This is a genomic window from Desulforegulaceae bacterium, from assembly GCA_034006035.1.
Taxonomy (GTDB): Bacteria; Desulfobacterota; Desulfobacteria; order Desulfobacterales; family JACKCP01; genus JACKCP01.
This window is the reverse complement of sequence record JAVETN010000008.1, coordinates 57,672-115,342: the sequence shown is the minus strand read 5'-3', so window position 1 is coordinate 115,342 and position 57,671 is coordinate 57,672. Positions and strand designations below refer to the sequence as shown.

General features: G+C 32.1%; 52 protein-coding genes and 1 tRNA gene (2 of these 53 cut by a window edge). 13 read left to right on the top strand and 40 right to left on the bottom strand.

What is annotated here, in order from left to right:
- The 3 genes from RBR53_07955 to lepA all read right to left on the bottom strand — a co-directional run.
- On the bottom strand, positions 1-1,207 hold the beginning of the coding sequence (locus RBR53_07955) for an AAA domain-containing protein (GenBank protein ID MDY0132587.1). 1,832 nt of this gene lie to the left of the window's left edge; the window shows 1,207 of its 3,039 coding nt (coding positions 1-1,207); it begins with the start codon at positions 1,205-1,207; its stop codon lies off the left edge, out of view.
- Between the two features lie 90 nt (positions 1,208-1,297).
- Positions 1,298-2,089, bottom strand: coding sequence for a DUF169 domain-containing protein (locus RBR53_07950; protein MDY0132586.1), 792 nt, complete (start codon positions 2,087-2,089; stop codon positions 1,298-1,300).
- Positions 2,090-2,268: 179 nt separating this feature from the next.
- Positions 2,269-4,092, bottom strand: coding sequence for a translation elongation factor 4 (gene lepA / locus RBR53_07945; GenBank protein ID MDY0132585.1), 1,824 nt, complete (start codon positions 4,090-4,092; stop codon positions 2,269-2,271).
- 146 nt (positions 4,093-4,238) lie between these two features.
- Between lepA and RBR53_07940 the strand changes: the two genes are divergently transcribed.
- Positions 4,239-5,150, top strand: coding sequence for a diguanylate cyclase (locus RBR53_07940; GenBank protein MDY0132584.1), 912 nt, complete (start codon positions 4,239-4,241; stop codon positions 5,148-5,150).
- A 38-nt stretch (positions 5,151-5,188) separates the two neighbouring features.
- On the opposite strand, the gene RBR53_07935 is transcribed toward RBR53_07940, so the two are convergent.
- The 4 genes from RBR53_07935 to RBR53_07920 all read right to left on the bottom strand — a co-directional run bounded on the left by RBR53_07935 (position 5,189) and on the right by RBR53_07920 (position 10,691).
- The gene (locus RBR53_07935; GenBank protein ID MDY0132583.1) at positions 5,189-6,175 is read right to left on the bottom strand and encodes a rhomboid family intramembrane serine protease; all 987 of its coding nucleotides are present in this window, start codon (positions 6,173-6,175) and stop codon (positions 5,189-5,191) included.
- A gap of 95 nt (positions 6,176-6,270) precedes the next feature.
- On the bottom strand, positions 6,271-7,119 hold the full coding sequence (nadC, locus tag RBR53_07930; GenBank protein ID MDY0132582.1) for a carboxylating nicotinate-nucleotide diphosphorylase: 849 nt from the start codon (positions 7,117-7,119) through the stop codon (positions 6,271-6,273).
- Complete coding sequence (locus tag RBR53_07925) at positions 7,119-9,782, bottom strand: valine--tRNA ligase (GenBank protein ID MDY0132581.1); 2,664 nt, start codon at positions 9,780-9,782, stop codon at positions 7,119-7,121. The genes nadC and RBR53_07925 overlap by 1 nt, the downstream gene beginning before the upstream one ends.
- Positions 9,783-9,965: 183 nt before the next feature.
- Positions 9,966-10,691, bottom strand: coding sequence for a hypothetical protein (locus RBR53_07920; GenBank protein MDY0132580.1), 726 nt, complete (start codon positions 10,689-10,691; stop codon positions 9,966-9,968).
- A 167-nt stretch (positions 10,692-10,858) separates the two neighbouring features.
- Between RBR53_07920 and RBR53_07915 the strand changes: the two genes are divergently transcribed.
- Positions 10,859-11,593, top strand: coding sequence for a 16S rRNA (uracil(1498)-N(3))-methyltransferase (locus tag RBR53_07915; GenBank protein MDY0132579.1), 735 nt, complete (start codon positions 10,859-10,861; stop codon positions 11,591-11,593).
- Between the two features lie 157 nt (positions 11,594-11,750).
- Here RBR53_07915 and RBR53_07910 read toward each other — a convergent pair whose 3' ends face one another.
- From RBR53_07910 to RBR53_07895, 4 genes are read right to left on the bottom strand one after another with little or no spacing between them, the layout of a single operon-like run.
- The gene (locus tag RBR53_07910) at positions 11,751-14,276 is read right to left on the bottom strand and encodes a PAS domain S-box protein (protein ID MDY0132578.1); all 2,526 of its coding nucleotides are present in this window, start codon (positions 14,274-14,276) and stop codon (positions 11,751-11,753) included.
- A gap of 6 nt (positions 14,277-14,282) precedes the next feature.
- Positions 14,283-15,320 (bottom strand): DUF3365 domain-containing protein, encoded by a 1,038-nt coding sequence (locus RBR53_07905; GenBank protein ID MDY0132577.1) that lies wholly within the window; start codon positions 15,318-15,320, stop codon positions 14,283-14,285.
- Between the two features lie 54 nt (positions 15,321-15,374).
- The gene (locus tag RBR53_07900) at positions 15,375-17,105 is read right to left on the bottom strand and encodes a PAS domain S-box protein (protein ID MDY0132576.1); all 1,731 of its coding nucleotides are present in this window, start codon (positions 17,103-17,105) and stop codon (positions 15,375-15,377) included.
- A gap of 50 nt (positions 17,106-17,155) precedes the next feature.
- Positions 17,156-17,833, bottom strand: coding sequence for a hypothetical protein (locus tag RBR53_07895; GenBank protein MDY0132575.1), 678 nt, complete (start codon positions 17,831-17,833; stop codon positions 17,156-17,158).
- A gap of 421 nt (positions 17,834-18,254) precedes the next feature.
- Between RBR53_07895 and RBR53_07890 the strand changes: the two genes are divergently transcribed.
- The gene (locus tag RBR53_07890; GenBank protein MDY0132574.1) at positions 18,255-19,715 is read left to right on the top strand and encodes a hypothetical protein; all 1,461 of its coding nucleotides are present in this window, start codon (positions 18,255-18,257) and stop codon (positions 19,713-19,715) included.
- Between the two features lie 345 nt (positions 19,716-20,060).
- Here the strand turns inward: RBR53_07890 and RBR53_07885 are convergent.
- The 5 genes from RBR53_07885 to RBR53_07865 form a co-directional block, all read right to left on the bottom strand.
- A tRNA-Phe gene (locus tag RBR53_07885) sits at positions 20,061-20,136 on the bottom strand.
- A gap of 194 nt (positions 20,137-20,330) precedes the next feature.
- Positions 20,331-21,011: a superoxide dismutase gene (locus RBR53_07880; protein MDY0132573.1), complete on the bottom strand. Its 681-nt coding sequence runs from the start codon at positions 21,009-21,011 to the stop codon at positions 20,331-20,333.
- Between the two features lie 70 nt (positions 21,012-21,081).
- Positions 21,082-21,750: a peptidylprolyl isomerase gene (locus RBR53_07875; GenBank protein ID MDY0132572.1), complete on the bottom strand. Its 669-nt coding sequence runs from the start codon at positions 21,748-21,750 to the stop codon at positions 21,082-21,084.
- An 89-nt stretch (positions 21,751-21,839) separates the two neighbouring features.
- A complete protein-coding gene (locus RBR53_07870) occupies positions 21,840-22,706 on the bottom strand; it encodes an alpha/beta hydrolase (protein MDY0132571.1) in 867 nt (288 codons plus the stop codon).
- A 20-nt stretch (positions 22,707-22,726) separates the two neighbouring features.
- Positions 22,727-23,980 (bottom strand): CinA family nicotinamide mononucleotide deamidase-related protein, encoded by a 1,254-nt coding sequence (locus RBR53_07865; GenBank protein ID MDY0132570.1) that lies wholly within the window; start codon positions 23,978-23,980, stop codon positions 22,727-22,729.
- Between the two features lie 168 nt (positions 23,981-24,148).
- Between RBR53_07865 and RBR53_07860 the strand changes: the two genes are divergently transcribed.
- A complete protein-coding gene (locus tag RBR53_07860; protein ID MDY0132569.1) occupies positions 24,149-25,057 on the top strand; it encodes an AEC family transporter in 909 nt (302 codons plus the stop codon).
- Positions 25,058-25,085: 28 nt separating this feature from the next.
- Here the strand turns inward: RBR53_07860 and RBR53_07855 are convergent, their stop codons facing one another.
- Genes RBR53_07855 through murJ form a run of 5 tightly spaced genes read right to left on the bottom strand, consistent with a single transcriptional unit; the run spans position 25,086 to position 28,725 of the window.
- On the bottom strand, positions 25,086-25,871 hold the full coding sequence (locus RBR53_07855; GenBank protein ID MDY0132568.1) for a class I SAM-dependent methyltransferase: 786 nt from the start codon (positions 25,869-25,871) through the stop codon (positions 25,086-25,088).
- On the bottom strand, positions 25,859-26,674 hold the full coding sequence (gene thiD, locus RBR53_07850; protein ID MDY0132567.1) for a bifunctional hydroxymethylpyrimidine kinase/phosphomethylpyrimidine kinase: 816 nt from the start codon (positions 26,672-26,674) through the stop codon (positions 25,859-25,861). Before thiD ends, RBR53_07855 begins: the two co-directional genes overlap by 13 nt.
- Positions 26,674-26,886, bottom strand: a complete 213-nt coding sequence (locus RBR53_07845; protein ID MDY0132566.1) for a hypothetical protein — start codon at positions 26,884-26,886, stop codon at positions 26,674-26,676. Before RBR53_07845 ends, thiD begins: the two co-directional genes overlap by 1 nt.
- Positions 26,864-27,169, bottom strand: a complete 306-nt coding sequence (locus tag RBR53_07840; GenBank protein MDY0132565.1) for a septum formation initiator family protein — start codon at positions 27,167-27,169, stop codon at positions 26,864-26,866. The genes RBR53_07845 and RBR53_07840 overlap by 23 nt, the downstream gene beginning before the upstream one ends.
- A complete protein-coding gene (gene murJ, locus RBR53_07835) occupies positions 27,166-28,725 on the bottom strand; it encodes a murein biosynthesis integral membrane protein MurJ (GenBank protein ID MDY0132564.1) in 1,560 nt (519 codons plus the stop codon). The genes RBR53_07840 and murJ overlap by 4 nt, the downstream gene beginning before the upstream one ends.
- A gap of 186 nt (positions 28,726-28,911) precedes the next feature.
- On the opposite strand from murJ, the gene rpsT reads away from it, so the two are divergent.
- Complete coding sequence (gene rpsT / locus RBR53_07830; GenBank protein MDY0132563.1) at positions 28,912-29,178, top strand: 30S ribosomal protein S20; 267 nt, start codon at positions 28,912-28,914, stop codon at positions 29,176-29,178.
- A 152-nt stretch (positions 29,179-29,330) separates the two neighbouring features.
- Here the strand turns inward: rpsT and RBR53_07825 are convergent, their stop codons facing one another.
- Both RBR53_07825 and leuS read right to left on the bottom strand, forming a co-directional pair.
- Positions 29,331-29,828 carry a hypothetical protein gene (locus RBR53_07825; GenBank protein ID MDY0132562.1) on the bottom strand — a complete coding sequence of 166 codons (498 nt, stop codon included), beginning with the start codon at positions 29,826-29,828 and terminating at the stop codon, positions 29,331-29,333.
- A gap of 53 nt (positions 29,829-29,881) precedes the next feature.
- Positions 29,882-32,467, bottom strand: coding sequence for a leucine--tRNA ligase (gene leuS / locus RBR53_07820; GenBank protein ID MDY0132561.1), 2,586 nt, complete (start codon positions 32,465-32,467; stop codon positions 29,882-29,884).
- A 259-nt stretch (positions 32,468-32,726) separates the two neighbouring features.
- On the opposite strand from leuS, the gene RBR53_07815 reads away from it, so the two are divergent.
- From RBR53_07815 to topA, 7 genes are all read left to right on the top strand, one after another.
- Entirely contained in the window at positions 32,727-33,461 is a 735-nt protein-coding gene (locus tag RBR53_07815; protein ID MDY0132560.1) for a hypothetical protein, read from the top strand.
- Positions 33,462-33,538: 77 nt separating this feature from the next.
- Entirely contained in the window at positions 33,539-33,856 is a 318-nt protein-coding gene (gene yajC / locus RBR53_07810) for a preprotein translocase subunit YajC (GenBank protein ID MDY0132559.1), read from the top strand.
- Positions 33,857-33,881: 25 nt separating this feature from the next.
- On the top strand, positions 33,882-35,432 hold the full coding sequence (gene secD / locus RBR53_07805; protein MDY0132558.1) for a protein translocase subunit SecD: 1,551 nt from the start codon (positions 33,882-33,884) through the stop codon (positions 35,430-35,432).
- 15 nt (positions 35,433-35,447) lie between these two features.
- The gene (secF, locus tag RBR53_07800) at positions 35,448-36,476 is read left to right on the top strand and encodes a protein translocase subunit SecF (protein ID MDY0132557.1); all 1,029 of its coding nucleotides are present in this window, start codon (positions 35,448-35,450) and stop codon (positions 36,474-36,476) included.
- Entirely contained in the window at positions 36,473-37,171 is a 699-nt protein-coding gene (gene ybgF / locus RBR53_07795) for a tol-pal system protein YbgF (GenBank protein ID MDY0132556.1), read from the top strand. Before secF ends, ybgF begins: the two co-directional genes overlap by 4 nt.
- An 11-nt stretch (positions 37,172-37,182) precedes the next feature.
- A complete protein-coding gene (gene dprA / locus RBR53_07790) occupies positions 37,183-38,277 on the top strand; it encodes a DNA-processing protein DprA (GenBank protein ID MDY0132555.1) in 1,095 nt (364 codons plus the stop codon).
- 2 nt (positions 38,278-38,279) lie between these two features.
- Positions 38,280-40,568 (top strand): type I DNA topoisomerase, encoded by a 2,289-nt coding sequence (gene topA / locus RBR53_07785; protein ID MDY0132554.1) that lies wholly within the window; start codon positions 38,280-38,282, stop codon positions 40,566-40,568.
- A 122-nt stretch (positions 40,569-40,690) separates the two neighbouring features.
- Here topA and efp read toward each other — a convergent pair whose 3' ends face one another.
- The 15 genes from efp to RBR53_07710 form a co-directional block, all read right to left on the bottom strand.
- The gene (gene efp / locus RBR53_07780) at positions 40,691-41,254 is read right to left on the bottom strand and encodes an elongation factor P (protein MDY0132553.1); all 564 of its coding nucleotides are present in this window, start codon (positions 41,252-41,254) and stop codon (positions 40,691-40,693) included.
- Between the two features lie 83 nt (positions 41,255-41,337).
- Positions 41,338-42,126: a hypothetical protein gene (locus RBR53_07775; GenBank protein ID MDY0132552.1), complete on the bottom strand. Its 789-nt coding sequence runs from the start codon at positions 42,124-42,126 to the stop codon at positions 41,338-41,340.
- 4 nt (positions 42,127-42,130) lie between these two features.
- Positions 42,131-42,355, bottom strand: coding sequence for a hypothetical protein (locus RBR53_07770; GenBank protein MDY0132551.1), 225 nt, complete (start codon positions 42,353-42,355; stop codon positions 42,131-42,133).
- A gap of 22 nt (positions 42,356-42,377) precedes the next feature.
- Positions 42,378-43,475, bottom strand: coding sequence for a DUF3524 domain-containing protein (locus tag RBR53_07765; GenBank protein ID MDY0132550.1), 1,098 nt, complete (start codon positions 43,473-43,475; stop codon positions 42,378-42,380).
- Positions 43,476-43,481: 6 nt separating this feature from the next.
- On the bottom strand, positions 43,482-44,108 hold the full coding sequence (locus RBR53_07760; protein MDY0132549.1) for a thermonuclease family protein: 627 nt from the start codon (positions 44,106-44,108) through the stop codon (positions 43,482-43,484).
- 1 nt (position 44,109) lies between these two features.
- A complete protein-coding gene (locus tag RBR53_07755; GenBank protein MDY0132548.1) occupies positions 44,110-45,216 on the bottom strand; it encodes a radical SAM protein in 1,107 nt (368 codons plus the stop codon).
- 315 nt (positions 45,217-45,531) lie between these two features.
- Positions 45,532-47,913 (bottom strand): ATPase, T2SS/T4P/T4SS family, encoded by a 2,382-nt coding sequence (locus RBR53_07750; protein ID MDY0132547.1) that lies wholly within the window; start codon positions 47,911-47,913, stop codon positions 45,532-45,534.
- A gap of 22 nt (positions 47,914-47,935) precedes the next feature.
- On the bottom strand, positions 47,936-48,307 hold the full coding sequence (locus tag RBR53_07745; GenBank protein MDY0132546.1) for a hypothetical protein: 372 nt from the start codon (positions 48,305-48,307) through the stop codon (positions 47,936-47,938).
- A 23-nt stretch (positions 48,308-48,330) separates the two neighbouring features.
- Entirely contained in the window at positions 48,331-49,329 is a 999-nt protein-coding gene (locus tag RBR53_07740) for a response regulator (GenBank protein ID MDY0132545.1), read from the bottom strand.
- A 15-nt stretch (positions 49,330-49,344) separates the two neighbouring features.
- Entirely contained in the window at positions 49,345-50,319 is a 975-nt protein-coding gene (locus RBR53_07735; GenBank protein ID MDY0132544.1) for a hypothetical protein, read from the bottom strand.
- Positions 50,320-50,423: 104 nt separating this feature from the next.
- Positions 50,424-51,644 (bottom strand): HAMP domain-containing protein, encoded by a 1,221-nt coding sequence (locus RBR53_07730; protein MDY0132543.1) that lies wholly within the window; start codon positions 51,642-51,644, stop codon positions 50,424-50,426.
- A 183-nt stretch (positions 51,645-51,827) separates the two neighbouring features.
- A complete protein-coding gene (locus RBR53_07725; protein MDY0132542.1) occupies positions 51,828-52,316 on the bottom strand; it encodes a hypothetical protein in 489 nt (162 codons plus the stop codon).
- A 17-nt stretch (positions 52,317-52,333) separates the two neighbouring features.
- The gene (locus tag RBR53_07720) at positions 52,334-53,023 is read right to left on the bottom strand and encodes a hypothetical protein (protein ID MDY0132541.1); all 690 of its coding nucleotides are present in this window, start codon (positions 53,021-53,023) and stop codon (positions 52,334-52,336) included.
- Entirely contained in the window at positions 53,024-53,632 is a 609-nt protein-coding gene (locus RBR53_07715; protein ID MDY0132540.1) for a GTPase domain-containing protein, read from the bottom strand.
- Positions 53,633-53,657: 25 nt separating this feature from the next.
- Positions 53,658-54,050 carry a roadblock/LC7 domain-containing protein gene (locus tag RBR53_07710; protein MDY0132539.1) on the bottom strand — a complete coding sequence of 131 codons (393 nt, stop codon included), beginning with the start codon at positions 54,048-54,050 and terminating at the stop codon, positions 53,658-53,660.
- A gap of 406 nt (positions 54,051-54,456) precedes the next feature.
- Here RBR53_07710 and RBR53_07705 point away from each other — a divergent pair, with 406 nt between their 5' ends.
- On the top strand, positions 54,457-55,629 hold the full coding sequence (locus RBR53_07705; GenBank protein ID MDY0132538.1) for an ABC transporter substrate-binding protein: 1,173 nt from the start codon (positions 54,457-54,459) through the stop codon (positions 55,627-55,629).
- A 48-nt stretch (positions 55,630-55,677) separates the two neighbouring features.
- Here RBR53_07705 and RBR53_07700 read toward each other — a convergent pair whose 3' ends face one another.
- Positions 55,678-56,880 (bottom strand): murein transglycosylase domain-containing protein, encoded by a 1,203-nt coding sequence (locus RBR53_07700; protein MDY0132537.1) that lies wholly within the window; start codon positions 56,878-56,880, stop codon positions 55,678-55,680.
- Between the two features lie 16 nt (positions 56,881-56,896).
- Positions 56,897-57,671: the 3' portion of an SUMF1/EgtB/PvdO family nonheme iron enzyme gene (locus RBR53_07695; GenBank protein ID MDY0132536.1), read on the bottom strand. It continues 1,262 nt past the right edge of the window; only the last 775 of its 2,037 coding nucleotides appear in the window; the start codon falls outside the window, past its right edge; its stop codon occupies positions 56,897-56,899.

Here is a 57,671-nt window from a genome sequence, read left to right as displayed (position 1 = left end):
CTTTGGGGCCAAGATACATATAAGGGTTGGATTCTTTTGCTTTTCCTGAGGAACAACAATAAAGCCCATAGCTTGAAATTTCTGGGATCCATCTTCCTTTTAAACTTTCCTCCAGTCCTTTTTCATCAACTCTGGCAAAACTTTCTAGAATATTTGTAACTGCCTGATTATTGTTTGAGGTTGCTGCAATTAAAGGAGGCTCAGTTTCTTCAAGGGCTGCTTTTGACCACAAACTTGCTACTACAGATCTTAAAAGAGTTGTTTTTCCAGTACCCGGGGGTCCGTTAACTGCAAGAATTTCAGGATTGTTGTTTTTTAAAAGATGGTGAAGTGCATTTCTTTGATTTAAAGATAAAGGAAACTCCCCTGTCATCTGCCCCAAATGCTGTTTTGATAAATAGCTGTCATCTTCCAAATCTCTATATGGTATAATTTCAGGTGAGGATTTTGCACAAAACATTTTATATAAAGGAATTTCAGAATTGGTATCTAAAATTGAATCAATTAATTTTATAATTCCTTGTTTTGCACCCACAACCGGAGGTTCTTTTACCTGAATCAAAAAAACATTTTTAAGCTCATAATCGTTATTTAATATTTCAAGATCATAAATAGATGTTTCTTTAGTTTTTAATTCAGGATCTCCTGGGAAATATTCAGTGCTCAAAGCTGAACAAAGCATTGAAGTGCAATATTTTCTAACATCATCCCAGTTTTCCATGCCTTGATAAAGATTTTGACTAAGAAATTTATCAATTAGAAAAGAATTTGTAAAAGTAATAGACTTGCCTTGATTCGGTGAAATCCACTCCCTAGGAATCCACGGGGCTTTGGGAGAAGGTTTAAATTTTCCGTCTTCATCAAGAATTATAAAAACCACTAAAGGGATCAAAACTTCATTTTTAATATAACTTTTTTTACCGCCAATTGTTTTTAAAAAATCAACTCTTGGGTAAATAACCAACTCTGTTTCTTTTGAGTCTGAATTTTCCTCTTTATTTCTTTTTTTAACAATTTCCTTTGCCAGGTTTTTATCAATTCTTCCTTCAAACCAAGCTTTGCAATCAAGACTAATATAATCTGAATTATTTTTTTCAGAATCTGATGGCCCAAGAAAAGGAAGAATATCTTTATCTTCCGGGCACTTCCTTTCTGAATCAATTAATGACTGTCTGAAATATTTTGTTATATTTCTAAAATAATCCATATTTAGTTTTGATTTTCTTAATTATAAAATTTAACAGTTCAAACTTACTTAAGCTTATTAACTCAACTTAAGTAAATATCTTTTATAAATTTATTTTTCAACTTCTTTAAACTTAATCAAAGGACAGTTTAAACAAACATCAAGTCCAGGCCAAGGTTGACCGCCCTTACCCATAAGAGAAGGTCCTCCGGTTTTTTCAATTCTGTAAAGAAGGTGTTCAGCTGTTTTTAAAACCTGATCACCGGGAATAAAAAGGTTCATATAATTCATTTCTGTTTTTCCAGAACTTTTTGAGCCTGCACACATAGTTGTCATATTGGCGGTATTGTTTAAAAAAGAGTAAACACCTCCAGAACAAACAGCAGAGTTGGGAGTTGCAAGAAAACTAAGATTTGGTTTGTTCATTGCACCCATATAGTCGTTTAAAATATGATAGGCCTGATATGGAACAACCATAAAAAAAGTAATATCAGGGCCAAAATCCAAATCATCATAGTCGTTTAAAGGAGCCATGAAAATACCTTTATATTTACCTAGCTCAAGTCTTGCCTTTTCCTGGGGAGCTCTCCATGAAAGTTTTTCATCAATTAAATATTTTTCATGACTTTTGCCATCAATTTCTTGTTCAAGCTCTCTAAAACCAAAAACCGGCTGGGCATTTTTACACTCAAGCTTCTCAGGACTTAAAAAAAGACGATGTTTGGCAGACCTTGAAGCTGCAAGATATTGACAATAAGATAGTTTTGGTTTTACTGTATGGGTAATTGGAAGTGTATTAATAATTGATTCATTGTCAATAAATTTTACACCCACAGGATCAAAATCCAGTCTGAAATTCCAAATAAAACTTTCAAATGCTTTGGTATAGGTTAATTTGTCCATTTTTACATTTCCCTTTGTGTAGTTTAAAAAACTCATATTAAACTTGATACAGCAATATTAATGCCATTTCAATTCTTTAGTTAATTAACCAAATTGGAAGTGCTGGATTTGGAAGAGAAAATATTTGATTCTATAATTAAAGCAGGGAAGCACTTTTAAAAAATACTCCCCTTAAAATTTTAATCGTCTTTAGTTTTAAGAACAGAAAGAAAGGCAGTTTGGGGAATTTCAACAGAACCTACCATTTTCATTCTTTGTTTTCCTTTTTTTTGTTTTTCAAGAAGTTTTCTTTTTCTTGAAATATCTCCTCCATAACACTTGGCAGTAACATCTTTTCTAAAAGCAGAAATTGTTTCCCTTGCAATAACATTTCCCCCAATTGCCGCCTGAATTGGAATTTTAAACATCTGCCTTGGGATTTCGTCTTTTAATCTTTTAACAGCACTTCTTCCCCTTGCTTCTGCATTTGCCCTGTGAACAAGCTGGGAAAGAGCATCAACTCTTTCTGCATTTACAAGAAAATCAAGTTTTACAAGATCGGTTTTATCATAATCATGGATTTCATAGTCAAAGGAACCATAGCCCTGGGTTACGGTTTTTAATTTGTCATAAAAATCATAAATTACTTCTGCCAATGGCAAAATAACTGTAAATTCAACTCTTTTAGTATCAAGATAAATATGGTTGACTTCCTTGGCTCTTTTTTCCATGCAAAGCTTCATTATTGCTCCTATATAATTATCTGGAACAATAATACTTCCTTTTATATAAGGCTCCATAACATATTCAATAGAACCTGGATCAGGATAATGAGATGGATTGTCAATTATTTTTTCTTCTGGCTCGTCATCTGTTTTCACTTTATATTGAACAGAAGGAGCTGTGATTATAAGAGATACATCAAACTCTCTTTCAAGTCTTTCCTGAACTATTTCAAGATGGAGAAGTCCTAAAAATCCGCATCTGAATCCAAATCCCAAGGCTGCTGAATTGTCTTTTTCATAAATAAGAGAAGCATCGTTTAATTTTAGTTTTTCAAGGGCTTCTGTAAGATTTATAAGCTCATCTGTTGAAACAGGATAAAGGGATGAAAAAACCATGGGCTTAACTTCCTTAAAACCTGAAATTGCCTTTTCGCAGGGTTCATCTTTTAAGGTTATGGTATCTCCTATCTGAACATCTGAAATGTTTTTTATTCCAGCTATAATATAACCAACATCTCCGGCCTGAAGTTCTTTTTGAGGAGCCATGGCTATCCTGAAAAAGCCTGCCTCTTCAACCTTGTAGCTTGATCCTGTGGACATAAAATTTACCAGATCACCTTTTTTAAGAGTTCCATCTATCACTCTTATCTGAACAATAACTCCTCTATAGGCATCATAATGGGAATCAAATACAAGTGCTTTTAAAGGTTTTTGCCTGTCTCCTTCAGGAGCAGGGATAAATTCTACAACAGCTTCAAGAACATCTTCAATTCCTATTCCTTCTTTTGCACTTGTAAGAATTGCTATTTCTGAATCAAGTCCTAAGTCTTCTTCAATTTGTTCTTTGACCATTTCAATATTTGCTGAAGGAAGGTCAATTTTATTTATAACAGGTATAATTTCTAAATCATGTTCCATAGCAAGGTATAAATTTGCAAGTGTCTGGGCTTCAACACCCTGGCTTGCATCTACAAGAAGTAAAACTCCTTCACAGGAAGTAAGAGCTCTTGAAACTTCGTAGGAAAAGTCAACATGCCCTGGAGTGTCAATTAGGTTTAAAATATAATTTTCTCCATTTTTCGCAGTATATGGAAGGCAGACTGTCTGGCTTTTTATTGTAATTCCCCTTTCTCTTTCAAGATCCATACTATCAAGAAGCTGATCTTTGAAGTCTCTGTCAGAAACCATTCCTGTATGCTGAATAATTCTGTCTGAAAGGGTTGATTTTCCGTGATCTATATGTGCAATCACGCTGAAATTTCTTATTTTATCAATGTATTTACTCAATTTGGGCTCCATAAAGAGTCGTTATTAAAAAATCTGATATTGACACAAAAAAGTTAATCTTATATCTATTTTAAGATATATTGAAGCTAATCTTTGTAGCAGTATCAGCCTGAGATGTCAATTTATACGCATTTTAACCTTCTATAAAGAAAATAATCATGGAAAAAATTAATGTTTTAATAGTAGACGATGATCTAGCTATAAGAGAAACCATGAAAGAATATTTTTTTTTATCAGACTATAATGCATACACTGTTGCCAATGCTTATGAAGCACTTGATTTCTTAAAACAAAACCCCCAAACAGATCTTGTTATAACAGATATTGTCATGCCTGGAATGAACGGACTTGAGCTTACTGAAAAAATAAAAAATCTTTATAACATAGACGTGATTTTAATTACTGGCTACACAGAAACTTATTCATACGAAAAGGCAATAAACAAAGGAGCAAGCGATATAGTTTTTAAGCCTGTGCGTTTTGAAGAACTTCTTTTAAGGGCTAAAAGAGTTTTAAGGGAAAAAAAGATTACCCTTGAAAAAAATGAAATGCTTGAAAAGCTTAAAAAGCTTGCAGATACAGACGGGCTGACAAAACTTTTTAATTCAAGAAAGTTTTATACAGAACTTGAAAAAGAAATTGACAGGAGCAATAGATATAATCATCCTCTGTCATTAATTATGCTTGATATTGATCATTTTAAAAAATTTAATGATTCTTTTGGACATCTTGAAGGTGATAAAGTTCTTTTCAGAGTTGGAAAAATAATTAGATCATATCTTAGAATAATGGATACTGCCTATAGATACGGAGGTGAAGAGTTTACAATGATACTTCCTGAAACCAGATCAAAAGAAAGTGAAATTGTAGCCCAAAGAATCAAAAAAAAACTTTTTGAGGAAAATTTTACAATTGAATTAAATGGATTAAAAAAAGATGTAAAAGTAACAGCAAGCTTTGGAGTTACCCAATATTTACCCGGTGAACCCACTTCTTCATTTGTAAAAAGAGTTGATAAAGCTCTTTATCTGTCCAAGGAAAATGGAAGAAACAGGGTAACTCTTATTTAAGAAGGTAATTAAACAAAGTTTTAAAAAAATATAAAAGTTTAAAACCTGAGCTTTGAATCAAAAGATGTTTTTATTCGCACTTCAATAAACAAATCCCCTTTATTACCAAAACTATCTGTAAAACCAAGCCCTCTTAATCTTAGTTTTTGCCTGTCCCTTGTGTTTGGAGGAATAGTTATTTTATAGAGTCTATTGTAAAATCCCCAGGGTATATTTGCCCGTTTTTTACAACCAGAAAGAGCTTCCAAAGCTGATATTTCAATCATTCCCATTGCATCGTTGGAATCAGGGATTCTCAATGTTTTTATAGTATTGATTTCAGGAGATTTTTTTCTTTGTAAACTTCCTTTAATTCTGTCTGAAAATTTAGAAGACGGAAGTTTACAAAAATATCCAACAAGAAAAGCTCCAGCAGCAAAACCACTTATATGAGCCCACCAGGCAATTCCTGAAGAAGTACCTGCTGCGTTTATAACTTGAATTATAAACCAGAGGCCAAGAAAAATAAAAGCTGGAATTTCTATAAACCAGGGAATAATTATTATTGGTATAACAGTAAGAATTCTTGCACCCGGAAAAAGAATAAAATAAGCCCCCATTATACCTGCTATTGCTCCGCTTGCTCCCACAACCGGTATATTGTCATTGATATTGAACATAAAGTGGGTAAAACCTGAAATAAACCCGCATAAAAGATAAAATAAAAGATATTTAAAAGGACCCAGCTTATCTTCAACATTGTCGCCGAAAATAAACAAACTCCACATATTCCCAATCAGATGAAGCCATCCTCCATGGAGAAACATAAAAGACAAAAAGGAAAAAATCTGTTCAAAAAAATTAAAATACTGAGAAATAGCAGGATTGGTATATCTTGCTGGTACAAGTCCATACTGATAGATAAATCTATCCATTCCCCCGGGATGACTTATTTCTATAAAAAATATAAATACATTAAGTCCAATTAAAGAATAATTTACAACAGGAGTTGTTTCAGATGGGTGTGAATCTCTTATTGGTATCAATTTTTTTCCCTGATATTATTTTTCCCTTTTATGTATTTACGGGAGTGGCAAAAACTCATGGTAACTATCTTAATTTAAAATATAAAACTCTCAATTTAGGTTTTTGTAAGATACATACTTATATCAACTGAAACAGCCTGGTGAATAAGAGCTCCACATGAAATAATATCAGCCCCGGTTTTTGCAAGTTGGGTAAGTCTTTCAATTGTTACATTCCCAGACACTTCAACAAGGGCTTTTTTGTTTATAATTTTGCATGCTTCCTTAATTTCTGCTGTGTTCATATTATCAAGCATTATCACATCTGCCCCGGCTTTAAGAGCCTGTCTTGTTTCATCAAAATCTTTTACTTCAACTTCAATTTTTACAAGGTGAGAAATATTTTGTCTTGCCATAGAAACAGCTTTTTCAATACTTCCTGCAGCTTCAATATGGTTGTCCTTGATAAGAACACCATCATAAAGTCCTGTTCTGTGATTTGATCCTCCTCCTGAATAAACAGCATACTTTTCCAAAACTCTAAGCCCCGGAGTTGTTTTTCTTGTATCGCAAAGCTTTACATGGGGATAATTTTTCAGCTTTTCTACATATTTATTTGTATTGGTTGCTATTCCGCTCAATCTTTGAAGAAAATTTAAAACTGTTCTTTCTGCTTTTAAAAGAGAACTCATTCTTCCCTTAACAGAAAGAATAAGATCTCCTTTATTTGTTTTTACTCCGTCTTTTAATAATTTTACAATTTTAAGCTCTGGATCTACTTTAAAAAAAACCTGTTCTGCAATATCAATACCGCAGACTATAAAATTCTCCTTTGCCTTAATCACAGCCTTGCCCTGCTCTTCTGGGTCGATAATTGATTGGGTTGTAATGTCTCCAGGTCCAATATCTTCAAGAAGAGCAAGATCAATAAGTCTATCAGCCAATGTAAAATCAAGTGTTTTCATCAACTGAGCAGTTCCTTTACTTTTGCAAGATGGGCATTTAAATCATCTAGTTTTTTTGAAAATTCCTCATGTTGGTTTTTTGTTTTTTCAACCACTTCTTCAGGAGCCTTGGAAAGAAAACTTTCATTTAAAAGTTTTTTACCCAAAAAAACAAGTTCCTTATCAACTTTTAAAATTTCTTTTTCTATTCTTGAAATTTCTTTATCAACATCAATTATGCCCTCAAGAGGAATAAAAATTCTTGTATCAGTACCAACAATACCTGCAGCAGCAGATTTTGGTCTTTCACCTGGCTTTTCAACCACAAGCTCAGAAAGCCTGGCTAGAGATTGAATCATTTCTTTTTCTGATTCAGCAATCTCAGTATGCATAAAATTAGCTGTTTGAAGATGAGCTTTTAAAAGCTGACCTGGCTGAATATTTATTTCACCTCTTATATTTCTGATCGAAGAAACAACACTCATTATATATTCCATATGAACTTCTGATTCCGGGTTATATGAAAGTTTTTGATCCTTTCTTTCTCCTGGATATCCTGAGTTCATTATTGAGCCCTTGGTTCCTGGAAGTTTATTCCAGATTTCTTCAGTAACAAAAGGTATAATTGGATGCAAAAGACTTAAGGCGTCTTTCATCACTCTTTGCAATACGCCTTTTGTTGCAATCATTTTTTCATTTCCATGTTTGCCAAAAAGCAAGGACTTTACAGCTTCCAAATACCAGTCGCAGAGTTCATGCCATACAAAATGATAAAGAGTAGCAGCTGCATCATTAAAACGATATGATTCTATTTCATTTTCAACTTTTATTATAATTGAATTAAGCCTTGACAGTATCCATTTATCAGGAAGAGATAGGTTTTTTTCATCATATTCATCATAACTTTTATCAAGATGCATAAGTGCAAATCTTGAGGCATTCCAAAGCTTGTTTACAAAATGCCTATAGCCGTCAACCCTTTTTTCAGACATTTTAACATCTCTTCCCATTGCTGCATAAATTGCAAGGGTGAATCTAAAAGCATCAGTACCGTATTCATCAATAACAACAAGAGGATCAATAACATTCCCCTTGGATTTACTCATTTTGTTTCCGTCTTCATCCCTTACAAGAGCATGGACATAAACATCTTTAAAAGGAATTTCTTTTTTAAAATAAAGTCCCATCATCATCATTCTTGCTATCCAGAAAAAAAGAATGTCAAATCCTGTTACAAGAACTGATGTTGGATAAAAAGTATTTAAAAGTTTTGTATCTTCAGGCCATCCCATGGTGGAAAAAGGCCATAATGCCGAACTAAACCAGGTGTCAAGGACATCAGGGTCTCTTGTAAGATTGGAACTTCCGCATGAATCACAAGTTTTTGGTTCTTCTGTGGAAACTATGAGTTTTTTACAATCATCACATGTCCAGGCTGGAATTTGGTGTCCCCACCAGATTTGTCTTGAAATACACCAGTCTCTAATGTTTTCAAGCCAATTAAAATAAGTTTTTTCCCATTGTTCTGGAAATACTTTTGTATCACCATTTTTAACCGCTTCAATGGCTTTTTCTGCAAGAGGTTTTGTTTTTACAAACCATTGTTTTGATAAGTTGGGCTCAATTATGGTATCGCATCTATAGCATTGACCTACGCTGTGTTTTATATTTTCCGTTTTTATAAGATAACCGCTTTTTTTAAGCTTTTTAACAGCCTGGTTTCTGCACTCAAATCTGTCAAGTCCTTCAAATTCTCCAGCTGCACTGGTCATTATTCCGTCATCATCAAGGGCTTTTATACTTGGCAAATTATGCCTGATCCCTATTTCAAAGTCATTTGGATCATGGGCAGGAGTAACTTTTAATGCCCCTGTACCAAATTCTGTATCTACATAAGAATCTCTTATTATGGGTATTTCTTTTCCGGAAAGTGGAAGAATAACAGTTTTAGAGTTAAGTTCACTATATCTTTCATCTTTGGGATTTATTGCAACAGCAGTATCACCAAATAAAGTTTCAGGCCTTGTAGTTGCAACTACAAGGTCTCCACTGCCATCAGGAAAAGGGTATCTTATATGATAAAGAGCACCGTCTTGTTCTTCATGCTCAACTTCAAGATCTGCAAGAGCTGTTTTACACCTTGGGCACCAATTAATTATATAGTCGCCTTTGTAAATAAGGCCGTCATTATAAAGATCTACAAATACTTTTTTTACAGCAGTGGAAAGGCCCTCATCCATGGTAAATCTTTCACGTTCCCAATCACATGAGGCTCCAAGTCTTTTTAACTGATTTATGATGGCACTGCCATACTGTTCTCTCCATTCCCAGACTCTTTCAACAAACTTTTCACGTCCAAGATCGTGGCGTGAAAGGCCTTCTTGTGCAAGTTGTTTTTCAACAACGTTCTGGGTTGCAATTCCTGCATGATCAGTCCCTGGCATCCAAAGGACGTTAAAACCTTTAAGTTTTTTATATCGGCATAAAATATCTTGCAAAGTAATGTTCAATGCATGGCCCATATGAAGAACACCAGTTACGTTGGGCGGAGGTATAACTATTGAAAAAGGAGGTTTTTCGCTTTGGTCTTCAGCTTTAAAATATCCATTGGTTAACCAGAAATCATACCATTTCTGCTCAACTTTATTGTGTTCATACGATTTATCCATACTATTGTCAGTCATTTTTAACTCCAAATTAGTTTACTGCAAAATTCGTTTTCCTTTTCAGGACGCGAATTGTTTTACAAGCCCATTTATTTAGCAAGTAAAAATTTTTTTTAAAAGCATTATTTGACGATAAATTTTTCTATAAAAATACAAAACCGCTTTAAAAGCGGTTTTAAAAAATTATATTTACTTATAACCCTATTTTTCAGGTAAAAACACTGATTCTTTTAATTCTTGAATTTCTTTTGTAACTGTTTTTTCAATTGTTTTTACAAGAAGGGCATCAATTTTTTCAGCAAATATTTTAGTAATTACTTTTTCAAGAACCTTTTCAAGCAGTTTTTCATCAATATTTAATGCTGAACTTTCTATTTCTAAAAAATCTTCCCTTGAAATAGATTCATTTTCTTCAAAAACTAAATCTTCAACTATTTCCTCTGTACTAAACTCATCAATTATTGAACTTTCATCAAAATCTAATTTATCTGTAAGTTCAAGAACTTCATTTTCTGCAACTTTTTCTTCCAGCTCTAAAATTTCATCTTCATCAAGTCTGAAGTTTTCCAAATCTAAAACTTCATCTTCAATTTTAAATCCATTTAAGTCTAAAACTTCATTTTCTATAACTTTTTCTTCCAGCTCCAATATTTTTTCTTCATCTAGCTTGAAGTTTTCTAAGTCCAAAATTTCATCTTCAATTTTAAATTTGTTTAAATCAAGGATTTCTTCTTCATCAACTTTTTCTTCCAACTCCAATATTTCTTCTTCATCAAGCCTGAAGTTTTCCAAATCTAAAACTTCATCGCCTGAATTATCACTTATACTATCTGAGTTAATTTCATTTATAACGACTTCTTCAAGATCGGAAAGGTCGAAATCGTCTTTTAAACTGTTTTTATTGGAATCACCGGATGGATTGTTCATTAAAAAAATACTCCAAAGTTAAAGAAATTTCTATTGAATTTCTAGTGGTTGACTGTCTTTTTAACTGAATTTAATTCCTTAATTTTACTTAATTGAAAACATATATTATGAGAAAAGAAATATAATCACCTTTTACAATAACATAAAAATTAATTGAGGCAAATAATATGAGAAGATTTTATAATGAAAAGCTAGATGAAACCACCAGCTCTTTTTCATTAAGCGGAAAAGAATCCCATCATTTAAAAAATGTATTAAGGCTGAAAGAAAATGATGAGGTTATATTCACAAATGGAAAAGGCATGGATTTTTTAACAAAAATTGTAAAGCTTGAAAAAAACGAGACACATTTTTCTATATTTTCTGCCTCAAAAGGTAAAAGTGATTCTCCTGTAGAAATTTCCCTTGGTTTTTCAATGATAAAAGGGAAAAAAAACGATCAATTAATAAAACCTTTAACTGAAATTGGTGTATTTGAAATTATTCCATATATTTCTAAAAGAAGCATAAGTTCACCTGATAAAAAAAAGATTTCAAATAAAATTGAAAGATGGGCTGAACTTTCAAAAGAGGCTTTAAAACAATGCGAAAGGTCTACCCTTCCAAAAATTAAAGACCTAAAAAGTTTTGATGAAATTATTGAAGCCTCAAAAAATTATGACCTTAAAATAATGTTTCACGAAAGAATAACAATTCCCAGCTCCAAACTTTTGGACAAATATAAAAATCCTAAAAAAATACTTGCAATCACAGGCCCTGAAGGCGGATTTACCGATAATGAAAAAGAAGCTGCTTTAAAAGCAGGATTTGAAACCATAAGCCTTGGCCCAAGAATTTTAAGAGCAGAAACTGCTTCAATTGCTGCTGCGGTTTTACTTCAACATATTTTTGGGGATTTATAAATTGGCTGGTTGTGGGGCTAGTTATTTGACTAGTTTTCAGCTTTTACCCTAGTTTTTAAAGAGCATACTCATTATTTTATAATTTTTTAATAAATACATTGCTGGACTAAGGTTTATGAGTATCTAAAAAGATTAACCCAAAACAAACCACCTAAAATTAACAAATTAAGGCAAAATCTTTTTTACTAGATCTTTTGATTGAATACATTGCTTCATCAGCTTTTTTTATCAACTCTTCAATCTCTTCTCCATTATCTGGATAAATTGAAATTCCAATACTACATCCAATCTTTATTTCATTGCCATTATAGATAAAAGGTGTGGAAATTTTTGAAATTATTGTTTTTGCAATGTTTTTAACAGGATTTAAATTTTCTATTTCATCTATTATTACAAGGAACTCGTCTCCTCCAATACGAGAAACTGTATCAGATTTTCTTACAGAAGAATTAAATCTTAAGGCAACTTCTTTTAAAACAAAATCTCCTGCTTCATGACCAAAGCTGTCATTAACAAGCTTAAACCCGTCAAGATCAATAAACATAAAAGCTGTTTTTTTATTATTCCTCTTGGCTTTTTCATTTGCGATCCTGGCTCTGTCTTTTGCAAGCCTGATTGTTGGAAGCCCTGTAAGGGCATCGTGATTGGCAAGATGTCTTATCATTTCTTCAGCTTTTTTTCTTTGTGATATGTCAACGTGGGTTCCTGTCATTCTCAAAGGTTTCCCGAATTTATCCCATCTAACAACACGGCCTCTGCCTAAAACCCAAACCCAGCCACCGTTTTTATGCTTCATTCTTAATTCAACTTCATAAAAATCAGTTTTACCGGAAAAATGCTCTTTTAATGCTTTTTTTGAAATTTTCAAATCTTTAGGATGACAAAGATTAAGCCAGGTATTTATGCTTACAGGTTCAAGTTCAGACAATAAATAGCCTCCAATTTCTGCCCAGCGGTTATCAAAAACAGCCTCTCCAGTTTGAATATACCAATCCCAAAGTCCTGCATTTGTACCTTTCAATGCAAGAGTAAGCCTTTCTCTTTCTTTTACAAGGGAAGTTTCTGCTTCTATTCTAAGTTTTATATTTACAAGTATTTGTGCAAAAAGATAAAATAGATCAATTTCAATTTCTGTGTATTTAAGATAAGTTCTTACCCAGTCACAACCAACATATCCCAAAATATTATCATTATCTATTAATGGTACTGTGATAAGGGTTTTAATATCCTGGGGGGCTAAAATCTTTTTTAAATTTCCTTCAGGAAGAGCAGAAGCATCCCTTACAAACATGGGATTTCCTTTTAAATGGGCATCAAGCCAGTCATCAAGACCTTCAAGTGGAACATTTTGAAGCTCATCAATCTGAGGAATTATTCCCTTGTTGCACCACTCAAAAAGATTGGATGTGGTCTGGTTTTCAAAATCATAATCAAAAATATAAACTCTGTCTGCTCCAAAAGACTTTCCAATTTCACTCAAGGCTTTGTTAACTGACATTTCAACTTCATCAAGCCTAATATTTATATATTTTGAAGCAATGTCCATTAAAATATGCTGCATTTTAGAATAATAAAGAAGTTTTTCTTCTGCCTTTTTTTGGGCAGAAATATCTGTCATTACACTTAAAAAATATGTTTTACCCTGACTTTCAATTTTTTCAGCTGAAAAAAGTCCTGTTAAAATTTCATTTGATTTTGTCCTGATTTTCATCTCAAAATTGTAAATAGAACCTTTACTTTCCAGCTGTTTTAATACAAATTTTAAAACAGCTTTTTCAACAAAAAGATTCAAATTTTTTGGCCTTTTGCCAATGACCTCTTCTTTTTTATAGCCAAGGGTCTTTAAAAAAGCAGTATTAACGTCCGAAAAAACTCTTTCAGGAAAAATTGTCACAGCCATTAATTCAGGATTGTTTTCAAAAAGCCGGTTAAATTTTTGCAGTGCTTCCTGTTCATTACTAAGATCTTTTGAAATACTGAAAACACACTCTTCTCCATTCCATTTTCCAAGCCAGGACCTTGTTTCTACTGGAAGTTCTGTTTTGTCTTTTTTTTGAAGAGGCAAAGGACATGAACGTCTTTTTTGGGCAAACATATCAGATAAAATTTCTTCAGCTTTTATTCTGTATTTTTCAGGATGAAGATCTAAAAAATGCATTGTATTAAGTTCATCAGGAGTATACCCAAGTTTTTTACTTGCTGAGGGATTGGTGTAAAAAACATTACCCTGATTATTTCCAATAACAACAATGTCATTAATAGTTTCAAAAAAAGTCCTGAAGTTTAATTCCCTTTCTGCAAGCTCTTCTGCTTTTTGTTTATCTAAAGTAATATCAATAAAAACAGTTGAAAAATAACCATCCCCTTGTGAAAAAGCATAAACTTTAAACCATTTTTTAAAAGGCTCTAAATACTCTTCAAAAGTTTTGCTGCCTCCTTTAATTGCAAGTTCCCCATAAAACTTAATCCATTGAAACTTTAAAGTTTTAAGTTCCGGCATAACTTCAATTAGAGTTTTGCCAATAATTGTTTGTTTTGAAAGACCTGTAAGCTTAAAAAAAGCATGATTAGCCTTTATGAATTCATAATCACAAGGGTTGTTTTTTTCATCTAAAATTATTTTATGATAGGCAAAGGCAAATGAAGATTCTTCAATCATTGCTGATAAAAAGCTTTTATTCATATTTGTTCAATTCTTTATTGGTTCATCGTCTTTTTTAGACTTATTGTCATTGATATCATAATCAGAGTAATGTTTTTTTATGCACTCCTGGCAGATCCCATGGCTGAATTTTGCCTCAGAGTGTTTGTGGATATAGCTTTCAATTGAGTTCCAATAACCTTTATCATCTCGAATTTTTTTACAAAAAGAGCAAATGGGAAGAAGGCCGCTTAAAGTTTTTACTTCAGACCATGCTTCCTGAAGCTCCTTAACATATAGATCTCGTTCCTGCTCTGCCTTTTCTCTTTCTCGAATTCTATTTTGTATATATCCCATCCCTGCCCATAGCACCCCAACTCCTATAAACCAAAGGACTCCCAAGCCTTGGGCAGCTTGTGTCCTACCCCTGTATGCGGATTCCAGGTAAGGCTCCATGGGCACAGCCAGGCTTATTCCCCCTAGAACTTCACCAACTTTATATCCTTGATGTCCATGGCATTTTAAACAACCTTCTTCCACAACAAATGCTCGAATAAATCGAAAATAGGGAATATTGTTTATTGTTTCAATAGATGCTTTCTCTGTTTTTCCATTTTCAAAAGATTTCAGAGCCTTGGCTTCCCAAGGATCAGGTATATTTTCTGGATTAAGTGGATTTAAACTCGTGATATAGCCTTGAAGTCCGTATTGTTCCTTGCCCAACTCGTGAACTTGTCGGGTCATATAAGCTGGATTAACAAGAGTGAGTTGTTTCCCTGAAGGAGTTGAGATATCCCGCTCTTGAACATTTAAATATGGATTTGGGGGTGTGTTTTCTGTAATCGGCATATAAACACCTCCATGCATGGTTGCCCAACGGCGGTAAACAGTATCTTTATTAAAACTGACAACTGCTTCCAGGCGAGCCAGGGAAGAAAACGCTTTTTTTATGCTGATGGAGTTAAATATGAACAAGGCTCCAATAATCACCGTCCACAAAGCCACCATGCCCCAAATATAATATTTGAAACTATTTAAGTCATTTATAAAATATTCTGGTACTGCAAAATCAAATTTTTGGTTCATCAAACACCTTCTTTAAAGATTGTAAAACTTTATATATCGTCAACTAAAAGAGATTCAGGTCTGGTTTTGGTACTTGGCTTCATCCAATACTCTACGTACTTCTTTTGTCATTTCTGACATAATAATGGGCTTCATTAAAAATCCCTTAATACCAATATCTTCGCACATTTTTTCACTCACAAGATCACTAAAGCCAGTACAAATGATAATTGGTAGGTCTGACCTTATTGCCAGCATTGCTTTTGCAAGCTGAACGCCCGTTATACCAGGCATATTCATATCTGAAATAACAAGAGCGTTGATAATAAGATTCATGGCAATTTGATGTAGCTGAGTCGGGTCAGCCATAACTAATCCACAATCAGGTTGAAGATAATTTCTAATTTCTATATTTGCTGGAATAGTCGACTGGATTAGTTTAATAACTTCTTCAACAATTTGCTGAACTCTAACCGGGGTTTTTATATATTTATCTTGACGACTGAAAGAAAGGATCTGCTTAACAAGACCTGCCCCTCTTTCCCCTGCCTTTAATATTTTCTGAACATTTTCATAATGAAAACTTTCTGGCGGCAAATCTTCCAAAAGCATTTCAGATATTCCTATAATTAGAAATAGCAGGTTATTGAAATCATGGGCAATGCCCCCGGCCAGGTTACCTATGGATTCCATTTTTTGTGCTTGAATTACACGTTTTTCCATTTTCTTTTTATCAGTCAGATCCCGGACAATACCTTGAACAGTGCCGGTTTCCCTGTCAACAATACTTGAACTGACCTCAACGTCAATTATTGTTCCATTACGTTTGATAAGCTTTGTTTCAAATCTTGAATGGCCTTTTGTTTTTGTTTTTTCAAAAGCTTTTTTTGGTCTTTCCAAATCAAAATGAGGATGCAAATCTTGGAAACTCAATTGGTTAAGTTCCTCTTTTTTATAACCCAACATCTTTTCTATCTTGAAATTAGTGTCAAGAATTTGTCCGTTAAGGTTGAGCACAACTATCCCGTCATTAGATTTGTGAAATAATCTTCGATATTTTATTTCACTTTCTTTAATTTTTGATTCTGCCTCAATTCTTAATGTAACATCATCAAACAATGCCACCACCTCTCCCGAAGGTAGTTTATAAATCCTGTTTTCTCTCCAACCCTCCCGAAAAGCATCTTTATAATAGAATGGGTTCAAGTGAATTGGCTCACCTGATTTCCAAACTTCCTTTAAAGCACTAAACAAACCAGACTTGTCCATCATGGGAAATATTTCCAACAATCTTTTGCCAAGAACGTCTTTTCTTTGAATATTGGATATTTCTTCTGCAGCTGTGTTTAATGCTTTAAAAACAAAGTCTTCACCATTTTCTATTGGTTCATAAACAGCACCACCACTGGACATATGTTCAAACATTTCTGAAAATCGATTCTCGCTTTCCATCAAAGATGTTTCAAAAGATTTACGTTCAGTTATATCTGTCAAGGAAAGTAAAACCTTTTTGCTGTTATTTATTTTTAAAAGACAAGTGGAAATAAGAATATCCATGGTGGTCTCTTGTCCATTTAACAAAAAGGTCATCTGCCCCTCTTCTTCAGTATAGGTCTTTCCAGTTTCAAAAGTTGACACTACATAGTCTCTCAAAGGACAAACTGAACATTTTGGATTTGTACCACATTGGCTACCGTAAAACATATACTGACAATTAAAAACATCTCCGCAAAGACGGCCTGAAAGAGTTTCTTTATCCTTGCCAACAAAAGCAGCACCTTTTTGATTTATCATTTCAACCCTTATATTTTCATCAACAAGGGCAAGAACATTTGGAGCACTATCAAATATTGCCTTTAAATTTTCTGTATATTTTTTAATCTCTTTATTGTTTTTTTTAGTTCCATTGTCTCTTTTGATAAAGTCTCAGTAGCATTTTTTTCGTGTTTTAATGATATATCAAGTCTTTTGAGTAAAAATGCCACGGGGAAAGTGCTGACAATTGTGATTAAAGAAACATTTATAATAAAGATTACCCACTTACCAAAAGGCTCAGCAAATACATTTGCCCATGCCAAATTATTAGCATCAATTGTAAAATAAAGGGCTATAAGGATTAAAATATTTAAAATAACCGCAAAAACAGCACCTCGCAAACCAAAAAGAAAAGCCGCCATCACTGCTGCCATCACCATCCAGGCAGCCCATATATAATGTGGCCCAAGAGCTACAAAAAATGTAATCAGTATTGTGTATAAGAGCAAAAGCCAAATATAAGATAGAATAGGCATTGACTCTTTTTTTAAAAAGAATATAAGACTGATGATAAAATAAATAATTGCATCAAGGATTATTAAAAAATACATTTCTTCTTGAAAAAAAATGCTTCCTGAAAACACAACAACAATTGGAAATACAATCACTACAAACAACATCAATAAGTTTGTCAGCCAAGTCCGGTACTCTTCCAACCCTGCTGGTGTGTTAAATTTTGGTAAATTCCAAATATTTTTATGGCGGGTTTTTGGGGACATTATCGCTCCTTTTGTTTTATTCCATAGTACTGAAGCTATCATAATGATTTAAAGTCCGTTTTTTTTGTCAATCTCATCTTATACTGATTTAGTGTCAAACGCATTAATTATCTATATTCAGCCTATTAAATCAAGATTTTTTGAGAGAAATCCTGGTAAAGGATAAGTCAATGCGTCTGGTCAAGAAAGTTTTTGTATGTCAAAATTTATCAAATGCAATTGTGGCTGCTGAAACCAGTCATTCCAACAATCAAAGCCAGTTAAACCGGCCCTGACAATTCTTAATTCCGGGTAGTTGACTGAGCACCACACTTGATTGTTTAAAAATTTTGATTTATAGCCAATTGTAATTTGAATTATTAAAGAAACAGTTATTTAAAATCAGAAAGGAAAAAAATTGAAAAGATTTATTTGTTTGATTATGAGTTTATCGCTAATTGTAATCATAGGCTGTAACAGCAGTAGCGGAAGCTCTGACTCGAAAGATTCAAGTAACAAGACCCTTACTGGAAACGTTGCAAATGTAGACGGACTTTATTATGGAACAAATGCACCTCAAAAAATTACAACAAATGGTAATTATGAGTATAAAAAAGGTGAAACAATATCCTTTTATATAGGGGATTTTAAAATAGGATCTGTTAAAGGGCAAGAACAAGATGTTTTTCTTAATGATATCTTAAAAGGCAATGATTCTGAGCTTAATAAAAAAGCTTTGGTATTGCTCGCTTTGTTGAATAATAATGATTTTGGCAACTCTGATTACATTTTTCTTGACTCAGAAATTCAAGAAAAACTTAAAAATGGCAATCTTTCTTCTTTAGTTGAAAGGGTCAATAGTTCAGGTGGTGATTTGAATAAAATCGCTGAAAATCTTAAAGGTCTTTTAGAAGAAGAAATTGAAAATATACCAGTTTGTAATTGTGATTTTCAAACAAAAGATAATATCCCTGTAATTATTAAAGATATCATTGAAGAAAAAGAAGAAGATAAAAACGAACCAGTTGAAGAAAAAGAAGAAGATAAAAACGAACCAGTTGAAGAAGAAGAAGAAAACAAAAACGAACCAGTTGAAGAAGATAAAGATCAACCAGTTATAAACTTAGGAAAATATAAGTATGATTTTCTAAAGTTTTTCCACAAAGATGGTTACAGGCTTAAATCTTATACCGTTACTGAAGAAGAAAAGGAATATACAAAAAAATTTACGTATATAGAAGATTGTGTAAAGGAAACATTAACGTCTTTTTCAGAAAAAACAGATGTTATTCGTGAGTTATACATAAACTTTGAAGAAAAACCTTCTTATGTAGTTTCTGAAGCTTTTAATTTCGACGGTAATAACATTTTTTATCAAAACAAATTTAATTACAATAAGGAAGATTTAAGAATTGTAACACTTATAGGAAAAAAAGAAGGAGGATTTTATACCCCTTCTTCGCAACTTTTTCTGTATATTATAAACAGTACCAATATTGAAGTTTTTTATGATAATTCTTATCTTGCCACTGATTCTGGATATAATCCTGTAAATTCTTATTTTGCAAAAACAATTGATTATGATGATAATAAAATATTGTCAGCAGAAATTACTTTACCATTGGATCTTAAAATAAATTCAGCTTCTATTACAACAGTGAATTTAGAATATAAGTATTCAGATTCAGGTAAAATAACAGAAATAAACAACAATAAAGGTAAATACACCTTAACTTATGATTCAAGCAATCCAGGAAACATTAAAACCATAGAAATAAAAGGTATAGCCAACAAGGATATTACTATAGCTTTTGAATGGGAAAAAGGAGTAGGAGGAATAGAAAATCCATTTTTCTATGGCATAAGGTTTATTGACGAAATTAATCCATTGCTGTTGTTTTAAAATAACCATAAAAAACATTAACAATAATAAAAGGGGGAAGCATTTTGCTTTCCCTTTTTTTATAGATTTAAACCAACAAAACAAATATTGGAAAATCAATTTCAAAAAAAGCCATAACTAGTTTAATTTTTAATTCTGAAAGATGTTTTTTGACTTCATCATAAAGAAAGTATTTGAATTTAAAAACTCTAAAATATGGACAAATTGAAGAATAAAAAGAAAATTTACCCTAAATATAAATCAAAAAATTTTTAACAGGTTTTTAAAAAGAGGCTAGGATTTGCACAGACAAAGAATACCAAAAAACAAGGCTTTCAAGATAAATCCCGAAAGCCTTATGTTTTGTGGTGCCCAGGGACGGAATCGAACCGCCGACACGGGGATTTTCAGTCCCCTGCTCTACCGTCTGAGCTACCTGGGCTCGCTGTGAGCGATGAAAGAGTTTTTAGGTTATTTATGCTTTTGTGTCAATAGATTTTTAGCTTTTTACAAATAATTTTTTTTATATTTTTAAAAGTCATTTGAATTCAAACGGTTAAAAGTTTTCTTTTTTTAACTTATTTTTGAATTTAGACTTTTTTTAAATTTATCTTGCTGACCATTAACCATAAATAATTATTTAAGATCAAAACAAACTGAATCCGCATAATCCCAGTTAAGAAGATTTTTAGTTATATCTTTCATATAATCTGATTTTTTATTTTGATAATCAAGATAATAAGAATGTTCCCAAACATCTATTGTAAAAATTGGAACAAACCCCTGGGTAAGAGGATTATCAGCATTTGAGGTTGTCATTATTTCAAGTTTGTCCTTGTTTTTTACAAGCCATACCCAACCACTTGCAAAATGAGAGCTTCCAGCAAAAATAAATTCTTTTTTAAAGTTTTCATAACTACCAAAAGACTTGTTTATCATTTCAATCATTTGCTTGGATGGAGTTGTTGGCTTAGGAGAAAGGGAATTAAAATAAATCTCATGGTTTAATGCCTGCCCAAGATTATTGTATAAAGAAAAATATTTTTCTTTATTTTTTGTTTTCTTTAAAATTACAGCCACTGATTTCCCATTAAACCCAAACTTATCAATCAGCATATTTGATTTTTCAACATAGTTTTTATAATGAACTCCGTGGTGAAGCTTGATAGTTTTTGCTGAAATATAGGGTTCAAAAGCATTTGTACTATAATTTAATTTTGAGTGGACAATAGTTTTTTCTTTTTTTTCTGAGGAACAAGCCATGAGAAAAAACAAAACAAACAAAATTGATGAAATTAATCTGATTTTATTTTTCATTGTTATCCTCCTATTAGTTATCCTTTTATTATCAGTATTTTGAATAAACAGGTTAAAGTTTAAACTGAAATTATTCAATAATTTTAACTGTTTTTATTTTCACATCTTCAAGAGGGCGATCATTGGAGCCAGTTTTAACTTTTTCAAGTTTTTCAACTATATCCAGCCCTTTTACAACCTCACCAAATACTGTGTACTGAGCATCAAGCATTGGAGCTCCTCCAATGGTAGTATAAATATGTTTTTGTTCTTCAGTGAATTTTGTATTAAGCCTTTGTTCATACATTTCAAGTTCGTCGCTTTTAAATACCTTTCCAGTAACTATAAAAAACTGGGAACCTGAAGATCTTCTCATGGGATTGACATTATCCCCTGTTCTTGCAGCAGAAATAGCTCCTTTTTTATGGTAGTATTCAGGAATTATTTCAGCCGGAACATTATAACCAGGACCTCCAGAACCAAGGGCTTTTTCTTTAGGTGCATTTTTTGACTGGGGATCTCCGCCCTGAATCATAAAGCCTTTAATTATTCTATGAAAAAGAAGGTCATCATAAAACCCTAGATTCACAAGATTTAAAAAATTTTCTTTATGTTCTTTTGTTTTATCATACAAAACAATTTCAATTTCTCCCATATCAGTATCTAAGAGAATTTTTGTGTTTTTTTCAGCTGAAACATTGTCTGCTGAAAAAAGGCTGATTCCTGCAATAAACAAAACAAACAAAACCAATGACTTCATAAATAACTTTTCCTTTTCTTTTAAATGTAAGATCTACAAAAAAAATTTGCAGTTTAGTAAATAAAAAATGCAATTGTTAACTTGATTATTTATTGAAAAACAAAATCTTTTATATGATTAACCACTTCATCAGGCTTTTCCATTGGAATAAGATGACCTGAATTTTTTATTACAATGGCTTGGGAATTTTTACATTGTTTTATAAATCTTTTTTGCTCTGGCATAAACATTACATCTGAGAATTCAGCCCTTAAAAGCAAAGTTTTTGTTTTGAGTTTCCTTGGCCAGAACCAAGAATATAATGGATAATTTTCAAAAACCCTTGCCTCAGCTTCTGGAGGGCAAACAAGCTCTACCCCGCCTTTTTCTGATTCTTTAAGGCCATAGGTTATATATGATCTTAAAAATTCTTCCTTAAAATTTTTAAATAAAGCCTTTCCTTTAAAATAATCATAGGCATCTTGTCTTGATTCCCAATGATTTCTTCTTCCCCTTGCCCTTTTTGCAAGAATAAATGCGTTTTTTTGTCCTATAATTCTTATAAAAGCCATATAGGCGATATATCTATAAGGAAGCATAACTGGATCAATTAAAATAATTTTTTTAAACAAATCCGGTCTTCTTGCAGCTGCAAACATGGTTGCAACAGCTCCTATGCTGTGCCCTACTCCAACTATGGGAAGCTTTACTCTTTTTTCAATAAAATCTATTAAATCAGTTGCCGAACTCTGCCAGGAGGTGCTTCCTGTTGTTTGTGAATCCTGGCCTCTTTGACCCATTCCAATTACTCTGAAATCATTGGTAAGTCTTTCCATGAAAGGGAGATAAACACTGACTGGAAAACCATTTGCATGATAAAAATGAAGAGGTGTTTTTTTACCTCCACTGTCAAGAAAACTTAAATTTAAACCATCAATCCCATGGGAGTCACAATCAAATTTAAAATCATTATCCATACAAAACCTCATAATTTAAATTAAACAAATTTTTCAATTTCTTTTAAAAGATAATAAACAGCTGTTGCTGAAAAAAGTTTTTTATTTAAAAGCCTGTCTTTCATATCTCTTTCAAATCTAAAGGCTTTAGTTCCCTTTGATGTAGATATTCCTATAAAAACAGTACCTATAGGTTTGTCTTTAACCCCGCCTGTTGGTCCGGCAATTCCTGTTGTTGAAATACCAAAATCAGATTTACCTTTAATTCTTGCACCTAGAGCAAGTTCCATGGCACATTCTTTTGAAACTGCTCCAAATTTTTCTATGGTTTTTGTTTTTACATTTAAAAGTTCTACTTTTGATTCATTTGAATAGGTGATAGCCGACATTTTAAAAAAAGCAGAACTTCCTGAAATATCAGTAAAGCTGTTTCCAATTAAACCGCCTGTACAGCTTTCTGCAACTGAAAGAGAAAGCTTGTTTTCAATTAATAACTTAGCTGTTTTTTCATAAAGGGTTTTACCACTTCCTGAAACAATTTTACCCTCAAGATTTTTTGCTATAAAATCTTTGGCTTTTCTTATTTTAAGTTCAAGTTTTGACAAGTCCTTTCCTCTTCCGTAGAGCTTTACAAAAATATGGGGGAAAACTGCCTGAATACCTAATTCAACAATTGAACCCGAGGGATTAAAAGGAAAATAATTTTCAAACTCTGACAAAAGAAAACCGGTTTTTGATTCAGGAAGCCCAAAAACAGTAAATGTTTCTGAAATATAAAAATCTTGGGTTTTTATTTTTTCATCTATAAAAAACTCAAACATTCTTTCCATTTCATAAGGCACTCCTGGTAAACAATAAAACTCTGCTTTTCCTAATTTAAAATAAACTCCGGGGGCTGTTCCAAATTTATTTTCTATAAAACCAGCATCTTCCGGGATCATGGCCTGAACCATATTTTCTTCAGGCATTTTAAAGCTTCTTTTTAAAAAATAGCTTTCTATTGACTGCAAAGCTTTTTTATTTAAACTAAGGGGAGAATCAAGGGCTTTTGAAACTGCAAACCTTGTTTTATCATCTATTGTAGGACCAAGGCCCCCTGTTATAATAACCAGCTCGGCTCTTTTGGAAGCATCCAGAATAAGATTATAAAGATCTGTTTCATTGTCTCCACAACAATGATGAAAAATTACATCAACTCCTTTTTTGGTAAGTTTTGATGTAATCAGATTTGTGTTTGTATCATCAAGATCACCTGTTAAAATTTCTTTTCCTGTGGCTATAATTTCTGCTTTCATTGTTACCGCCGTTTTATTGATTGATATTTTGCTCTGATAAATTTAAATCAATGGGTAATAATAAAGGTTATTTGTTTCAAAACAAGCTATTTTTAAATCTTCAACAGATTTAATAAAATCGTTTTTTTAAATTTAAACAATGATGATATTTTCTAAGGATTTTAAATAATGGAAAATTTTATAATAACAATGACATATCTTTTTTCAGGAATGGCAATTAAAAAAATCCCTGATTTTCCTGTGGATACGGGAAAAGTTTTAAATCTTTTTGTAATTTATTTTGCCCTTCCCGCCCTTATTTTTATGAAAATCCCTGAACTTGAATTTGATGAAAATCTTTTTATAACAGCTCTGATTCCCTGGCTTTGCCTTGTTTTTTCTGTTGCCGTTATTTTAATATTTTCAAAAGCTTTTAATTGGGAAAAGGCTTCAACAGGATGCCTTCTTTTGCTTGTTCCGCTTGGGAACACTGCTTTTTTAGGGCTTCCCATGGTAAATGCATTTTATGGCGAAAAAGGGGTCCCTTTTGCTCTTTTGTATGATCAAACAGGAACTTTTCTTGCCTTTACAACCTATGGCTCATTTATTCTTGCAGTTTACGGAAAAAAAACTGCCAAGCCAACATTTACAAATATTTTAAAAAAAATATTCCTATTCCCGCCTTTTATAGCCCTTATCATAGCTTTTGCTTTTAAAAATCAGCCATACCCCCAGACCTTTACAATAATTATAAACTCACTTGCCCAGACCCTTGTCCCCCTTGTAATGGTAGCTGTTGGGTTTCAGCTTTCATTAAGACTTGGACATAACTTAAAATCAAAGCTTATTTTCGGGCTTTTATTAAAGCTTTTATTTATGCCTTTGTTTGCTCTTTTTATATGCAAATTAATAGGATTTAATTCCTTTGCTTCCAAAATCTCAGTTTTTCAGGCAGGAATGCCTTCAATGGTTACAGCCGCTGCCATGGCTATAATGGCAGATATTGAACCTGAGCTTGCAGCAGCTCTTGTTGGCACAGGAATTATCATAAGTTTTGCAACCCTGCCTTTGGTTTTTAATCTTATTAATTTGCTTTAATCAAAATTATGTAAATTTATTAAAAATATCAGGTGAGATAAACATCATACCTGACAAGTCTTGATTGGATTTGATGGGAAGGTTTTATTTTTTCTGAAATAAAAGCTGAGTTTACAGGTCGTTTTACAACTATTTTTAAATTTTTATTGCTATAAATTTTTTCAAACAAAATTGATGAATCTTCATCTTTTCCAATAATTTTTCTTAATACTTCAAGTTCTTTTTTAGGTTTTGCCTTTTTTTTACTTTCAAGAGGATACATAGGATCAAGATAAATCACATCTGGTTTTTCTTTTATTTTGTTTTTTTCAAGTTCATTAAATATGTTCATTGAATCTGAATTTACAAATAAAAGGTCGTTTGTTTTTTTATTAAGGGAAAAGTAATTTTCAAGGCCTTTTTCAAGAAGATAAAACAAAAACATATTTCTTTCAAAACCAACCACCTTTGCACCAAGGCAGTAAAGAAAAAAAGAGTCTGTTCCAAGGCCTGCAGTTGAATCAACAATAAAAGGTTTTTTTTCCATTCTGCCCTTAAGGCCTACAGCTCTTGCCAGGGGACTTCTAACAGTTGAGGTTTTAATTCTATAATTTATTTTTTCGCTGTTAAAATTAACTGAAATACCTTTTGATCTCATATTTGAAAATCTTATTTCAAAAACTTTTCTATCTACAAAAAAATAAAACTCTCCTTTGTCCTCAATTTTTAAAAACTCTTCCATTGATACACAGGAAGATGAAGTATTTAAGGCAATTTCTTCAGCTTTTTTATACAAACTTTTATTTTGATAAACTATAAATTTTATTTTTTCCATTTGTAATAATTAAAAAAATGGTGGGTTGGTCCGCACCCATGACCAAGTGGAATTGAGTTTTTAATGGCTCCTGTAACATATTCTTTGGCATTTTTTAAACTTACAAGAAGTTCTTTTCCTTTTGCCAGATTGGCTGCAATTGCTGAAGAAAGAGTACATCCAGTTCCATGGGTGTTGTTTGTTATAATTTTTTTGGAATCAAAGTAATGAAAACTTTTTCCATCATATAAGATATCTATACAATCTTCCCCTGTTAAATGCCCTCCTGTAACAAAAACATTTTTTGGACCAAGTTCAAAAATTGATTTTGCGGCATTTTCCATATCTTTTAAAGTTTGAACTTCAAATCCTGCAATTTTTGAGGCTTCGTGGATATTTGGAGTAACAATAAAAGAAAGGGGAAAAAGCTCTTTTATCATTTTATCTATGGCATCTTCAGCAATCAAAAGAAAACCAGATTTTGATATCATCACAGGATCAAGAACAAGAAAATCATTGTTTTTATTAAAAAGTCCTTGTTTTACTGATTCAATAACCTCAATACTTGAAAGCATTCCAATTTTTACTGAATCAATTTTAATATCTTCAAATAAAACCTCTATCTGCCCTTTTACAATTTCAGGATCAATGTTTTGAACATTTTGAACCCCTTTTGTATTTTGAACAGTAACAGCAGTGATCACACTCATTCCAAAAACCATATTTGCCTGGAAAGTTTTTAAATCAGCCTGAATCCCGGCACCCCCAGAAGAGTCTGAACCAGCAATAGTAAGGGCTGTTTTTAAAGGCAGAGTTGGTGACATTAAATATTTTTCCTTTCAAATCTTTTTATATATTTATTTCTTATTTGTTTAATTTCATCAGAACTTTTATTTTTTGTAATAATTTTTATAAAATTTTCAAGAACTTTAAAATTGGCTGAATTATTAGAATTAATAAGATAATCAGCATAGGCTTGGTACCCGTTTTTTTCTAAAAGATTAATATATATTTTATTCTTTTTTAAATTGTCCATCAAAGTTTTTATCCTCTATAAATAAAACAATTTCATCATCTTTTACCATATGAAATTCATTTCTTATTACATGCTCAATATAGTTTTTATCATTTTGAAGTCTTACTATTTTTCTTGATAAATCTTCATTTTCATTTTCAATTTCTAAACTTTCATTTACAAGTGAAGTTTTTTTTGCTTCAAGTTCTTTTACCTTTAAATACCCTTGATCATTGAAAATAATAAAACAAAAATAAATAAACGAGATTATAAGAAAAATAATGGAAAAAGTTTTGAAGTTCATTTTTTTCTACCAACCAAGTACTTTAATGTTTGAATTTCAGGAAATTTTACAAAATATGAAAATAAAAAATAAACCAAAGTTCCTGATATAATTCCTGATACAATCCTAAGTAAAAGAATTGTAGTTGAATGTTTTAAAAACTTTACAAAATAAAAATCTATCGAGTAAACAACCAATCCCATAATTGCCGATCCAAGAATAATAAAAAAAACTCTTTTTAAAAACAACTTTAAATTAAGCTTTTCTATTTTTGTCTTGATTTTAATAAATAAAATAAAAAAATTGGCAATACTTCCCAGGGATAAAGCAAGAGCTAAGCCTGCAAAAGACAGAAAATTCATTAAAACAACTGCTGCTATAATATTAATTGAAAAAGATATTATCCCAGCTCTTACAGGGGTTTTTGCATCTTTAAATGAATAAAAAAACGAAATAAGTATTCTTAAGCTTGATGCTGCAAATAAGCTTGGAAGATAACATAAAAGTGCATAGTAAGTATAAATTGTCATCTGCCCGGTAAACTCACCTCTTTCAAACAAAAGCTGTATAATGGGAATACCAAGAACTGCAAGACCAACACTTGCAGGAATGGTAATAAACATTATAAACAAAAGCCCTTCAGAAAGTGTGGTGGAAAGTTCGCCAAGTTTTTTTTCTTCAACCTGCCTGGACATTAAAGGAAGAATTACTATTCCTGCTGTAATTCCAAAAATACCAAGGGGAAACTGAACTAATCTGTCTGAATAATAAAGATAGGAAACACTGCCCGGCTGAAGAAAAGAAGCAAGAATTGTATTTATTAATATACTTATCTGGTAAACTGCGGCCCCAAAAACTGTAGGGCCCATGAGTTTTGTAACTTTTTTTATTTCAGGATGCCATAGCTTTATTCCTTTAAAAGGATTTACCCCTTTTTTAAATAAAAATGGAAATTGGACTAAAAGCTGGATCAATCCTCCTGCAAGCACGCCCCAGGCAAGAGCAAATACAGGTTCTGTAAAGTAAGAGCCAAATAATAATACAGATGAAATCATTGAAATATTTAAAAACACCGGTGCTATGGCAGGGGCAAAAAAATGTTCAAAACTATTTAAAATTCCCATACAAAGAGCTACAAGACAAATAAACAAAAGATAAAAAAACATTATCTGGGTTAAAACTATTGAAAGCTCGGCCTTTCCGGGAATTTCAAAAAAACCAGGAGCAGTAAGTTTAATAATTATAGGGGAAGCCGCAGCTCCTAAGATGCAAAAAAAAAATAAAAATACAGAAAAAAATCTAAATGAGGACTCAGCAAAAAAAACTGCTTGGTTTTTGCCTTTTTTATTTAAAATTGATGTAAACACAGGAACATAAGCTGGAGTAAGTGAACCTTCGGCAAGCAATCTTCTAAAAAGATTGGGAATTCTGAATGCAACAAAAAAAGCATCTGCTGCAGTGCCTGCACCAAAAAAAGAAGCTATTACCATATCTCTTACAAAGCCAAGAATTCGACTTAAAAGGGTTGAAAGGCTTACCACCCCTGCTGAAGCAAATGTTTTTTTTACCCGGGACATTTTATATTTTCATACCCAAATTAAAGGATTGTTCAGGACAAAACCAATTTTTTAAAATCATTAATTTCAATATAACTTTTAAAAAAAATTGACAAGTTTTTAAAAAAAAGATAATTAGTTTCATTTGTAAACAATTTAAAAAAATAACTTGAAAAAATATTTGAATTTCAAAAGGAGAGCTAGAAATTGGCAAATCATAAGTCAGCTATAAAAAGAGCTAAGCAGAGTGAAAAAAGTAATTTAAGAAACAAGGCTGTTAAAACAAGAGTTAAAACAATCACCAAAAAAACCATTGCCGCAGCCGAAGCAAAAGACGATACAGTAAAAAACTTTCTTAGTGAAGCAACCTCTATTATTTCAAAAGCTGCTCAAAAAGGTGCAATCCACAAAAATACAGCTTCACGTAAAATATCCAGGCTTTATAAATTTGTTGAAAAAACCATTAATGCTTAAATCAACAAATTAAATCAGCTTTGGTTAATAAAATTCAAGGCATATCTATTAATATATAAAACTGATATGCCTTTATTTTTTTAGGTCAGTTTTTTAATTCAGATGAAATTAAAATATTTGTGAAAATATCAATTTAATTTTAATATTGATATTTAAAAGTCAGAAGTAAGTTCCATAACTACTCTTCTTGATACCTTTAGACAAAGCTCCCTCATATCTTCATAGGGCACTCCAAAGCTGAATGATTCATCAGAATTTGTTTCAAAAACATAGTTTTCACTAAAGTTGTTCCTTCTAAAAAGTACCTTCCCTTTTAAATTTACAAACCTAAGATTTAAAACTATGCTAAGTCTCCTTTCATAAGAGCCGCCCGATGATTTTTTAACAGGATTTGAAATAGACATTTTTAAAATTTCACCTTTAAGAATCCCTTTTGCCTCTTTACCTGTTGCAAAAATATTATACTTGGAAAACTCCTGGATAAATTCATCTCTCATACAGCTGTCAATTCCTGAAAATCCGGTTTGATTTTCAAATATATCAACATCAGCTTTTTTAATACCCAAAGGAAGGGAACCACTGCCTGAGAAATGATATCCGCAGGAGATAAAAACAAATAATATAACTAGAAAAACTAAGTTTTTTTTCATAAAATATCTAAGGCCTTTAAATTTTAAGCCGGTAACCAAACCGGCTTAAAAAATTAAACAACAATGCTTAAGAGTTTGTTTTTTATATAAATAACTTTTTTAAGAGATTTACCCTCTGTATGCCTTTTAACTCCAGGATCTTCAAAAGCAAGCTTTTTAACTTCTTCTTCATCAGTATCAGGAGAAACATTTAGCTTTGCCCTTAATTTTCCGTTTATCTGAACAACAACAAGAACTTCATCAAGAACAAGAGATTTTTTATCAACTTCTGGCCAAAGCTCTTCTGTAAGAATTGAATCATGACCTGTTAATGTCCAAAGCTCCTGACAAAAATGGGGAACCATTGGTGAAAGAATAAGAAGAACAGACTCCAGTGAGTGGACTAAAACTTCTGGATTTAATTCATCTTTTTTATCAATAGAAGAATAAATAAGGTTAACAAGCTCCATAACCACAGCAATTGAGGTGTTGAAATGGAACCTGTCAATATCAGCCCCTGCTTTTTCTATTGTTTCATTTGTTTTTCTATAAATATCCCTTGAAACTCCTGAAAGGCTGTTAAAATCTCCTTTAAAGGAAGAATACCCCTTAATTTCATTAAGAAGTTCTATAATAAGCCGCCAAACTCTATTTAAAAATCTATTTGCACCTTCAACTCCTTCTTCTGTCCATTCAAGATCTCTTTCAGGAGGAGCTGCAAATAATGAAAAAAGTCTTGTTGTATCAGCACCATAATTTTCAATTAAAGAATTTGGATCAACAACATTTTTTTTGGATTTGGACATTTTCTCCTTGCGCCCAACTTCAACATCAGATCCGCACAAGGTACATTTAAGACCTCCTTTTTCTGATTTCACCGCATTTTCAGGATAAATATAACCATCAATGGGACATCTCATTATTTCTTTACAAACCATTCCTTGGGTAAGAAGATTTTTAAAAGGCTCCCTTGATGAAACAAGACCTAGATCATTTAATACCCTTGTAAAATATCTTGAATATAAAAGGTGCATTACAGCATGCTCTACACCTCCAATATATTGATCAACAGGCATCCAATAATCAGCAGCTTCCTTTGAAAACATAGCTTTTTCATAGTCAGGAGAACAATACCTTAAAAAATACCAGGAAGATTCAACAAAAGTATCCATGGTATCTGTATCTCTTTTGGCATTGATTCCGCATTTTGGGCACTTAACTTTATAAAATGATTCAAGAAAAGGAAGGGGAGAATTTCCGTTTTCCAAAATATTTACATCTTCTGGTAGTTCTACAGGAAGCTCTTCTTCATTTACAGGCACTATCCCGCATTTTTCGCAATGAATCATTGGGATTGGTGTTCCCCAATATCTTTGTCTGGAAATCCCCCAATCTCTTAATCTATATGTTACCGCAGTTTCTGCCTTATTTTCTTTTCCAAGTTTTTCAACAATTAAATTTTTGGCTTCTTCATTGTCTTTTCCATTAAACTCATCTGAGTTTTTCAAAATACCAGGAAGAGAATATGCTTTTTCTAGGTTTTCTAAAGTTAAGTCTTCATTTTTGGGAGTTATTACAGGAATAATTTCAAGGTTATATTTTTTTGCAAAATCAAAGTCCCTTTGATCATGGGCAGGAACTGACATCACAGCACCTGTCCCGTATTCCATAAGAGCAAAATTGGCCGTATAAACAGGAATTTTTCTGTTATTTATAGGATTTATACAATAAACTCCTGTAAAAACTCCTTCTTTTTCTGCTGTTTCAATTGCTTTAGCAGTTCTTTCCTGTCGGGCAACCTTTGACTTAAACTTGTTTATTTCATCAAGTTTTCCTGAAAAAGAAGCAAACTTTTCCACAAGGGGATGCTCAGGAGCAAGGCACATGAATGTACATCCAAACAAAGTATCAGGTCTTGTTGTAAAAACCTTTATATTTTCATCAATGCCCTCAACTTCAAAATCTATATAAGCACCTTCACTTTTTCCAATCCAATTTTTTTGCATTGTTGTTACTTTTTCAGGCCAGCCAGTAAGCTTGTCACAATAACTTAAAAGCTCTTCAGAATAATCAGTGATTTTAAAAAACCATTGGTTAAGCTTTTTCTCCTGGACTTCGCTACTGCACCTCCAGCATTCACCATCTTCAACCTGTTCGTTTGCAAGCACTGTTTGACACTGTTCACACCAGTTGACACTCGCCATTTTCCTGTATGCCAGGCCTTTTTTATACATTTGAATAAAAAGCCATTGCTCCCATCGATAATATTCAGGAGCACAGGTTGTGACTTCCCTTGACCAGTCATAACTGAACCCAAGTCTTTTGAGCTGGTTTTTCATATTTTCTATATTTGCATATGTCCATTTTGCAGGATGGGTATTATTATCTCTTGCGGCATTTTCTGCAGGCATTCCAAAAGCGTCCCAACCCATAGGGTGAATTACATTGAAGCCTTTCATTTTTTTGTATCTTGCAGTAAGATCTCCTATTGTATAGTTTCTTACATGGCCCATATGGAGATTACCTGAAGGATATGGAAACATTTCAAGAAGGTAAAATTTTTCTTTGGCTTTATCTTCATAAACTTTAAAACAATTGTTTTCTTCCCAGTATTTTTGCCATTTTTTTTCTATATAATCAGGATTATAGTCTTGTCCCATATATTTTTTCCCTCCAGAAATTTAGTTTAAAATTTTTTATACTCATGCCATATCAAAAGTTAAATGGCAAGAATACATTATCTTTGATAAAATGACCCGAAAATTTAAATCTTAAGGGAAGCGTTTTGTTTATATAAAATTTCTGATACTTTTAAAAAGGGTAGGAAAAAGTTTTTATGTTTTGTATAAAGTGTAAAATCTTATTTTTATAATTCAGGACAAAAAATAAGTTCAACCATTTAACTTTGGCGGCTTTATTATGAAAACTAAAATTATTATTTCAATAGCTCTAGCATCAGCTATTGCCATTGCTGGTCTGATAATTTTCAATCAAACAAAGAAACCAACACCCCAGGAAATTTATGAAAAAGATACGAAAAAAGAAATTAAAGTTCCCACTAAGGCAATGATCTCAATTAAAAACTCTGATGATTTAAAGCTGATGAAAAAAAGAAAAGAAGAATACGGGGTGGAAAAAGGTCTTGACATGGTTTTAAAGTCTGATGAAAAAACTAAGATTAACGGACAGGTAATTGATTTAAAGTCAATTGAAGAACAAGATAAGGTTCTCAGAGGAGACTTTGTTTCAACAGATCTTAAAATAAATGAAAAAATAACCCCCAAAGACTATGGACTTTATCTGGTTAAAAAAGGCGACAATCTTTGGACTATTCATTTCCGATTACTAAAAGAACTTTTTGCAAAAAAAGGAGTAACTTTAAGTGATGGAGCTGATCAACCTCTAAATGGAGGATACAGCTCAGGAGTTGGAAAAATACTGAAGTTTTCTGAAGAAACAGTAAGTGTTTACTCACTTGAAACAGGAAAACTAACCAAAGATATCAATATTCTTGAGCCTGAAGGAAAAGTTGTAATATATAAAATGACTGAAATAATAGAACTTTTAGACGATATTTCTATGGCTAATATCAAAAATGTTGTTTTTGACGGAAAAAATCTCTGGATAGACAGTGTAAATTCACAAGACAATTGACGCTTGGGTATTTTTCATTTATACACACTATATTTTATTTTAATTAAACTTAAATTTTATTCTTAAGGAGGGATATTTTGATTTCTGAAGCTTACGCAATGGGTGAAAGTGGTGTCTCAGGTGCACAGGGTGGTTTTGGAGCCTTTGTACCATTAATTATAATGTTTGTTATTTTTTATTTTCTTCTTATCAGACCTCAGCAGAAAAAAGCCAAAGAACATAGAGAAATGATTGGCAGCCTTAAAAAAGGAGACAGGGTGATAACAAGCGGAGGAATTTATGGAACAATTTCTTCACTAGACGAAATAAATGTTACACTTGAGGTTGCAGAACAAGTAAAAATAAAACTTGTAAGAGGCAACATCGTTTCTGTACTAAACAAGGAAAATGCGTAAAACGCCAAACTGAGAGGATATCATCTTGAGACCCATTCCCTGGAGAGCAATTATAGTCTTTTCTGTAATAATAATATCAGCTGTACTTGTAATTCCTACTTTCAATCCTGATATCTGGCCCTATAAGCAGATAAATCTTGGACTTGATCTTCAGGGAGGTATGCATTTGGTAATGCAGGTTGATACTGACAAAGCTGTTGAAAACAGGACTGAAAGACTTGTTTCCAGCATAAGAGAAGAACTCAAAGATAAAAAAATAAGGTATAGAGCTGTTACAAAATCAGGAATATCTAAAATTGATATTACAATTGAAGATAACGAACAATCAGATAAACTTTCTGAACTTTTAAAGAAAAACTTTCAAGAACTTTCAATTGAAAAAACTTCTTCAGGGAGTAACTTAGTCAAGTTTGTCCTCAGGATGAATGAAAATGAAATAAAAGATATTAAAAAGCTCTCGGTTGCTCAGGCCCTTGAAACAATAAGGGGAAGGATTGACGAATTCGGTGTATCAGAACCAGATATAAGAAGACAAGGCGAAAACAGAATTCTTATTCAGCTTCCTGGAATTGATGACCCCCAAAGAGCTAAAAATCTCATTGGTAAAACAGCTCAGCTGGAATTTAAAATTGTTGACGAAAAAGCTGAGCTTAACAATCTTCCTATAACAAGCGAAATTGCCTATCAGATTTCTGATATAGACAATTCCAAAATGCCGTTTATTCTTAAAAAAAGAACCCTTCTTACAGGTGAATACCTTACAGATGCAAGGGTAAATTTTGATTCTCAGTTTAACGATCCTTACGTTTCAATTGAATTTAATACCAAGGGAGCAAGAATCTTTGATCAGATCACTTCTGAAAATATTCATAAAAGACTTGCCATTGTTCTTGACGGAAAGGTTTACTCAGCTCCTGTAATTCAAGACAGAATCTCTGGAGGTCGTGCTCAAATAACTGGAAGTTTTTCAACTGAAGAAGCTCGTGATCTTGCAATTGTACTTCGTGCAGGTGCCCTTCCCGCTCCTGTTAATATTGTTGAGGAAAGAACTGTAGGCCCCACTCTTGGAGCAGATTCGATCAACAAAGGACTTATCTCCATGATAGTTGGCGGTTCTTTGGTTATTTTCTTTATTGGATTTTATTATAAAGGAGCAGGACTGATTGCTGATTTTGCCCTTATAATAAACATTCTTCTCATCGGAGCAGGACTTACTGCCTTTCAAGCAACCCTTACTTTGCCCGGAATTGCGGGTATGATTTTAACCATAGGAATGGCAGTGGACGCTAATGTATTGATTTTTGAAAGAATAAGAGAGGAACTCCGACGTGGTGTATCAAATTATGCAGCGATTTCCAATGGTTTTGACAGAGCAGCCATTACTATAATGGATGCAAACGTAACCACTCTTATTGCTGCTGTTGTTTTGTTCCAGTTTGGTACTGGCCCTGTAAAAGGCTTTGCAGTTACTTTAACTCTTGGTATTCTTTCAAGTCTTTTTACAGCACTTTTTGTTTCAAGGGTAATATTTGATTATATTTACTCTGGAAAAGGGACTAAAAAACTTTCTATCTAAGGGGAATATTTTCGTATGGAACTCATTAAACCCGGAACTAATATAAATTTTATCGGTCAAAGAAAAATAGTATTCTTTTTATCATTTTGCCTATTAATTGGAAGTGTTCTCACTCTTATTATTAATAAAGGTCCCAAGTATGGAGTAGATTTTGCCGGTGGAACTCAATTTATAGTAGAATATAAATCACCTGTTTCCACTGCGGAAGTAAGAAAAACACTTATTGATTCAGGACTGGAATCACCAGTGATTCAAAAATTTGGTGATGATAACCAAAATCAGTTCCAAATAAGACTTCTTGATTCTGAACAAATTGAAACTTCTTTTATAAAAAACTTTTCTTCATATATTTCTGTGGAAAATAATAAAGCAGAAGTATTAAGTGTTGACATGGTTGGTCCTCAAGTAAGTCATGAGCTTCGTTCAAAGGCCCTTCTTGCAATTTTTTACTCCCTTTTATTCATTACCATTTATATTTCTGGTAGATTTGAAATGAAATGGGGAGAAAGTGCTGTAATTGCAGGAAGTTTAATGGGTACAGTATACTTTCTTTCATTATTTAATATAAGCATTGCCTACCTTATTCTTTTTGCACTTATAGCAAGCCTTATTATTTTCTGGTACAGGGATCTTAGGTTTGCAATGGGGGCAATTTGTGCTCTTATCCACGATATTATAATTACTGTAGGTCTTTTTTCTCTTTTAGATATTGAATTCAACCTTCCAATTATTGCTGCTTTACTTACCATAATTGGATATTCACTAAATGACACTATCATTATTTTTGACAGAATAAGGGAAAATCTCAAATCAGAAAAAGAAAAATTAAGCCTGGCAGAACTTATCAACAAAAGTATAAACGAAACTTTAAGCAGAACTATTCTTACTTCACTTACCACTCTTTTAGTTTTGTTTTCTCTTTTTATTCTTGGAGGGGGAACCATTCATGACTTTTCCCTGGCAATGATTGCAGGGGTTATTATAGGAACCTATTCTTCAATTTTCATTGCAAGTCCAATTCTTCTGGTATGGGAATCAAAATGAGAAACAAATCCTTTTTAAAAGTATTTACTCAAGACTTTAAACCCGGAATACTAATTCCAATTGTTTTGGTTTTATTTTTTATCACAGGATGTGCTTCAAAAAACTCTTCAAAAACAAACCAATCTCCAGTTGAATTAAAACTTATTGATGAGAGAATGACTGCTGTGGAAGAAAAAATTGACAAGCTCTACAGCAGACTTTCAATTATTCAATTCATGGTTGATAACCATGAGCAAATGATAAAAGTTACACCTTCTTCAGAAAAAACATCGGAAGATAAAAATCTTTCAGTTGAGAGTTTAAAGCCAGAGGAAACTTATTTAAGTCCCCAAAAGCTGTATTCAAGAGGGATTGACTTTTTAAAAAAGAAAGACTATCAAAATGCAATTAAAACTTTTGATGAGTTTTTAGACAAATATCCCAATGAAACTTTGGCTGACAATGCCCTTTACTGGAAGGGGGAATCTTTTTATGCTCAAAGCTACTATGATAAATCAGCAGAAATTTTTGAGCTTGTAACCACAACTTACCCTGATGGAACCAAATGTCCTGATGCTATGCTAAAAGCTGGATATTCTTATTTAAAACTTGGAAATAACAAAAAAGCCAAAGAAAGTTTGCAAAAGGTTATAAAGACTTGGCCCTTTTCAAACGCAGCACCCAAGGCTCAGGCTAAACTAAAAGAAATTTTATAATCAATCAAATTATGGACTCAGACATTTCTCCATGGCTGGTTTTAAAATCAGTTAATGGAATTGGAAATATTTTAATTAAAAGACTTTTGGAGAAATTTTCCACCCCTGAACAAATTTTCTCATCTCCAATAAACAAACTGTGTTCAATAGAAGGAATGACCCAAAAAAGAGCAGAATCAATAAAAAAAGCCAAAGAAACAAAGTTTATTAAAGATGAAATAAAAATTGCTTTAAAAGAAAATATAAAGTTTGTTAGTTATAATGATAAAAATTATCCTGTTCTTTTAAAGGAAATTATTGACCCTCCTCCTTTTTTATATTTGAGAGGCAATCATCCTCCAGATATTGTTTCAATTGCAATTGTAGGATCAAGAAATGCCAGTACAGAAGGAAGGGCTAAAGCCTCAAAACTTTCATCAATAATTTCCAAATCCGGAATAAGGGTAACAAGTGGAATGGCTCTTGGTATTGACGGTGCAAGTCATAGTGCTGCTCTAAATTTTCCAGGAAGTACAACGGCTGTTCTTGGAAGCGGGCTTTTAAATATTTATCCTCGTGAACATAGGGCCTTATTTAAAAATATAATTGATAAAAACGGGGGAGTTTTTTCAGAGTTTTTTCTTAACCAAACTCCTGAGGCATTTAACTTTCCAAAAAGAAACAGAATTGTTTCAGGTATTTCCATTGGAGTTGTGGTAGTTGAAGCTGGAGAAAGAAGCGGTGCTGTTATCACAGCAAAACTTGCAGCAGATCAGGGAAAGGAAGTGTTTGTTGTTAATCTTGAACATTCAAATTCACCAGGAACAGACAAACTCGAAGAGCTTGGAGCAAAAAGAATAAAAAACTCTGATGAAATTTTTGAAGAGTTTCCCTGGCTTAAAATTCAAAGTTCCAAACCACCTCTTCAAAAGAAATCTCTTGATTTTAATGAGGAGTCTGTGATTAAAGCACTTAAACAGACTGAAATACCTCTTAACATTGATGAGATTTGCAGAAGTTGCAATTTAAGTTATTCAAACAAAATCGGTGCTGTACTTACAAATCTTGAACTTGAGGGAATAATCAAACAGCTGCCGGGAAAATTTTATTATCTGACAGAGGATTAAAATTGAGTAAACCACTACTGATAGTGGAGTCTCCCACAAAAGTGAGAACTCTGATAAAATACATTGGAAAAGACATTGATGTTACTGCAACTGCAGGACATATCAAAGATCTACCTCCCAAAAAAATTGGGATTGATATTGAAAACAACTTTTCTCCTGAATATGAAGTAATCAAGGGTAAACAAAAAACAATCAAGGCTCTTAAAGATGCTGCCAAAGGCAAGGATATTATTTATCTTGCCCCTGACCCTGATAGAGAAGGAGAAGCAATTGCTTTTCATACTGCAGAAGTTTTAAAGAAAAAAGATAGAAAATTCTACCGGATTCTTTTACATGAGCTAACAAAAAACGGAATTGAAGAATCTGTTAAAAATCCTTTGGAACTTGATAAAAATAAATTTGATGCCCAGCAGACAAGAAGAATTTTAGATCGTCTTGTGGGCTATCAAATCTCCCCACTTCTTTGGAAAAAAATTCAAAGAGGCCTTTCAGCAGGAAGGGTTCAGTCTGTATCTGTAAGAATGATTTGTGAACGGGAAAAAGAAATTCAGGCTTTTGAAAAAGAAGAGTATTGGCATATTACAGCTCTGCTTTCAAAGTTTGACACTAAGGAAAAATTTGAAGCAAAATTAGTTAAAAAAAATTCAAAAAAGCTTAAGATAACCAATAAAGAATCAGCTGACAATGTTTTAAAAGAGCTTGAAAATAAAGACTTTATAATAAAAAAAATACGTAAAAAAAAGATAAGCAAATCACCACAACCACCTTTTATTACAAGTAAAATGCAACAGGATGCCATAACTAAGCTCAGGTTTTCTGCCCAAAAAACAATGACCATTGCCCAGCAGCTTTATGAAGGGATTGAACTTGGAAAAGAAGGTCATGTTGGTCTTATCACCTATATGAGAACAGATTCAATCAGAGTTTCAAAAGATGCTTCAAATGAAGCTTTTTCCTGGATAAAAGAAAATATTGGAAATGAATATGCACCTAAATCGCAAAGAGTGTTTAAAAATAAAAATAAAGCTCAAGATGCCCACGAGGCTATAAGGCCAACTTCTGTTTTTAAAACTCCGGAAGAAATTAAAAACTATCTCAATAGAGACCAGTTTTTATTATACGAACTTATATGGAAAAGATTTGTTGCCTCTCAAATGACAAATGCTTCCATTGATCAGGTTTCCTGTGAAATTCTTTCTGGAGACTATACTTTTACAGCTTCAGGTTCAACTACAGCCTTCAAAGGTTATATGGCGGTTTATCAGGCTGAAACTCCAAAAAAAGCTGAGTCAAAAGAGCTTCCTGTTTTAAGTGAAAAAGAAAAGCTCAAAGAAGAAAACATCACTCCTTCTCAGCATTTTACCCAGCCACCTCCAAGATATACTGAAGCTTCCCTTGTAAAAGCTCTTGAAGAAAACGGGATAGGAAGACCTTCAACTTATGCAGCTATTCTTTCAACAATAAAGAATAAAGGTTATGTGGTTTTAGAAACAAGAAAGTTTTTTCCAACAGAACTTGGAATAATTGTAAATGACCTTTTGGTTGATAATTTTCCTGAAATTTTAAATGTCGATTTCACAGCCAAATTTGAAGATGATCTGGATAAGATTGAAAATTCAGAACTTAAGATTTCAGATGTGTTAACCAGCTTTTATAAAAGATTTGAAAAAAATCTAATTGAAGCTGAAACCAATATGTTAAGCATAAAAGGCGTGGGTCTTTCTACAGGAATGAAGTGTCCTCAATGTGAAACTGGTGAACTTAAAATCAAAGTAGGTAAAAACGGACCCTTTATAGCTTGTAATCAATATCCTGAATGTACTTTTTCATCCAATTATGAAAGAGATGAGAAAGGGAAAATTCAGCTTGTTAAAAATGAAGTTCTTGAGGCAGAAATTCCAGAATCCGATAAAATATGCCCTAAATGTGGGAAGGAAATGGTTGTTAAGCAGGGTAAATTTGGACCTTTTCTTGCCTGTTCAGGTTATCCTGATTGCAAATTCACTCTTTCCCTTGCCAATTTAGGTGAAAAAAACAAAACAGGAGTAAAATGCCCTGGAAAAGACTGTTCTGGAGAAATTGTAGAAAAACGTTCTAGAAGAGGTAAAGTGTTTTACGGATGCAACAAATATCCTGACTGCACCTATGCTCTTTGGGATAAGCCGGTAAACAAGGAATGCCCATTGTGTAAAAATCCGTTTTTAATTGAAAAAGAAACAAAAAAAGAAGGTAAATACCTTAAATGTATTAGCAAGGAATGCGGATATAGAGAAACAATTGATGAAGATTAATTTATAAAACCTGAGTTCATTTTCAATTTTTGAATTTAAACCAGCCAATTTAAAACAAAATAAGTTTGCCTGAACTATAAAAAGTCATATTTTGGGCAGTTTGCAAGCTGCCCAAAAATATATTATTTTACCCTTTCAGAATAAAGACCGGTTCGTGTGTCTATTCTTACCATTTCATTTTCACTAATAAATGGAGGAACCTGGATAACCACTCCAGTTTCAAGAGTTGCAGGTTTGGTGTCGTTTGTTGCAGTATCGCCCCTTGCCCAAGGTTCTGTAGATTCAACCTTGAGATCTATGAAGTTAGGCAAAGTAACCCCTATGGGCTGAGACCCGAAAAACAAAATTTTACATACAGTGTTTTCTTTTAGAAAACCTATGTTTTCCTCACCTATTTGATCTGGTGATAAAAACACCTGATCATAGGTGGTTGTATTCATAAAACAAAAATTTTCACCATCAGGATAAAGATATTCCATTTCCAACTCTTCCAAATCTGCTTTTCCAAATTTTTCACCAGATCTGAAAGTGTTCTCAAACTGGGAACCTGTGAGCATATTCTTAAGTCTGCACTTATAAAGAGCCTGCCCCTTGCCCGGTTTAACAAATTCAAACTGGGTTATTACATGGGGATCTCCGTCATAAATTATTTTTAAACCTTTTCTTAAATCTCCGCTTTCCAGCATAAAATCTCCTAATCTTTGGAATAATTTTTATATTCCTTTTATAGTCTTGAATAGTCAAACCTGAAAATTATATATATTTAATCTTAAGAAATATTTAAATATTTCTCTGCCCTTTTTATTTCTTCAACAAATTTTTTTACCTTTTTTAAATCTTTTTTAAAACGGATATTATTTCCTGATTCATCAACAAGGTTGGTATTGGAACAGCAGTCAAGTCCATAAGGCTTTACTTTTATGGCCGAATCAAATACATTTTCAGGTGATAGACCACCAGCAAGAATAACAGGAATTTTAGAAATTTCAACCAAAAACTTTGCTCCGTCCAGATCGCAAAGTTTGCCCGTGATCCCCAGAAATCCAGGCACAGGCTGAAAATGATTTCCTTGGACAAAGTAAGTGTCTGTCAAAAAAAAATCACTTATTTCAGTAAAAGCTGAAAGGAAATCTTCAAGTTTTAATCTTAAATTTTCCTTTTCTTCAAAAGATGAACTTTCTGAAGAAAGAGGAATTGAACGCATAAGATTCAAACTTTTATTTCTTGATTTCAATTTATACTGAAATTCAAAAAAACTTTCTAAATATTTTTTTTCTAAATATTCATTTTCATAAATCAAAGATTCGCAAAGATGAAGGATATCCGGCTCAAAAAAATCTATCAACTTCATCACCTTTTCAAAATCAGTAAAAAGAGGAATTATCGAGCTTTTTCTTTTTAAGGATTTTGTTTGAGTAACCGTATCTTTTAAGTCTTGATCCTTGATAAAATTTTGGCTGTCAATAACAACAGAACCAAGATGATCTACTCCAAGTTTAATAACTTCTAAAGCCTGATCAGGACTTTGGATTTCGTATATCTGGGAAACAAGCTTCATTTAATCAGTCCTGAAGAATTAAAGGGAAATTTTTTATATCCCTTGAATAAGAGGTTAAATCTTTTTCTTTTAAAAACTTGGAAATTAACTCTCCAACCATATCTGCAGGATCAACTTCATACATTTTAAGGTTTTTTGCTTTAGCAACTTCCTTACATCTTAATTTTATGTTTTCCAATACTTCTGGATTAAGCTCCAGTATAGAATTGATTTTAACAGTTTCAGTCATTTGCTTCTCCTTTTGTTTGTTTTTATTTTAATTTCGCCAATTTTTCAAGTAATTCATCGTATTTTAAAATCATTTCAGTCCAGGAAAATTTTTCTATATCTTTTCTCAACTCCTTAACCCAGCCTTGATTGAGAAGACTTGGATTAAGCAAATAATTTTTAACCATCTTATACATAGATGAAAGATTTTGGTTCAAGACCATTTTATGATATTTTCCATTTATGATCTCAGGATATGAAAGTCTTTGGGGCAAAACAGGTACACAGCCTGAATATATAGCCTCTAAAACAGAATAACCAAAATTTTCCTGAACAGAAGTAGTCAAGGCAATATCAGACATTTGAAGAAGCCTGAAATATTCCTTCTTATCTTTAACATATCCAAAGTGAATAATTTCTTTTGAAAACTTCTTTTTTGCTTCATAAAAAACTGTGTTTTTTTTAGGTCCTTTTTCTCCTAAAATTATTAACTTAAATTCTATTTTATCATTTTTTAAAAAAGAAAGAATCTTAAAAAAATCTTCCGGGTTTTTGTCATGATCCCATCTATGATTCCATAAAATAACCGGAGTTTTATCAGGTTTTTTTTCATGACAAACTTTAAATGAAAAATCACAGCCAGGATAAATAAACTCTGATTTTTCTTTTATGGCAGTTTTTACCCAGGAAACATCAAAATCATTTTTTGGCATTCTTGAAATAATATTGTTTAATGATTTTAAAAAACTTTGTTTATGGGTTTTTGAGTTAAAATAAAGAAGATCAGATGAAAGTGCTGAGTTAATGTTTGCAAAACACAAATGATAATCAATTTTTTGATTTGAGGCTAAAGGATAATCAAGTTGATTTTCATGAAAATAAAAAAGCACAGGGGGAATTTTTTTTTTATATAAAGCTCTGAAGTCTGACAGATTGATCATATCTGTCATTATTATCCCATCATAGTCAAAAATGTTTTTGATTTTCTTTTTAAAATACCAGGACGATCCTCTTATTCTCCATTTAAAGTTTTCTGCACTCAGCTTTAAAATTTCTATTTTATGGTTTGAATGTTTTTCAAGTCCGTCACAAAACACTTTATGAGAACCGCCATAATAGGGTTCAATAAATAAAAAACGCATATAAGCCTAGTTTTTATATTTAAATATATTTGCCAGACATTTTCTTGAAGGTGAATAACCTTTGTAAAATGCCTGGAAAGGATTTTTTTCAATAAAGCTTTTTTTGCCGGAATTTTTGCAATCAACAGAGTGAAACTTCAAAGAGTTTGGATTTGCCCTCACAGGTAAATCAATCTGCAAAATCTTCTCCCATAAACCTGAATTTGAATTCATTGCCTGCCTTTGGGATAAAAGAAAATCATTAAAATATCTTGAATTATCCTTATGATTATATACCCAGGCAAGTCCTTTTTCCAAAACAAGCTTATTTACCATTCTTCCATCAGGAAGATAAACATAGGCAAGAATTCGTTTATACTTATCTGATTTTTTATCTCCAGGAACTATTTTTAAAGTTTTATTTAAAACAAGTTCTTTATTGTAATTTTTGGCCATTAAAGCAAAAGGTTGAGGATTTGATGTTTTGTGATTTGTTTCAGGTGAATCTATCCCAATGTATCTGACCACCCTTTTGTTTTTTAAAACTATAGTATCACCGTCTGGAATAAACCTTACTTTGGAATAAAAAAAATCAGCACTAAAACAAATTCCCGGAAACAAAATAAAAAGAATTGTTATTAAAGTTTTTTTCATTTTAATGACTACTCACTCCACAATGTTGTTGTACAGCTTGATCAAGAATATTTGCCAATCCTCCTTTGGCTTTTGGAGGATATCCAAAGACTCTTTCCCAAACTTTGTCATCTTCCATGCAAAAATAAAGACATAGATTTTGATCTATTTTCATAAACTCGTCATGGATGGATTTGAAAACATCAATTCTTAAAGTTTTTAAATACCTCATTTTATTGTCAGTTCCCAAAAAAAACTCGCCACACCAGATTTTTGAATCTGAAAATCGTTTTTTAATTATGTCCTTAAGGTCTGGCATGAATCTAAAAGTACCTAAACTTATATAAACTATGTTCTCAGGTGATACATAATCAAAAATTTTTCTTACTGCTTTTTTATAATCTTCTGAACAACCAGGGTAAATTACAATTGGATCAAAGTGAAATGCTAGTTTATAATCTTGTTTTTCACAGATTGAAGCAGCTTCAAGTCTTTGTTCAAGGGTTGTTGTATCTCTTTCGTCTTCTTCAATCACTTTTGGAGTATTCAAAGACCAGGAAACAATTGTTTTTTTATTATGATCAAGCTCAAGAAGATTTTCAATATTCACTGTTTTTGTTTTCAGTTCAAGAATTGCTCTTTTTTGACCTTTAAACAAATTTACAAGATATTTTGAATAATTGAAAAGTTCATCCCATACAAGTGAATCTGTAAACTCTCCAGTTCCTATTCGCCAGATTTTATTAGAATTAAACACCCTTTTGTCAAGCTCATCTTCCATTTTTTCCTGATTTAAAAAAAAACTTATTGCAGGAGGATGAAAGTATGTCTGCAAAATGCAATAAGAACAATCCATTGGACAAAAACTGCCCACATGGAGAATTTGATAATTACAACATCTATAATATTTGGTTCCCGGGCATTTTTTTAAAAAATCACCCCTATTTTTTGTAAGAATTAAAACTTCCTTGCCTTTAGACTGGGGATCTTCTGAGTTTGAAATTTCCTTCATCAAGGGAATAAGATCATTTGTTATTTTAGTTTCTGCATCCAGACTATTGATAATTTCATGGGCCAAAGGATAATTTTTACAATCACTTGTCAAATAAATTTTTTTTATATTAAACATATTTCCTGCACAAAAAAAGATGCATTTTCGCATCTTTTAAATAGTTTTTTAATATTTACAGCTTAATTGAAAGTCAAATTTTTGGTTAATCCACCATTTTTAACTGTTTATAAGTTCAACTCCTATAAGCCTGTTTCCTGACATTGTTTTTGCGGTAATTTAAGATTAATAAAGCATTTGGTAAATTATCAGCTCTAAACTCAACAATCAAGTTTTAGTTTGTTAAATTAAACCAATTCAAAACTTAAATCAAAGATTTTTTAAATTTGTTCTTTAACAATATTTCAACCAAAAATTTAAATTTATAGATTTAAGTTAATTAACACAAACCCTTCTGATTTCATTTAAATCAGTCAGCCCCTGAAAAACCTTGTCAACTCCATCTTGAATAAGTGTTTTCATTCCCTCTTCAGATGCCAGCTCAAATATTTCTTCAGTAGGAGCTTTTCTTTTAATAAGCTGCTTAATTTTGGCTGTACCTTCCATTAGTTCGTGAATCCCAAGTCTACCTCTAAAGCCCTCAGAACAATGTTCACACCCCTTGGCTTTGAATAACTTCATCTTTTCCAAATCAGACTTTTTATAGCCTGATATTTTTTCAAAGGCTTCAACTCCGTTGTAAAGTTCCATTATTTCGCCAATTTTTTTATCATCAGGTGTATATTCTTCCTTGCAATGCTTACAAAGCCTTCTTACCAGTCTTTGGGCAAGCACACCTAAAAAAGCATCTGAAAAGTTAAGAGGGTTAAGTCCCATATCAAGCAATCTTGTAATAGTTTCTGGAGCTGAGTTGGTATGAAGAGTTGAAAAAACCATATGACCTGTAAGTGAAGCTTCAATTCCAATTGCAGCTGTTTCTCGATCCCTCATTTCACCTATCATGATCACATCTGGATCAGCCCTTAAAAAAGATCTCATTACCCTGGCAAAATCAAGGCCTATTTTGGGTTTACATTCAACCTGTCTTAAACCTTCCTGAGTAATCTCCACAGGATCTTCAGCAGTCCATATTTTAACCCCTGGATTGTTTATATACGCAAGGGATGAATGAAGAGTTGTGGTTTTACCTGAACCAGTTGGACCAACAACAAGAAAAAGTCCATAGGGCTGAACAATTGTTTTTTTAATTAAAGAAAGGTTTCTTGAATTCATCCCCATATCGTCAATGTGCATTGCTCCTGAAGATGCAAGAACTCTTAATACAGCATCTTCATAACCACCGGCAGTGGGAAGAGTTGCAAGTCTTAGTTCAAACTCCCTGATTCCCTTTCTTTTAAACTTAATTTTGCCGTCCTGAGGCAGTCTTTTTTCAGCTATATCAAGATTTGCCATTACTTTTAACCTGGATATAATTCCTGCTGCAAATGAATTGGGAACCTGAAGCACCTGCTGACACACCCCATCAATCCTGTATCTTATTTTTGTCTTTTTAAGTCCCGGGGAAGGTTCAATGTGTATATCAGAAGCATCTTTTTTGTATGCTGAAAAAATTATCTGATCCACCATTCTTACGACTTCACTGTCATTATCACCAAAAGATTCAATGTCATCGTCTTCATCTTCTTCTTCAAGTTCAAAGCTATTGCTTACTGAAAATTCTTCGAAACTATCCATTTTTGGGTCATCTTCTAAATTTTTGGAAGGTGCCTCATAAAAAACCTTTATAAAAGACTTTATATCTTCAGGGATTGCAACTTGATAATTTATTTTTTTTACGTCAAGCAAATTAGATATTTGATCTGTTTTCATCAGGTTTAAGGGATCATCAATTACAACATCTATACCTTTTTCTATATCCCAATCTAAAGGCACCCACATATTTTGAAGAAGAAAATTTTTTCTAAGATTTTTTATAACTCCCACAGGAGGATCAAGATCAGGATTAAAAGATCTAAATGGGACATTATAAAAACAAGAAAGCGACTTACCAACCTCTTCTTTTGGGATTTTCATTTTTGTTATAAGAACAAACTCAACGCTTTTATTATCTGACTTTGAAATATCCCTTGCTTCTTTAAGTTTGGCAGGATCAATAAAGTTTTGTTTTATAAGGTAATCATATTTTGAATTGTAATTGTTTTTTTTCTTATGTTTTGAAATTTTCTTCTGAAGCAGAGGGTAAAAAGGATTGATAAGCTCTATTCCTTCAAAATATTTAAGAGCCTGTTCAAAATCATTCTTTTTTTCAAAAACTTCACCAAATAAAAACAAAACCTTTGTTTTTATTTCATCTTCAACCTTGCTTTGGTTAAATATTTTTTCAAGCTGAGAATAAATATTAGAAGCGGTGAATCGAGAAAACATGAAATCTGAAAATCTTTTGCTAAACTCTTCAAACTTGCCCATGGCAAGAAGCTTTCCATATTCGGTTGCAGCTTCTTCATTGAACCCTAAATCTTCAAAAGCTTCAGCACTGTCAAGTATTTCAGGAACAGTCCCTTTTCCTTTCCAGGTGTCTGAAAGTTGGTTTAGCTGCTGAGATGAAAGAATTTGATTGTCAATTTTTTCAAGCTCTTTAATATCTTTTTGAATTTCTTTGACTCGTTCAACAACAAATTTTGAAGTATCATTGTCCAAGTCTTCAAATGATAAGATTGTTTCAAATATGTGAACTGCTTCAGAAAAAAGACCGTGCTTGCAGTACGCTTCAGCTTCCTTAATTTTATAAGCAATATCTTTAACTGCAGAATCTGGCATTAGTTTCCTCTTTAATTAAATATCAACGAAATCTAAAAAATCTTCGAAAGCCTTTGTTTTTTTTAAGAGAGTCTAATTCCGGAATCAAAAGATCTGTATTAAGCCGGACAACTTCTATTGGCGTTTCTAAAGTCATAAGAACCAGTATAAAACCATGGTCAACTTTTCTAATATAGACCCTGTGTTTTATGAAAATAAGTTCAGCCTCATTAATTTCTTTAAATTGATTATTAATAAATTCCCATTCAAGTGAACCTGAATATTCTTCTATGATTTCCTTTGAAGGAATATTTTCTCCCACAGCTTCATAAATCATAAGTTCACCGTCTATAGAGAAAAAAAGTGAACCCTGGACATTTTCAATAGAATTTAACTCTGTAAATATTTCTTTCATAATCTACCCAATTCAATTTTAAATCAATCCATAAGTATTTTGTAAATTTTTTCTCTATCGCATTTTGAACTTACAGACAAAACAGTATTTTCTTTATCAGGAACTATAATAAAATTGGTCGAATCAACTTTACTAACATAGCAGGCTTTAAGATCTTCTTTTTTAAAAACCAAACCCAGCATAGATGAGCTTTTGATAAACTCAGACCAGGAAGAATCTTGATAAACATCTAAAACACCGGTTTTATCTGGCAAATTATCTTCAATGTATTTTTTTAAAGAATCAACAGGAGATAATTTTTGAGGTTCTCTGGAATCTTTGTTTTTTGCTGAGCTTTTTTTGACCTCTTTTTCATCTTTAAGTCTCATGGCTTCAAGAAGAAGAGCCTGAAGTTCAGAATTTATCTTTTTCTTTTTTATTCTGCAGTTGTTTTCTATATAAAGAGTGACATTCTGCCAGCTAAATATTTTATAAGCAGCCTCAAGCCCTTTTAAATTCCCTATTCTGGCAAAATATATTTCCCCTTCTTTGAAACAAAGAACTCCCTCTTTACCATCAGATTCCCTTTTGATTCTTATGGTGCAGGTTTTTTGTTCCATTTCAACAAGTTGAGCAAACATTTCAAGTGAAGCAGACCTTAAAATTCCTCCATTGGATTTCTCTTCTTTCAAGTCTTTGATTTTAGAGATCAGCTCGTCAAAATTAACAGGTTTAACAAAATAAGCTGAAGCCCCTTTTTCCATTAAAATTTCTCTTGATTTAGGCTTTCCAAAGGCAGTGATTATTATTAATGGTATATCTGGATAGTTTAGGTTGAGAAATTCTAAAAGGCTATATCCGTCCATTTTAGGCATCTGCAGAGCTGAAATTATAATATCAATTTTTGTTTTTTTGAGCTGATTAACTGCTAAAGCTCCGTCTTTGACAAATATGGGGTTAAATTGTTTCGTTCCAGATTCAAACTTTTTTGCAATCATCTTCATAAAAGTTATATCATGATCAACTACAAGAATGTTTTTCATAAATCCCCGGTTTATCTAATTGAAACTCAATTTATATTTTTTAATAAATTTTTGATTTTTCTTTGACCAATTTGTATAAAGATCTTCCATTTTATTAAGATGTTCTGTTTCCAGGGCAATTTCTATAATACATTTAAAAATGCCTTCAACAAACTTAGTCTCATCAGCAATTCCTGTAAATTGAATTTTACCATCAGAATAAAGAAATTCAGCTGCAAAAGGATCAAGAAAATCATACTCATCTACATATTCAATAAATTTCTTTTTAAGCATAGGAAGAAACTCAGACTTTATTTTTTTATTATTTGAAATAAAATTATCAAAAATAAAAATAAACTCACCCATTGTTTCAATGGTTTGTTTGCTAGGTAACCTTGGATTAAGTTTTGAGTTTTTTGAAAACCCAGAATTTTTTATATAAATATCTGTTTTAGCCTGATTTTTATCAATAATTTTTGAAATATCCTTTATGAACCTTTTATTCTCTTTTAAATCTTTAACAAAAATTTCACCATTTACTAAGTATCCTGCAATTTTTCCATAAGCAAAAAAAACACCATAAATATTTTTTTCACTTTTTGTTATAAAATAACCGGTTCCTTGTAGATTAATAAATTCCTGAAGTTTTTTATTAAAAGTTTTTGAATTAAACTCAACATTTAAACTCACAGGAAAAGACATTGTAATTTCTGACCAAAGATAAACTTCATCTGGCTTTAGGTAATAAATATAGATTTCATAATTGTTTTTTTCACAATTTTTCATGATTAAAGACAAAGCTTCATTATCAAAAATGAGTTCATCTTTTTTTTTAAAAAATGACTTTAAATAGTGATCTGATTCGAAAAACACAGCACCTTCACTTATAGAACCCTTAAAATAAATTACTCCATTACCTATTTCGCCTTGAAAATGCTCAATAAGCTTATCAGTTTTTATATAATAAGTATTAAGGCCTTTTAAGATAGGATTTGAATCGGGAAAATACATAATCAATCCTTGGTGTAGATAAAAATGATGTTTGAAGTTCTATTCTAAGAAAACTGTCTGCCCAATGCCTGAAAGTTTAAGTTCAGGCATTGTAAATTTGCTCTTTACTTTCTTTTTCTCAGTCTTTCAATGGACAGCCTAAGACTATCCTGCATTCTTGAAATTGCATCTGCAAGACTTCCGATTTCATCTTTAGCTTTAATTTCAATTTTAACATCAAGCTCTCCAACACTTATCCTGTCAGCAGTTTCAGTAAGATATTTTATATTTTTAGTGATTCTATATCCATAAATCAAAATTGCCATGCTTATGATCAAAAGAGTTGTTATCAAAATAAGAATATTTATATTTCTTGTTTGCAGGGTTAAAAGCTTAGCTTCGCTTTCTAAATCCCTGATAGGCTTTGTAAATTCATCAATGGGTGCTGTGGCAAGAATTACATATTTTGTATGCTTTACATGAACAGCAACAAGGAATTTTTCTTTAATCTCCCCGCTTACTTCTTTCCACTTGTAATAATCAGCAACTTCTTCTCCCCTTATTAAAGGTTTTAAATTTTCAGCAAGTTTATCAAATTCTAAACCCAGCTCATTTTTAAGCGTTTTAAACAAAGGAACTCCAACTATTGATGGGTTAGGATGCCCCCAAATTCTAAATCCATCTAAATCCTCCGTTGGTAAAGTCCTTTCTGCAAGTAAAGTGTATCCAGTCTTTCCGATTTTTTGAACAATAATTTTTTTAAATTCTGTTTCATAGTTAAAGTCTGATTTTCTAAGTTCAGGATGGCTTAAAAGATAAATTTGACATTGCAAAGCAACGTCTCTTGCTTTTTCAGCAATTCTTTGCTCTGCAAACTCTTTAACAACAGCAGTACCTTTGTCAGTGATATTTTCAGAAAGTCTGTTAAGCTGAAATTGTGAAAATATTCCAGATGCTGCCATAAGAAAAATAGGAATAACCAGAAAAAGAAAAAACATTTTTGCCCTAAGACCAAGTCCTTTTCTTTCATTTCCTCTGATTTTTTGTTTTTTTAGTTTGCTATCTTCAACTAAAGTTTTATTTTGAGGTTCTTTAAAACTTTCAGTTTTCTCTTCATCAAAAGAATCAAAGCTATTCTCTTGAGTTCCATTGTCTGAATTTGATATCTCTTCTAAAATATTAAAATCTTTTTCAGGTACTAAGTTTTCAATATCTTCCTTTGAGATCTGAATTATATGACCGCAAATACGGCACTTTGTTCTTGCAAAGTCACCTTTTAGCTGTTTTTCCAGTTTTTCTTTATCAATATGATAAATTTTTCCACATTCTTCGCATATAAGGGCCATAATCAGGACTCCTGAAATTTAGTGATTATTATTGATTTGGTATTTATCTGAACATCAAAGTTTTTCAACCAAAACTGCCTGGCTGCAGACTTTTTAAGAAATAAGTATCTGGTTTTTTACTCCCAATTTCCCGGGGTTTGATTTTATCAATTTCAATCAACAAAGCAATGGTTTCAAATCTGTTTACACCATTTTAATCTCTTTTAGTTTTTCTATCATAGCTTTTTGGAACTTAATTTTCTTATCTTTCCTTGGAATTTCCCTGGACAAAATATTTATAAGTTCAGGAATTCTTTTTAAAGTAAAATTTTCCTTAGTTTCGCCCATCTCATTTATTGTATCATCAAGGATAAAGTTGGCAATTGGTCCTACAGCTTCAAGAAAGCTGATTAAAATAAATTGAATAAGTAAACCCAAATCAATTAAAGGAGGCTTTGAAACTATATCTTTTAATTTGAAATCAATAAGGTTCAAATAATGAAGATTTAAAATTAAAGATAAAAGCTTGTCTTTGTTGTTTTTAAACTGAGCAGAAATTTCAGGCAAATTATTATTCTCAATTAAGATTAACAATAATTCAAGTTCTTCCCCAGAACAGGTAAACTTGGTTATCTTAGTAAAATCTTTAATGTTTATTGATTTAATTTCATCCAGGCTGCCAATATCCACCATTTATAAATCCTGAAAAATTATTTTTTTAAAGTTTCAATTATTTCTTTTTTTACTATTTCAAGCTCTTCTTTAATTGTTGTCTTCAAAACTTCAGAAAGTCTTAAAATTAAAGCTTCAGAAATATTTCCTGTTCCAAGGTTGCTGTCTGATGATTTTTTTGAAGGTTTTCTTGATTTTTTAAGACTTACTTTTTCTTTAAATTTTGTATATTTATTGTATTCTTTGTAAAATATATCTTTTTTTTGAACTTCAGTTAAATCTGAATTAAGAAAAATATTTTCAAGGCTTTTATGAATTGACTGCATCATTAAAACTGACTCAGGATGTGCTTCCCCAAGATGTTTTTTAATATATCTTCCTAGATTTTCGAGTATTCGATAAAAATAACCACAATATTTGTCTTCCCCATAACTTGATTTAAGATTATTAATTTCAGAAGTGTAGTTATCTATGAGCTCATCAGTGATTTCCCAGTCCAGGGATAAAAGAATTGCATTTAAATTATCCAGAAGAGAGACATTGGATTTTTTATTTAACTTAGCAGTTTCTGTATTTAAACTTTCATCCACTCGAAGTTCTGGTTTTACCGGATTTCTGATTAATGACTCAGGCTCAACTTCGTTTTCATCAAAAAGAGTATCTTCATCAAAAAGATTTTCAAGTTTAGTGTCAAGCTCCTGAGTGAGATTATCTTTTTTAGAGTTCAACTAGGCCTCCAGTTTTTTCTTTAATGAAGAGATTGTAAGAGAAATTATTTTTTTCATTGTTAATGCCACATTTTCCCCTGATATTGCACTGGCACCTAAGTAAGGAGCTTTTATAACTTTATTAAGATCATTATTCATTGTTTCAATATCTAAAAGCTCAATACCCTGCTCCCCAAGATCTCTTTTATTAAATTGCATAACAAGGGGAATTTTCCTTATATCTTTATTAAATGACAATAAATTTTCATGTAGATTTTTTAGTGAGCGCATATTCATATCTCTTCTCAAAGCCATTGAATCAGCTACAAAAACAATCCCATCTACCCCTCTTAAAACAAGTTTTCGGGTAGCATTATATTTAACCTGACCTGGAACTGTATAAAACTGAACCTTAATATTATGCCCTGAAATAGTACCTATATCTAAAGGTAAAAAGTCAAAAAAAAGAGTTCTGTCTCCATAAGTTTTTATGGTGACCATTTCATTTTGGATTCTTTTTTTAAATTTATTGTTTATGAATTCAAGATTTGTAGTTTTACCACACCTTCCTGGTCCGTAATAAACTATTTTAACCTGCACTTCTTTTTTCTTAGGATTTATTAAAGCCAATTTAGTTCCTCCGGGTAAAATTAAATTAAAACAAAGATTTTATTTTTTTCACAGCTTCACTTACCTTAAGCCTGAGAAAACCCAAAGAAACTGACTTCTCAAATATTGTAAGCAAGAGCATGTCCTGAGTGACCTTGCTAAAATGTATGCTTTCAATCTCTCCTTTATGGAATAAAAGGGAAAATTCCTGTTCTCCAATAAGATTTGCCATTGCACTTACTGCCCCGAAGTTTCCTGCTGCAAGAGCTGCCAGGGAATAAACATCATGGTTTGTTTTACCATTATCAAGATTGACAATGACATTGCCGGCAAGATCAAGGAGAATGACATTTGTAACCCCTAATTCAATCAACTCTTCATTCAAAACCTTTTCAATCTGATCTATTTGGTTTTTTCCTAGGTCCAAAGTGAATTCCATGAAATCTGTCCTTAAGGTAAATGTGTTTTATATTTTTCCAACAAATCAAAACTTTCCGATCAAATATAAGCACCAATTTTTATAACCCATTTAATATCATTGTTCAAGACAATGATTGTAGTTGTTCATTATGGATTCCATTGTCAGCTAATTTAGCCATTACTTATAAAATTTTAAAAAAGGCTAACCTTTAGGTTGACCATTTTTAAAACTTTATTTTATATAAGGTTAATTGAATCGAGACATTGCTAAATCAAGTTCTTTATCAAATAATAACTGAGATTAAAAAATGTAAGCTTTTTCTGCCAATGGCCGAAGAGATGATTGAGTTTAACCCCTAAACCAGCAAAGCTATTGTCTAAGTTAAATAACTTTATTTTGAGTTACAGACAAATTAAGGATTAAAATGAGAAACAATTTATTCAAAAAAACTTTATTGGTTCTTTTCCCGCTTATCTTAAGTTTTAGCATAACACCAAAAATTTTTGCAGAAACAATAAAAATAGGACAATCTTTACCTTTAACTGGTGAAATGGAAAAATCAGCACAGGAATTTCAAAAAGGCAGTCTTTCCTGGATTAACTATATTAATTCAAGGGGAGGTATAAACGGAAAACAAATAGAATTGATAACAAAAGATGATAAAGGTAATTCAGAAACAGCCTTAAAAATAACTGAAAACTTTATTCTTGACGATATTTTGGTTCTTTATGGTTATCTGGGTTATGATTCAGCTATGAAGAGCTATGAGCTTTCCAAAAAAAACAAGCTTGCCTTTTTTGGAGCCGCAACCGGTTCAACTGAACTCCATGAGTTTTCTGAGCCAAACGCTTTTTTTACCCGTCCAGATTATGGAAGAGAAACAGCTAGTATGGTTGATCTTCTTATTGAAAATAAAAAAAATAAAATCTCTTTTTTTTATTCAGACAGCAATTGGGCAGAAAGTTTTTATAAAGGTGCCAAATGGAGCTTTGAAGAAAAAAATCTTAAAATTTTTTCATCAGCATCAGTACAAACAAAAAATCCAGACTTTAAATTTGCAGCAAAAAAAATAAACTCTGGATTTCCAGATGCTGTAATTATAGCCTCGGAAGCTGAAATTGCGGCTTTATTCATTAAAGAACTTAGAAAACTTAACCCCTCCATAATTATAATGGCAGCTTCTGAAGTTGATGGGTCAAAGCTTTCAGGACTTCTTATGAATCAAGGAATTGGGGTTATTGTAAGTCAGGTTGTTCCTTTTCCCTTCCAAACAAGATATCAAATCACCAATCTTTACAAAAGATTATCTTCCAGATTTTATCCTGAAGAAACTGCTTCATTCAAGGGATTTGAAGGCTTTATCTCTGCAAGAGCACTGACTACAATTCTTTCAGACTGCGAAGAACCAATTACAAGAGAAGGCTTTATTAAAAAAGCCCATGAAATGCCTTCAGTAAATCTTGGAGGTTTTGTATTTGACTTTAAAGAAAACAAAGCCACAGGTTCTGTTAAAACTTATTTTACCCAGATTGGACCAGGGGGATTCCTTTCACCCATAATTTCACTTAAAGATGTTTACAAATATTCTCCATTATAATGAATAATTTAAAAGAAATTTGATCTATATCAGGAATAAAATAAATTTTTAATTTATTTTATATTTTGGCATCCTAGTTTTAACTCTTTCAATATAGTTTCTAGTTTCTTTGTAAGGGAGATTGGCATAAAGATAATCGTAAACTTCATCGGGCGACATCCCGTTGATTTTTTTAAAAGCAGTTAGTTTCCACAGCTGTCTTGTACCAAATTTTGTTTCAGAGTATTCTCCGACAAATGTTTGAAACAAATTGCCTATTCCAGTATTATATGCAGCAACAACACACCAAAGTCTTGAGTCCATATTTTCAACTTCATCAAGATACCTGTTAAACAAAATATAAAGATAGGCTGAGCCAAGCTCAATATTGTTTTTTGGTTGATAAAGAAATTTATCACTTGGTGCCAGATCTTTTTTATAAATAAACCGAAACGAATCTCTTCCAGCAGTCGTAGGTACAAGCTGCATAAGCCCAAAAGCAGGTATAGGAGATTTTGCCAGGGGATTAAAAGAACTCTCAGTTTCCATAATTGCAAAAATAAGTTCAAGATCTATATTTCTTTTTTCAGCTTCAGGAATAACAAAATCAATATATCTAAGAGCTCTTTTTTTTATGTGATCTTCAGCAAGGGGAAAATCTATTGAAACAATAGTTTTTTCATTGTTTTCATCATCTTTTATTGTAATTGATTCAAATTTATTTTGTTCCAGAACCTCCAAAGCAAACAGCTCTGCATTCTCTAAGTCAACAGGATTGCCATTTTTATCCTTGATTTGATCTTTAAGAAGACAATCAGAATTATCATTTTGAATTGTATCTGGAGATTTTGATATTTCAGTTATTGATCTGGTATCAGGCTTTTGAATTATAGCGTTTTTAAGCGACTCTTTTAATTTGCTCTTTATATTTTTGTCATTTTTTTGATCAGAAGATAAAACAATTTCAATTTTAACCCTGCCCTCTTCAAAATCTATTATATTTCTTTCCCTTAATTTATTAAAATAACTTACATATTGCTTTTTATCAGAAACAACAGAATTTTTTTCTCCCCATACCTTAGCAACTTTTGTTTTATATTCTTTAAAAGCTTCCTCAATCTCTTTTTTATATTTATCAAAATCTTTTTCAACACCTTTAGAATAAGTTTTGAAATCTGAAGTTGAAAGTTTTTTAAATTCATCAAAAGATTTAGAAAATAAATTTGAAGCCGGTAATAAGAATAAAAGTAAAATTATAAGTTTTTTTTTCATTATTTCTATTCCTGATTTATGGGTGAAGAACCAATCTGAACCCTAGATTGTTTTTAGAGGTATTTTGCTTTTCAGTAAATCTATTACCTGCCCTGCAATTATTTATATCAGTTTCCCATCCACAGCCCCTTACCACTTTAAATTTACCTGTGGCCGGCCCTGAGGGATTAACAACTTTTCCTTTTGGATATTCAGAGTAAAAATCAAGACACCACTCCATTACATTTCCGTGAATATCATAAAGTCCAAATTTATTTGGAAGAAGTTTTCCGGTTTCAATTGTTCTGTTTCTGTTTTTACCTTCAGGACAATTCCCTCTTTTTGAATTTGCTGCAAAATTAGCCTGGGTATCCAAAAGACAATTTCCATAGGCAAAGGTTGATTGGCTCCCGCCTCGGCAACTATATTCCCACTGAGCTTCTGTTGGAAGTGAATAATTTAAGTTTTCTTTTTGAGAAACCCATTTGGCAAATTCAGCAGCGTCGTTATAGCTGACACAGGTTACAGGCTCTTTGTCCGTTTGATCAAATCCAGGATTTTTCCATGAATATTTCCAGCTTTTATCCCATTTATATCCGATCCAAACCAAAGCTCCGCCCTCTTTTTCAGAATCTGTTTTATAATTTGTTTCTTCAATAAATTTTTTCCAATCCCCTAGACTGACTTCCTTTTCCATTATAAAAAAATCTTTTGAGATTTTAACCTCAAAAATATTTTCATCTGGATCTCTTCTAAGTTCATTGTCTGGAGTACCCATTTGAAACTCGCCCTTTGTTATTCTTACAAATTTT

Excerpts from the sequence above, each read along its gene's own strand:
- RBR53_07950 (MDY0132586.1), bottom strand. The coding sequence starts at position 2,089 with ATGGACAAATTAACCTATACCAAAGCATTTGAAAGTTTTATTTGGAAT.
- lepA (MDY0132585.1), bottom strand. The coding sequence starts at position 4,092 with ATGGAGCCCAAATTGAGTAAATACATTGATAAAATAAGAAATTTCAGC.
- RBR53_07940 (MDY0132584.1), top strand. The coding sequence starts at position 4,239 with ATGGAAAAAATTAATGTTTTAATAGTAGACGATGATCTAGCTATAAGA.
- nadC (MDY0132582.1), bottom strand. The coding sequence starts at position 7,119 with ATGAAAACACTTGATTTTACATTGGCTGATAGACTTATTGATCTTGCT.
- RBR53_07925 (MDY0132581.1), bottom strand. The coding sequence starts at position 9,782 with ATGACTGACAATAGTATGGATAAATCGTATGAACACAATAAAGTTGAG.
- RBR53_07920 (MDY0132580.1), bottom strand. The coding sequence starts at position 10,691 with ATGAACAATCCATCCGGTGATTCCAATAAAAACAGTTTAAAAGACGAT.
- RBR53_07915 (MDY0132579.1), top strand. The coding sequence starts at position 10,859 with ATGAGAAGATTTTATAATGAAAAGCTAGATGAAACCACCAGCTCTTTT.
- RBR53_07910 (MDY0132578.1), bottom strand. The coding sequence starts at position 14,276 with ATGAATAAAAGCTTTTTATCAGCAATGATTGAAGAATCTTCATTTGCC.
- RBR53_07905 (MDY0132577.1), bottom strand. The coding sequence starts at position 15,320 with ATGAACCAAAAATTTGATTTTGCAGTACCAGAATATTTTATAAATGAC.
- RBR53_07895 (MDY0132575.1), bottom strand. The coding sequence starts at position 17,833 with ATGTCCCCAAAAACCCGCCATAAAAATATTTGGAATTTACCAAAATTT.
- RBR53_07890 (MDY0132574.1), top strand. The coding sequence starts at position 18,255 with ATGAGTTTATCGCTAATTGTAATCATAGGCTGTAACAGCAGTAGCGGA.
- RBR53_07880 (MDY0132573.1), bottom strand. The coding sequence starts at position 21,011 with ATGAAAAATAAAATCAGATTAATTTCATCAATTTTGTTTGTTTTGTTT.
- RBR53_07875 (MDY0132572.1), bottom strand. The coding sequence starts at position 21,750 with ATGAAGTCATTGGTTTTGTTTGTTTTGTTTATTGCAGGAATCAGCCTT.
- RBR53_07870 (MDY0132571.1), bottom strand. The coding sequence starts at position 22,706 with ATGGATAATGATTTTAAATTTGATTGTGACTCCCATGGGATTGATGGT.
- RBR53_07865 (MDY0132570.1), bottom strand. The coding sequence starts at position 23,980 with ATGAAAGCAGAAATTATAGCCACAGGAAAAGAAATTTTAACAGGTGAT.
- RBR53_07860 (MDY0132569.1), top strand. The coding sequence starts at position 24,149 with ATGGAAAATTTTATAATAACAATGACATATCTTTTTTCAGGAATGGCA.
- RBR53_07855 (MDY0132568.1), bottom strand. The coding sequence starts at position 25,871 with ATGGAAAAAATAAAATTTATAGTTTATCAAAATAAAAGTTTGTATAAA.
- thiD (MDY0132567.1), bottom strand. The coding sequence starts at position 26,674 with ATGTCACCAACTCTGCCTTTAAAAACAGCCCTTACTATTGCTGGTTCA.
- RBR53_07845 (MDY0132566.1), bottom strand. The coding sequence starts at position 26,886 with ATGGACAATTTAAAAAAGAATAAAATATATATTAATCTTTTAGAAAAA.
- RBR53_07840 (MDY0132565.1), bottom strand. The coding sequence starts at position 27,169 with ATGAACTTCAAAACTTTTTCCATTATTTTTCTTATAATCTCGTTTATT.
- murJ (MDY0132564.1), bottom strand. The coding sequence starts at position 28,725 with ATGTCCCGGGTAAAAAAAACATTTGCTTCAGCAGGGGTGGTAAGCCTT.
- RBR53_07825 (MDY0132562.1), bottom strand. The coding sequence starts at position 29,828 with ATGAAAAAAAACTTAGTTTTTCTAGTTATATTATTTGTTTTTATCTCC.
- leuS (MDY0132561.1), bottom strand. The coding sequence starts at position 32,467 with ATGGGACAAGACTATAATCCTGATTATATAGAAAAAAAATGGCAAAAA.
- RBR53_07815 (MDY0132560.1), top strand. The coding sequence starts at position 32,727 with ATGAAAACTAAAATTATTATTTCAATAGCTCTAGCATCAGCTATTGCC.
- secF (MDY0132557.1), top strand. The coding sequence starts at position 35,448 with ATGGAACTCATTAAACCCGGAACTAATATAAATTTTATCGGTCAAAGA.
- ybgF (MDY0132556.1), top strand. The coding sequence starts at position 36,473 with ATGAGAAACAAATCCTTTTTAAAAGTATTTACTCAAGACTTTAAACCC.
- dprA (MDY0132555.1), top strand. The coding sequence starts at position 37,183 with ATGGACTCAGACATTTCTCCATGGCTGGTTTTAAAATCAGTTAATGGA.
- efp (MDY0132553.1), bottom strand. The coding sequence starts at position 41,254 with ATGCTGGAAAGCGGAGATTTAAGAAAAGGTTTAAAAATAATTTATGAC.
- RBR53_07775 (MDY0132552.1), bottom strand. The coding sequence starts at position 42,126 with ATGAAGCTTGTTTCCCAGATATACGAAATCCAAAGTCCTGATCAGGCT.
- RBR53_07770 (MDY0132551.1), bottom strand. The coding sequence starts at position 42,355 with ATGACTGAAACTGTTAAAATCAATTCTATACTGGAGCTTAATCCAGAA.
- RBR53_07765 (MDY0132550.1), bottom strand. The coding sequence starts at position 43,475 with ATGCGTTTTTTATTTATTGAACCCTATTATGGCGGTTCTCATAAAGTG.
- RBR53_07760 (MDY0132549.1), bottom strand. The coding sequence starts at position 44,108 with ATGAAAAAAACTTTAATAACAATTCTTTTTATTTTGTTTCCGGGAATT.
- RBR53_07755 (MDY0132548.1), bottom strand. The coding sequence starts at position 45,216 with ATGTTTAATATAAAAAAAATTTATTTGACAAGTGATTGTAAAAATTAT.
- RBR53_07750 (MDY0132547.1), bottom strand. The coding sequence starts at position 47,913 with ATGCCAGATTCTGCAGTTAAAGATATTGCTTATAAAATTAAGGAAGCT.
- RBR53_07745 (MDY0132546.1), bottom strand. The coding sequence starts at position 48,307 with ATGAAAGAAATATTTACAGAGTTAAATTCTATTGAAAATGTCCAGGGT.
- RBR53_07740 (MDY0132545.1), bottom strand. The coding sequence starts at position 49,329 with ATGAAAAACATTCTTGTAGTTGATCATGATATAACTTTTATGAAGATG.
- RBR53_07735 (MDY0132544.1), bottom strand. The coding sequence starts at position 50,319 with ATGTATTTTCCCGATTCAAATCCTATCTTAAAAGGCCTTAATACTTAT.
- RBR53_07730 (MDY0132543.1), bottom strand. The coding sequence starts at position 51,644 with ATGGCCCTTATATGCGAAGAATGTGGAAAAATTTATCATATTGATAAA.
- RBR53_07725 (MDY0132542.1), bottom strand. The coding sequence starts at position 52,316 with ATGGTGGATATTGGCAGCCTGGATGAAATTAAATCAATAAACATTAAA.
- RBR53_07710 (MDY0132539.1), bottom strand. The coding sequence starts at position 54,050 with ATGGAATTCACTTTGGACCTAGGAAAAAACCAAATAGATCAGATTGAA.
- RBR53_07705 (MDY0132538.1), top strand. The coding sequence starts at position 54,457 with ATGAGAAACAATTTATTCAAAAAAACTTTATTGGTTCTTTTCCCGCTT.
- RBR53_07700 (MDY0132537.1), bottom strand. The coding sequence starts at position 56,880 with ATGAAAAAAAAACTTATAATTTTACTTTTATTCTTATTACCGGCTTCA.